The sequence below is a fragment of the Streptomyces sp. NBC_00122 genome (genome assembly GCF_045160845.1).
Taxonomy (GTDB): domain Bacteria; phylum Actinomycetota; class Actinomycetes; order Streptomycetales; family Streptomycetaceae; genus Streptomyces.
Genome location: NZ_CP108191.1, coordinates 1,187,685 through 1,243,364 on the forward strand (window position 1 = coordinate 1,187,685; position 55,680 = coordinate 1,243,364).

Below are 55,680 nucleotides of genomic sequence, written 5' to 3' on the forward strand. Positions count from 1 at the left end.
CACTTCGCGGCCCTCGCGGGGAATCGCCAGGTCAGGGGCGGGACGACGGAAGACGGACGGCCCCGGTCGCGCGCCCTCGGGGGCGCGGCCGGGGCCGTCGTACGACGCTGGGCGGTACGAGACCGTCTCACTCAGATGATGGATCACCCCTGAGCCGAATGATCCATAAGGAATTGGATCAGGCGAGGGCGACCAGGTCCCGGTAGTCCGGGCCCCACAGATCCTCGACGCCGTCCGGGAGCAGGATGATCCGCTCCGGCTCCAGCGCCTCGACCGCGCCCTCGTCGTGCGTGACGAGGATGACCGCGCCCTTGTACGTGCGCAGGGCGCCCAGGATCTCCTCGCGGCTGGCCGGGTCCAGGTTGTTCGTGGGCTCGTCGAGCAGCAGCACGTTCGCCGAGGAGACGACCAGCGTGGCCAGGGCCAGGCGGGTCTTCTCGCCGCCGGACAGCACCCCGGCGGGCTTGTCCACGTCGTCCCCGGAGAAGAGGAAGGAGCCCAGCGTCTTGCGCACGGCGACCAGGTCCAGGTCGGGCGCGGCGGAGCGCATGTTCTCCAGGACCGTGCGCTCGGGGTCCAGGGTCTCGTGCTCCTGGGCGTAGTAGCCGAGCTTGAGGCCGTGGCCCGGGGTGACCTCGCCGGTGTCCGGCTTCTCGGTGCCCGCGAGCAGCCGCAGCAGCGTCGTCTTGCCGGCGCCGTTGAGGCCGAGGATGACGACCCGGGAGCCCTTGTCGATGGCCAGGTCGACGTCGGTGAAGATCTCCAGCGAGCCGTAGGACTTCGAGAGGCCCTCAGCGGTCAGCGGGGTCTTGCCGCAGGGCGCCGGGTCCGGGAAGCGCAGCTTGGCGACCTTGTCGGAGACGCGGACGGCCTCCAGGCCGGACAGCAGCCGCTCGGCGCGCTTGGCCATGTTCTGCGCGGCGACGGTCTTGGTGGCCTTGGCGCGCATCTTGTCGGCCTGCGAGTTCAGGGCCGCGGCCTTCTTCTCCGCGTTCTGGCGCTCGCGCTTGCGGCGCTTCTCGTCGGCCTCGCGCTGCTGCTGGTAGAGCTTCCAGCCCATGTTGTAGACGTCGATCTGGGACCGGTTGGCGTCCAGGTAGAAGACCTTGTTGACGACGGTCTCGACCAGGTCGACGTCATGGGAGATCACGACGAAGCCGCCGCGGTAGTTCTTCAGGTAGTCCCGCAGCCAGACGATCGAGTCGGCGTCGAGGTGGTTCGTCGGCTCGTCGAGGAGCAGGGTGTCCGCGTCCGAGAACAGGATCCGGGCGAGTTCGACGCGGCGGCGCTGACCGCCGGAGAGGGTGTGCAGCGGCTGGCCGAGCACCCGGTCGGGGAGGCTGAGGGCGGCCGAGATCGTCGCGGCCTCCGACTCGGCGGCGTATCCGCCCTTGGTGAGGAACTCGGTCTCCTGGCGCTCGTACTGCTTGAGCGCCTTCTCGCGGGTGGCGCCGGAGCCGGTGGCGATGCGCTCCTCGTTCATCCGCATCTTCTTGATCAGGACGTCGAGACCGCGGGCGGACAGGATCCGGTCGCGGGCCAGGACCTCGAGGTCACCGGTGCGGGGGTCCTGCGGGAGGTAGCCGACCTCACCCGAGCGGGTGATGGAGCCGGCGGCGGGCTGGCCCTCGCCCGCGAGGCACTTGGTGAGGGTGGTCTTGCCGGCTCCGTTGCGGCCGACCAGGCCGATGCGGTCGCCCTTGGCGATGCGGAAGGAGGCGGACTCGATGAGGACGCGGGCGCCGGCGCGCAGCTCTACGCCGGTGGCGGTGATCACGGAAATACTCCAGGGCGGGGGGACGGCGGAAAGGGGGCAGGACGCGATGCTTCGACGCCGCTAATCCGCGAGGAGATTTGCCATGGGAGTCATTCTACCGGGGGTGCGCAACTACTTATCGGGGCGCCGGTCGGCCGGACCGCCCTCCGCCCCGTCCCCCGTTCGGCTCATGGACCGCACCGGCGGGCACGGGCACGTATCAGGATGAACGGGTCGAGCTGCAGGCCGACTGCTACGCCGGGGTGTGGGCGCGGGGCGCGACGCGGACCCCGGACGAGTCCACCGGCCGGCCGCTGATCACCCGCCTCACCGACGAGGACATCAGGGACGGACTGGACGCGGCGGCGGCGGCGGTCGGCGGCGACCGGATCCAGGAGAAGTTCCAGGGCCGGGTCACCCCGGAGACCTGGACCCACGGGTCGGCCGAGCAGCGCCGGCAGTGGTTCTACCAGGGCTACCGCACCGGCGACATGGCCCAGTGCAACACCTTCCACTGACTGCCAGTGGCGCCTGCCATGCTGTGACGTGGGTCACCGTCACGAGAGGGAGTGATCGTCATGGCAGGCGTTCCGTCCATCTGTCCCACGCTGGTCTACCGCGACGCGAAGGCGGCCATCAAGCTGCTGACCGAGGCCTTCGGCTTCAGCCAGGTCGCGGTGTACGAGGGTGAGAACGGCTCGGTGATGCACGCGGAGCTGGCCTACGGCAACGGGCTGGTGATGCTGGGCAGCAAGGGCACGGGCGGGGTCTTCGACAAGGCCATGGGCGACGCGGGGCCGGCGGGGGTCTATGTCGTGGTCGAGGACGTGGACGCCCACCACCGGCGGGCCGCCGAACACGGTGCGGAGATCCTGATGGAGCCCACCGACCAGGACTACGGCTCCCGCGACTACATGGCCCGGGACGGCGAGGGCAACATCTGGAGCTTCGGGACGTACGCGCCGCAGGTCTGAGGCCTGCGGCGGACACGTCCTCGCCCGTACGCGGCTACGCGCCGCCGGTGTGGACCTGGAAGGCGGCCCGGCGGACCGCCTTGGCCAGGGCCGGGTCGGGGTGGGCCGCCGCCAGCGCGACCAGGACCTGGACGGTGCGCGGGTGGCCGACCGCGCGGACCTCGTCCAGCAGGCGCGGGACGGTGGTGCGGACGGCCGAGTCGAGGTGGCGGGCGAGCAGGTCGGCCTCGCCGTGGTCGGCGATCGCCGCCGCGGTGTCCACCCAGAGCCAGGTCGACTCCTCGGCGGTGAGGACGTCCTGCGCCTCGTCGGGGTCGACCCCGTCGTGCTCGGCGAGCCAGAGCAGGGCGTAGGGGCGCAGGGCTGGCTCGCGCACGGCGGCGCGCACCTCGGGTTCGGCGGGGGCGCCGACCACGCGCAGCGCCTCGAAGGCGAGGCCCCGCAGCAGGGCGTCCTCGCCGCGGGCGGCGTGCAGGAGCTCGGCCACGGCGTGGCGGACGGGCCGCGCGGCGAGCCAGGCCTGGTACTCGGCGCGGGCCGGGCCGGGGGTGAGCCGGGCGCAGCCGTGCAGCATGGCGGCGGCGGACTGCTCGATGTTCCCGGCGGGGCTCTGCGCGGCGACGCAGATCTGCTCCAGCTTGACCCAGACCGCCCAGCTGCCGAGCGGGGTGAGCGCGGCCTGCGCGGGGCCGAGGGTGACGGCGTCCACGGCCGCGAGTCCGCCGAGCGCCCAGCGCAGCAGCCGGGCGAGCGGGACGGGCGGCGCGGGGACCGGGGGCTGCGCGTCGGTGGTCTGCGCGTCCGTGGTCTGCGCCTCCGCCGGGTCCTGCGGGGCGTCGTAGGGGACCTCGCAGCGCTCGTCGCGCAGTTCGGTGACGCGCTGCCCGAGCAGGTCGAGGAGATCGGGGACGGTCACCGGGCCGGCGGACAGCTGGAGGAGGGAGAGGAGTTGGGGCATCGCCTCGACGACCTCGGCGACGGCCGCGGGGGCGATGTCGGCGGGGGCGGGGTGGACGAGGGACCACGCGTCGAAGAGGGCGACCCAGCCGCGCAGTACGGCGGTGTCGTCGCGGTCCCAGGCGCGCAGCCGCCAGCCGGGCCGGGCGTGGCCGCCGTGGACCTCGACGAGGCCGGCGAGCCGGGCCCGGTCCCAGCCGACCCTGATCTGGCCGTGCGTCAGTTTCAGCTCCGCCGCGGCGCGTTCGACGTCGGCGGCGGGCAGGGCGCCCGCGGGGGCGGGCCGTCCACCGTCCCCTGCGCCGAGGTGGAGTTCGGCCCAGCGGGTCAGGCGTACGGCATCGGCGAGCGAGGCCCGGGCCCGGTTCGCGAGGTCGGCCGTGGCGGGCGTACCCGCCGGAGGCCTCGTGGCGGGCCGGGTGCGCCGGTCCGTCACCGCTTTGCGGGCCGTGGCCACGGAACGCTGGGAGACGAGTCGGAGTCTGGAGTCGCGAGCCAACTGCTCATCAGGCTTTCGGGACGTCACGGAAGCAGTCTCGCCCGTCACCGGCCGAAAGCCCAAACGGAACCCTCCGTTACCACGGCGCGCCGGGGTGCAGACCAGGGCAAGTCACCCGGAGGGCACTCGCCGCCCCATCCCTTTCGCATGACAGGACCTCACCTCGGGCCGCCTCAGGGCGTCTCCGCTCACATCAGGGGGGTGAGGAAGCGGCGCAGGGCCTCCTCGTACCCGGCCGGGTCGGCGTTCCACATCGCCCCGTGGCCGGCCTGGCGCACGGTGTGCAGGGTGACGAGGTCGGGGCGGGCGTCGGCGAGCCGGCGGGAGGGAGCCCAGGGGGCGAGCGTGTCGTCCGGGCCGTGGAAGATCAGTACGGGAACGCGCAGGGCGCCGGGGTCCGAGCCGGGCGCCCGGTGGTCGGCGCGCAGTCCCGCGCGGCCCTCGGCGGCCCGGACCGCGAGCGGGAGCACCGCGGCCGGGGTGCCGCGCGCGACGGCGAGCGCGCGCAGGGTGGTGTGCCAGTCGAGTACGGGCGAATCCAGCACCAGCCCGGCGATCCGGTCGGCGAGCGCCGAGCGCTCGGCGGCGCGCAGGGCCATGGTGGCGCCGGTGGACCAGCCGTGCAGGACCACGCGCCGGGCGCCGTAGCGCAGGGCGTAGCGGATGGCGGCGTCCAGGTCGCGCCACTCCGATTCACCGAGGTGGCCCAGGCCGTCCGGAGGGGCGGGGGCGCCCAGATCGCCGCGGTAGGCGAGGTCCAGGACGGGCAGCCGGTACCGGTGCAGGAACGGCATGACGGCCATCGGGTGCTCCCGGCTGCTGCCGAGCCCGTGCACGGTGATCACCCAGGTGTCGCGGATCCCGGGCACGAACCAGGCGGGCAGGGGGCCGAGCTCGCCGGGGACGTCCACGTCGGCGTGGTCGAGCCCGAGGGCGGTGCGCGGGTTCCCGAGGTGGACCTGGGGGGTGAGGGCGACCCGGGTGCCGGGGCGGAGGCTGCCGTGGGTGACGGCGAGCAGCCGGCGTACGACCGTGTCCGGGTCGCGCGCGGCGTCCGGGAGGAGGGGTCCGACGACTGCGTGCACCCCCGGGGCGTCGAGTCCGTACGTACCGGGGCGCAGGGAGCCCAGCGAGCGGGTCAGCGTGACCCGGCCGTCGGATACGGAGTGGACGCTCAGGCGCGGTCCGCCGGGCAGTGGACGCCCGGGCTCGGGCCGCAGTGCCGCGTCGGCGGCATACCGGCCGGCCGCCACCGCGGCCGCGCCGGCGCCCAGGAGGGTCGTGGTGACGGCCACTGCCGTCGCTGTCGCGGTACGCACCGCTCCAGTGTCGAGGCGCGGGCTCCGGCGGGCCACCGGAGCAGATCGTTCCGGCCGCCGCCCCGGCAGCGTGATCTAGGTCTCTTTCCGGGGCCCGGCGGGGTGGGCCACCGCGCCGGAAGCCCCCGGCGGAGCGGTCCGTTCACCCCGCTTTGACGTGCATTAATCGATATATGTACGACGGAATCGGGGCGAATGGCCTGATCACACGCTGCGCCAGGACACCCATCCGCCCGAGTCAGTTCATCTTCCGTTCACTCAGGTTGCCTACGGTCGCCGAACCACTGACGTCAAACAGAAGCCTGGGTAAATGGAGCACATAACGCTTCTCCTCGGGATCGTGATCATTACCGCTCTCGTGTTCGACTTCACGAACGGTTTCCACGACACGGCCAACGCGATGGCCACCACCATCTCGACCGGCGCCCTCAAGCCCAAGACGGCGGTGGCCATGTCCGCCGTGCTCAACCTCGTCGGCGCGTTCATGTCCGTGGAGGTCGCCAAGACGATCTCCAAGGGCCTGATCAACGAGGAGGGCATCCAGCCGGAAGTGATCTTCGCCGCCCTGGTCGGCGCGATCCTCTGGAACCTGGTCACCTGGCTGGTCGGACTCCCCTCCAGCTCCTCCCACGCCCTGATGGGCGGCCTGATCGGTGCCGCGGTCGCCTCCGCCGGCATCGGCGCGGTCAACGGCAGCGTCGTCGTCACCAAGGTGCTGATCCCCGCGATCGCCGCTCCGATCGTGGCCGGTGTGGCCGCGATGCTGGCCGCCAAGGTCACGTACAAGCTCGGCAACAAGGTCGGCGAGAAGACCTCCACCAAGGGCTATCGCGCCGGGCAGATCGCCTCGGCGAGCCTCGTCTCCCTCGCGCACGGCACCAACGACGCGCAGAAGACGATGGGCATCATCACCCTGGCGCTCATCGCGGGCGGTGCGCTGGAGTCCGGCGCGAACCCGCCGGTCTGGGTCATCGTCTCCGCCGGCATGGCCATCGCGATGGGCACCTACCTGGGCGGCTGGCGCATCATCCGCACCATGGGCAGCGGCCTGACCGACCTGCACCCGCAGCAGGGCTTCGCCGCCCAGACCTCGGCCGCCAGCGTCATCCTGGCCTCCTCCTCCCTCGGCTTCTCCCTCTCCACCACCCACGCGTGCTCCGGCGCCGTCATGGGTGCGGGTCTGGGACGCAAGGGCGGCGTGGTCCGCTGGTCCACCGCCACCCGCATGTTCATCGCCTGGGGCCTGACCCTGCCGGCCGCGGCCCTGGTCTCCGCGGGTGCCGAGCTGGTCATGCGCTCCGGTGACGTCGGTGTCGCCGCCGTCGCGCTCTTCCTGGTCGCCTCCTGCGTCGCCATCTGGCTCATCTCCCGCCGCCAGGTCGTCGACCACCACAACGTCAACGACGCGGCGCCGGCCGGCGCCGAGGAGCCGGGTGTCGTCACCACGGCCATGGCCGCCGTCACCGTCCCGCCGACGGTCTCCGCCGCGGCCGGTACGACCGCCGCGGTGACGGACGAGGACCTGAAGTCCACCATCCCGGCCGCGACGCCGGCCCCGACGACCGCGCCGTCTCCGGCCGCCGCGGTCTGACCGAGACACACAGAGGAACGGCAGTATGAAGATCGACTGGGAAGCACTCGGCTCCGTCTTCGGGGTCAGCCTCTCCGCCACCGTCGCCCTCGTGGCCCTGTTCACCCTGGGCCTGGTGGGTCTGTCCAAGCACGAGGCGGCCACCGAGCAGGGCGGCACCGCCACCCTGGCCCGCAGCGGTGCGTACGCCTGCTTCGCGCTCGTCACGGCGGCCGTGGGGTACGGGATCTACCTGATCGTCGCCTGAGGCGCGGACACCACGTGTGAAGGCTCCCTCCGGGTTTCCCCCGGGGGGAGCTTTCGTATGCCCGGCGCAGGTCAACGGCGAGTTGACGGGCGTTCTCGGCGCGTGGTGGACTGCCCGGGCCAATACGGCGGCATGGAGAGGAAGTCCGGTGCGAATCCGGCGCGGTCCCGCCACTGTCACCGGGGGCACTCGACCGAGTGCGACCCGGGAGCCAGGAACTCTCGCCGCCGGACACGTCGAACCAGGGCGCGGACCCTGAGTGAGGACATACCTGCCACCATGCGTGCCGATCGCGTTTTCGCGTACGGCGCCACGGCGGGCCTGATCGGCGACCGGATCCTCGGTGATCCGCGCCGAGGGCACCCCGTGGCCGCCTTCGGACGAGCCGCCGCCGCTGTCGAGCGCGCCCTGTGGCGCGACGACCGCGCCCGGGGCATCCTGCACACCTTGGTGTGCGCCGGGGGCGCGGCCGCCGTCGGCGCGCTGGGCGCACGCGCCGTGCGCTCCCGGCCCGCGGCCGCCCGTATCGCCCTGACCGCCGCCGCCACCTGGGCCGTCGTCGGCGGCACCTCGCTCGGCCGGGAGGCCCGCGCCATCGGCGGCGCACTCGCCGCCGGGGACGCCGAGGTGGCCCGCGAGCGGCTGCCGCACCTGTGCGGGCGCGACCCGCACTCCCTGGACGAGCAGCAGATGGCCCGCGCAGTCGTGGAGTCGGTCGCGGAGAACACCTCCGACGCGGTGGTCGGCGCCCTGGTCTGGGGCGCGGTCGCCGGGGTCCCGGGGCTGCTGGCCTTCCGCGCCGTGAACACCCTGGACGCGATGGTCGGCCACAAGTCGCCCCGCTACCTGCGCTACGGCTGGGCCTCCGCCCGGCTCGACGACGTGGCGGGCTGGCCCGGGGCCCGGCTGACCGCGCTGGCGGCCGTCCTCGCGGGCCCGGACCGCCGGGGGGCGGCCCGGGCCTGGCGAGCGGACGCCGCCAAGCACCCGAGCCCGAACGCCGGTCCCGTGGAGGCCTCCTTCGCTGGGGCGCTCGGGGTACGTCTCGGCGGGACCCTCGCGTACGGGGGGCGGGTCGAGCACCGGGCGGTCCTGAACGGCGGGGAGGGGCGGCCGGTGGAGGTCGCGGACATCGAGCGGGCGGTCCGGCTGTCGCGGCAGGTGACCTGGCTGACGCTGGGCGCGTGCGTCGCGGCCCGGCTGCTGGTATCTCGTACATCACGGAGGGGGCGCGCATGAGCGGCGCGAAGCGCGGCGGCGGACTGCTCGTCGCGGGCACCACGTCGGACGCCGGCAAGAGCGTGGTCACGGCGGGCATCTGCCGGTGGCTGGCCCGCCAGGGCGTGAAGGTGGCGCCCTTCAAGGCGCAGAACATGTCGCTGAACTCCTTCGTCACGCGGGAGGGCGCCGAGATCGGGCGCGCCCAGGCCATGCAGGCCCAGGCGGCCCGCGTGGAGCCGACCGCGCTGATGAACCCGGTGCTCCTCAAGCCGGGCGGCGACCGCAGCAGCCAGGTCGTGCTGCTGGGCAAGCCCGTGGGCGAGATGAGCGCACGCGGCTACCACGGCGGGAGGCAGGAGCAGCTTCTCGGCATCGTCACGGACTGCCTGGAGCAGCTGCGGGGCACGTATGACGCCGTGATCTGCGAGGGGGCGGGGAGTCCGGCCGAGATCAATCTGCGCCGGACCGACATCGTGAACATGGGCATCGCGCGAGCCGCGCGGTTCCCGGTGGTCGTGGTCGGGGACATCGACCGGGGCGGGGTCTTCGCGTCCTTCTTCGGCACGACGGCGCTGCTGTCGCCCGAGGACCAGTCGCTGATCGCCGGGTACCTGGTCAACAAGTTCCGCGGGGACGTCTCGCTGCTGGAGCCCGGCATGGAGATGCTGCGCGGTCTGACCGGCCGCGCCACGTACGGGGTGCTGCCCTTCCAGCACGGGCTCGGCATCGACGAGGAGGACGGCCTGCGCGTCTCGCTGCGGGGCGCGGTACGGGAGTCCGTGGTGGCCCCGCCGGTCGGTGAGGACGTGCTGCGGGTCGCGGTGTGCGCGGTGCCGCTGATGTCGAACTTCACGGACGTCGACGCGCTCGCGGCGGAGCCGGGGGTCGTGGTCCGGTTCGTGGACCGGGCCGAGGAGCTGGCCGACGCGGACCTGGTCGTCGTACCCGGGACGCGCGGGACGGTGAAGGCCCTCGCCTGGCTGCGCGAGCGCGGGCTGGCCGACGCCCTGGTCCGGCGGGCTGCCGAGGGCCGGCCGGTGCTCGGCATCTGCGGCGGTTTCCAGGTGCTCGGCGAGCACATCGAGGACGAGGTCGAATCGCGGGCGGGAGCGGTGGACGGCCTCGGGCTGCTGCCCGTGCGCATCCGCTTCGAGCCGGAGAAGACCCTGGCGCGGCCGGTGGGTTCGGCGCTCGGCGAGCCGGTCGAGGGGTACGAGATCCACCACGGGGTCGCGGAGGTCCTGGGCGGGGAGCCCTTCCTGGACGGCTGCCGGGTCGGGGCCGTCTGGGGCACGCACTGGCACGGCTCGCTGGAGTCGGACGGCTTCCGCCGGGCGTTCCTGCGGGAGGTGGCTTCGGCCGCGGGGCGCCGGTTCGTACCGGCCGCGGACACCTCGTTCTCCGCCCTGCGGGAGGAGCAGCTGGACCTGCTCGGCGACTTGATCGCGGAGCACGCCGACACGGATGCCCTGCTGCGGCTGATCGAGGCCGGCGCCCCGGCGAGCCTGCCCTTCCTCCCCCCTGGCGCGCCGTGACGGGCCGGGCCCTGCGGGGCTGTTCCCCTGCCCTTCCCTTTCCGGAACCGGGCCTCCGGATCCGGCCGCGTACGGCAACGGTCCGCACCACCCTCGAAGGAGTGAGCAACGCATGAGCACGCCCTATCCGTTCACCGCAGTGGTCGGCCAGACCGACCTGCGGCTGGCGCTCCTGCTCAACGCCGTGAGCCCGGCGGTCGGCGGCGTGCTGGTGCGCGGCGAGAAGGGCACCGCCAAGTCCACCGCCGTGCGCGCGCTGTCCGCGCTGCTGCCGCAGGTGGACGTGGTCTCCGGCTGCCGGTTCTCGTGCGCGCCGGCCGCGCCCGACCCGGCCTGCCCGGACGGCCCGCACGAGCCCGGCCCGGGCGCTGCCCGGCCCGCCCGCATGGTGGAGCTGCCCGTCGGCGCCTCGGAGGACCGCCTCGTCGGCGCGCTCGACATCGAACGGGCCCTGGCGGAAGGCGTGAAGGCCTTCGAGCCCGGCCTGCTCGCCGACGCGCACCGCGGGATCCTGTACGTCGACGAGGTCAACCTCCTCCACGACCACCTGATCGACCTGCTGCTGGACGCCGCCGCTATGGGTGCCTCGTACGTCGAGCGCGAGGGCGTGTCCGTCCGGCACGCCGCCCGCTTCCTGCTCGTCGGCACGATGAACCCCGAGGAGGGCGAGCTGCGGCCGCAGCTCCTCGACCGGTTCGGGCTGACCGTCGAGGTCGCCGCCTCCCGCGAGCCCGCCCAGCGGGTGGAGGTCGTACGCCGTCGGCTCGCCTACGAGGACGACCCGGCCGGCTTCGCGACCCGCTGGGCCGGTGACGAACACGAGGTCCGCGCCCGGGTGGTGGCGGCGCGGGCGCTGCTCCCGCAGGTGGTGCTCGGCGACAACGCGCTGCTCCAGATCGCGGCGACCTGCGCCGGGTTCGAGGTCGACGGCATGCGGGCCGACATCGTGATGGCCCGGACCGCGACGGCGCTGGCCGCCTGGGCGGGCCGGACCACCGTGCTGAAGGAGGACGTGCGGCGGGCCGCGCTGCTGGCCCTCCCCCACCGGCGGCGGCGCAACCCGTTCGACGCGCCGGGCCTGGACGAGGACAAGCTGGACGAGATCCTGGACCGGTTCGAGGACGAGGAGCCGCAGGAGCCCGACCCGGACCCGGACACCGAGCCCGAGGGCCCGGACGACGACGGCGGCGGCCCCGACGGGGGCGGCGGGGTACCCCCGCAGGGCAATGGCCCCCAGGCGTCCGACGCCCCGCCGGAGCCGGAGCCGGAGCCGGACCCGGGGTCGGAGCCGGAGTCCGCGCAGAGCGCGCCCACGGACGCCCCCGAGGCCCCGCAGCCCTCCGCCCGGGAAGCCGGCGGGCCCGAACAGGCCGCCGTACGGGCCGCCGAGCCGTTCCGGACCAAGATGCTGAGCGTGCCGGGGCTCGGCGAGGGCGCTGCCGGGCGGCGTTCGCGCGCCCGCACCGCCCACGGCCGGACCACCGGGGCCCAGCGCCCCCGGGGCCAGCTGACCAAGCTGCACCTGGCGGCCACCGTGCACGCGGCCGCCCCGCACCAGAAGGCGCGCGGGCGCAGCGGGCCCGGCCTGGTGATCCGCAAGGACGACCTGCGCCAGGCCACGCGGGAGGGCCGCGAGGGCAACCTCGTCCTCTTCGTCGTCGACGCCTCCGGCTCGATGGCCGCCCGGCAGCGCATGAGCGCGGTCAAGGGCGCCGTGCTGTCGCTGCTCCTGGACGCCTACCAGCGCCGGGACAAGGTCGGCCTGATCACCTTCCGGGGGGCGAGCGCCGAACTGGCGCTGCCGCCCACCTCCTCGGTGGACGCGGCCGCGGCCCGGCTGGAGCAGCTGCCGACCGGTGGCCGCACCCCGCTGGCCGCCGGCCTGCTGAAGGCCCACGAGGTGCTGCGGATCGAACGGCTGCGGGATCCGAGCAGGCGCCCGCTGCTCGTGGTCGTCACCGACGGGCGGGCCACCTCGGCCGGCAGCGCGGCCGGCGACCCGCGGGAGCTCGCGGGGCGCAGTGCCCGGCTGCTGCAGGCCGGGGGCGTCGCGTCCGTCGTCGTCGACTGCGAGTCGGGGCCTGTCCGGCTGGGGCTGGCCGGGGTACTGGCCACCGATCTCGGCGGGCCCGCCGTCACGCTCGACGGGCTGCGGGCCGACTCGCTGGCCGGGCTCGTGAAGCACGTTCGTACCGCGGTGTCATCTCCCGCATCTTCCGCATCTCCCGCACCGCACACCAACAGGAGGGCCGCGTAATGCCGCAGGGACAGCCGACCGTCGTTCCGGACGACGGGCTCACGACGCGCCAGCGCCGCAACCGCCCGCTCGTCTTCGTCCACACCGGCCCCGGCAAGGGCAAGTCGACGGCGGCCTTCGGGCTGGCGCTGCGCGCCTGGAACCAGGGCTGGCCGATCGGGGTGTTCCAGTTCGTCAAGTCGGCGAAGTGGAAGGTCGGCGAGGAGAACGCGCTCAAGGTGCTCGGCGCCTCCGGCGAGGGCGGCTCCGTCGTCTGGCACAAGATGGGCGAGGGCTGGTCCTGGGTCCAGCGGGACGCGCAGCTCGACAACGAGCAGGCGGCCAAGGAGGGCTGGGAGCAGGTCAAGCGCGATCTGGCCGCCGAGACGCACAAGCTGTACGTTCTCGACGAGTTCGCGTACCCGATGCACTGGGGCTGGATCGACGTCGACGAGGTCATCGAGGTGCTGCGCACCCGTCCCGGCACCCAGCACGTGGTGATCACGGGGCGCAACGCACCGGAGAAGCTGCTGGAGTTCGCGGATCTCGTCACCGAGATGACCAAGGTCAAGCACCCGATGGACGCCGGCCAGAAGGGCCAGAAGGGCATCGAGTGGTGACTTCGTCCAACGTTCCCCGGCTGGTCATCGCCGCGCCGTCGTCCGGCAGCGGCAAGACCACCGTCGCCACGGGCCTGATGGCGGCCTTCTCGGAGCGCGGCCTCGCCGTGTCCCCGCACAAGGCCGGGCCGGACTACATCGATCCGGGCTACCACGCGCTGGCCACCGGCCGCCCGGGGCGCAACCTCGACGCCTTCATGTGCGGGCCGGAGCTCGTCGCTCCGCTGTTCGCGCACGGGGCGGCCGGGTGCGACCTCGCCGTGGTCGAGGGCGTGATGGGCCTGTACGACGGGGCCGCGGGGCGGGGTGAGCTGGCGTCGACGGCGCAGGTCGCGAAGTTGCTGCGGGCGCCGGTGGTACTGGTCGTCGACGCCTCGTCGCAGTCGCGGTCGGTGGCGGCGCTGGTGCACGGATTCGCCTCCTTCGACCCGCAGGTGCGGCTCGGAGGCGTGATCTTGAACAAGGTCGGCTCCGACCGGCACGAGGCGATGCTGCGGGAGGCGCTGGAGGAGGCGGGGATGCCGGTGCTCGGCGTCCTGCGCCGGGCTCCGCAGGTGGCCGCGCCGTCGCGGCACCTGGGGCTGGTCCCGGTCGCGGAGCGGCGCGCGGATGCGCTGGCCGCCGTGGCGGCGCTGGCGGACCAGGTGCGCCAGGGCTGCGACCTGGACGCGCTGATGGCTCTGGCCCGTACGGCCCCGCCGTTGTCCGCCGACGCGTGGTCTGCGTCGCAGGCGCTCGAGGCGCAGAGTCCGGCGCTGAGCCCCGGTCCACGGCCGGTGGTCGCCGTCGCGGGCGGGGCCGCGTTCACGTTCTCGTACGCCGAGCACGCGGAGCTGCTCACCGCCGCGGGAGCGGAGGTCGTCACCTTCGATCCGCTCCGGGACGAGGCGCTGCCCGAGGGAACCACCGGCCTGGTGATCGGCGGCGGTTTCCCCGAGGTGTACGCGCCCGAGCTGTCGGCCAACGAGCCGCTCCGCAAGGCCGTGGCCCACTTCGCCGCACAAGGCGGCCCCGTGGCCGCCGAGTGCGCCGGGCTGCTGTACCTCGCGCGGTCCCTGGACGGGAAGCCCATGTGCGGGGTGCTCGACGCCGACGCCCGGATGTCGGAGCGCCTGACCCTCGGCTACCGCGAGGCGGTTGCGGTGTCCGACAGCGCGCTCGCGCCCGCCGGCACCCGGCTGCGCGGCCACGAGTTCCACCGGACGGTGATAGAGCCGGGCGCGGGAGCCGCGCCTGCGTGGGGGTTCACGCACCCGGAACGCCGCGTCGAGGGCTTCGTACAGCAGGGCGTGCACGCCAGCTACCTGCACACGCACTGGGCGGCGCAGCCGTCCGTGGCCCGCCGGTTCGCAGAAGCCGCGGGCCACGGACGGTGAACTCAGTTCGCGATCCCCACCACGAGCCAGATCCCGGCCACCCCGCCCAGCGTGCACATCAGCGTGGACAGGGCGGGGTGTTCGTGGTGCGCCTCGGGCAGGATCTCGGCGGCCGCCAGGTACAGCAGGACGCCGCCGAAGAAGCCGAGGTAGGCGCCGAGCGGTTCCTCCGGAAGAGTGAACAGCACAGTGGACGCCGCACCCACGACGGGGGCCGCGGCGTCCGCGAAGAGCATCATCAGGGCCTTGCGGCGGTCGTTGCCGTAGAGACTGGTGAGCGTGTACGTGTTGAACCCGTCGGCGAAGTCGTGGGTGATGACGGCCAGTGCCACGGCCACCCCCATCCCCCCGCCGACCTGGAAGGCCGCGCCCAGGGCCACGCCGTCGGCGAGGCTGTGGCCGACCATCGCGGCGGCCGCGGTGAGCCCGACCTGAGGGGCGCGGGCGCCGTCGTCCCCGCCGTGCGCGGCCTGGCGTACGGCGAGGAGCCGTTCCACGACGTGCGCCACCAGGAATCCGCCCACGAAGAGCAGCAGGGCGAGCGGGACGCCGAACACCTCCGTGCCCGCCGCGTGCAGGGCCTCCGGGAGCAGGTCGAGGCCGACGACGCCGAGCATCAGGCCGCCCGCCAGGCCCAGTACGAGGTGGCGGCGGTCGGTGACGCGCTGCGCCGTCCATCCGCCCGCCAGGGTCATCAGGAACGCGCCCAGTGCCACGATCACGGCCATGTGCCCCTGCATACCGATTCCCCGCCCCGCGCGCACTTCCGCCCGCGCGTCGCGGGTGGCGGACTGTTGACGACTGACCGGCGGCGGTGAGGTACCGGTGACGGTGACTACGGAGGGAGGACACCCGGTGGGCGAGTACGCGACGCAGCTGGTGGTCGGGGTCGGCGGACGCGCGGGGGTTTCCGTGGCGGAGGTCTGTGCCCTGGTCGAGGAGACGCTTCGGGGGGCCGGACTGGCCACGGCGTCGGTGACGGCGCTGGCCACGGTGGACTCGAAGGCGGGCGAGGCGGGGATAGCGGGCGCGGCGGAACGTTTCGGCGTGCCCCTCATCGCGTACTCCGCCGCCTACCTGGCCGAGATCCCCGTACCGAACCCCTCGGACGCGGCGCGCACCGCCGCCGGGACCCCCTCGGTGGCGGAGGCCGCGGCGCTCGCGAGCGGCGGTGAACTCCTCGTACCCAAGCGGCGGTCGGTGGCCGCGACCTGCGCGGTGGCCACGGCGCAGGCGCACGACCTGCGCCACCACGGCGACGCGGAGGTGATGGACGCGGGCTCCGACCTGGTGGACCTCGCGGTCAACGTACGGGCGGACACGCCCCCGGAGTGGCTCAAGCAGCGGATCGCCGCCTCCCTCGGGGATCTCGCCGCCTACCCCGACGGCCGGGCCGCCCGCGCGGCGGTGGCGGCCCGGCACGGGCTGCCGGTCGAGCGGGTGCTCCTGACGGCCGGGGCGGCGGAGGCCTTCGTGCTGATCGCCCGGGCCCTGGGCGCCGTACGGCCGGTCGTGGTGCATCCGCAGTTCACCGAGCCGGAGGCGGCGCTGCGGGACGCGGGGCACCGGGTGGAGCGGGTGGTGCTGCGGGCGGCGGACGGGTTCCGGCTGGACCCGGAGGCGGTGCCCGAGGACGCGGACCTGGTGGTGGTCGGCAACCCGACCAACCCGACGTCGGTCCTGCACCCGGCGCGGACGCTGGCCGCGCTGGCCCGGCCGGGCCGGATCCTGGTGGTGGACGAGGCGTTCATGGACGCCGTCCCGGGCGAACGGGAGGCCCTGGCCGGGCGGATGGACGTCCCCGGGCTCGTGGTGCTGCGGAGCCTGACGAAGACCTGGGGCCTGGCGGGGCTGCGGATCGGCTACGTACTGGCCGAGCCGCAGGTGATCGCGAAGCTGGCGGCCGCCCAGCCGCTGTGGCCGGTGTCCACGCCGGCGCTGGTGGCGGCCGAGGCCTGCGTGACTCCGGCGGCGCTGGCCGAGGCGGAGGAGGTGGCGCGGCGGATCGCGGTGGACCGGGCCCATCTGCTGGCCGGGCTCGCGGAGTTCGACGAGGTCACTGTGGCGGGGGTGGCGCAGGGGCCGTTCGTCCTGATCCAGGTGGCGGACGGGGCGCAGGTACGCACGAGGCTGCGCGCCCTCGGCTTCGCCGTCCGCCGCGGGGACACCTTCCCGGGGCTGGACCGCTCCTGGCTCCGGCTGGCGGTCCGCGACCGGGCGACGACGGGCCGGCTCCTCCAGGCCCTGGACCACGCCCTGACGCTGGCCGCCACCAGCTGACCCGCTCGTCCGCCGGGCGGGCTGCGGTCGCCGTCCACCGGATGGCCTGCCTACGATGGCCACGGGGGCGGGGCCGGGCACGGATCCCCGCAGCGGCTGCGGCAACGGGGGTTGGGGCATGAGGACATCGGCCAGGATAGGCGCGGCCCTTGCCGGGCTGGCGGTCGTGGGCGGCGGGATCTACGGCGTGCCCCGGCTGCTCGACGGCGTCGGCCACGGCGACGGCAGCCGCGCGTCCACCGCGCAGCAGCGGCTCCAGGGCAAGCCCGGCACCGGTCCCGCCGAGCCGAGCGGCACGGCCCCGGCCGGGCGGCCGTTCACGCTGGTGGCGACGGGCGACATCATCCCGTACCCGTCGATCGTCCAGCAGTCCGCGGACGACGCCGGCAAGGCCGGGGAGCACGACTTCCGGAAGATACTCGCCGGGGTCAAACCCCTGGTGTCCGCCGCCGACCTGGCGATATGCCATCACGAGATACCGTACGGGCGGCCCGGCGGCCCCTACACCGGTTACCCGACCTTCAAGGCCCCGCACCAGCTGGCCGACGCGCTCAAGGACGCCGGGTACGACAGCTGTTCCACCGGCTCGAACCACACCCTGGACGACGGGTACGACGGCCTCGCCCGCACCCTCGAACACCTCGACCGGGTCGGCATCCCGCACGTCGGCTCGGCCCGCAGCCCGGAGGAGGCCAAGGCCCCGGCCCTGCTCTCGGCCGGCGGCGCGAAGGTCGCCCAGCTGGACTACACGTACGGCACGAACGGCATCCCGCTCCCCGCGGGCAAGCCGTGGGCCGTGAACCTGATCGACAAGGACCGGATGATCGCCGACGCCCGCGCGGCCCGGGCCGGCGGCGCGAACGTGGTCGTGCTCAGTGTCCACTGGGGCACCGAGTGGCAGACGGCGCCCGACGAGCAGCAGCGCGAGCTGGCGCAGGCCCTGACGGCCTCGCGCGCGGCCGACGGCCTCGCCGACATCGATCTGATCATCGGCACGCACAACCACGTGCCGCAGCCCTACGAGAAGATCAACGGCACCTGGGTGGTCTTCGGCATGGGTGACCAGGTCGCCAGTTTCGTACCGGCCGACAAGCTGCGCGGAAACCAGTCGTCGGTCCCCCGGTTCACCTTCGCCCCGGCGGCGGCCCACGCGGGCCGCTGGGAGGTGGTGAAGGCCGAATTCCTCACGCAGTACTCGGACATGGGGCCGCCGTTCCGCGTCGTCTGCGCCTCGTGCGCGGCCTCGGACAGCACGCTCCCGGCCGCCAGGCGGAGCGAGTACGCCCGGATCGACCAGCAGGTCACCGAGGCCGTGCTGTCACGCGGCGCGGGCGGGCAGGGCCTGGAGCACGCCGCCCGCTGAGCACTCCCCTCCGTGTGCTCCTCGGGCGGCGCGGCCCTCGCGGCCCCCACCGCGTCACCAGGCCTGCCCCGCCGTGTTACGAGGCGCTGCCCCGCCGGGTCACCACGAGCGCGACCCCGCCGATCCCGAGCAGGGCCAGCGCGCCGCCCGCGACGTAGGGGGTCAGCGAACCGCCGCCGGTCTCGGCCAGGTTGGCGTCCTTGGTGACGGCGGACCCGGTGCCGGTGGCGGTCTGGGGCTTGACGTCCGGCTGCGCGGGAGGGGTCGGCGCGGGAGCCGTCGGGGACTCGCAGTGCGCCTCGGCGAGCACGACCTCGCCCTCCACCTGGGCGACGTTCAGGTTCAGCGGGTTGACCGACACCTTCAGGCGGAGCGCGGCCGCGGCCGCCGTGGTGGAGGTGGTCTCCGTACCGGACAGCTCCAGGCTGAGCAGGCCCACGCCCGGCACCTCCACCTTGGTGGGGCCGCCCGCCGACGGGGTGATCCGCTTGCCGAGCGCGGTCACCGTCCCGAGCACGTTCGCGCTGGCCGTCGGCTGCTTGCCCGACTCGCAGACGGCCTTGGAGGTGACCTTCTCGACCTCGATGAGCGAGAGCTCCGGCAGGCCGGGCACGTGTACGCGGGCCTTGGCGAGGTTGGCCTGCGCCTCGGCCCGGGTCTTGTCCGCGGTCGCCTTGGAGGTGGCCACGTCGGCTTTGAGCACGCTGACCGGCGCACCGCCCTCGACGCCGTCCAGGGTGACCGTCAGCGCCGTCTTCTCGGCCGTCGCCGGGGCGCTGACCTCGTTGAGGGAGGTCTTCAGCGGGAGGTGCACGGTCTTGTTGAGCAGGCCCACGTCCAAGGTGGTGCGCAGGACGACGGCGCCTGCCCTGCCCTCGCCCGCGGCGCCGCCGCCCGTGGCGGAGGCGGGCGGGGCGGCGAGCAGGGCCACCGCTCCCGTGGCGAGCAGGACGGCCGCGGGCACGCGGAAGGTGTTGCTGTTCAAGGTGGTGGAACCCCCGGGGAGATGGGTGCCGCCGCGCCGCCAATGGGGGACATCGCGCGCCGACGGCCTCGACCCCGGAATCTTTACGCACTGTGAGTGAACGTTCAGGCACCTGACGTGAGTTCACCCCAAGGGGTGGTTTCCACGCACACATTCGAATAATGGCGCCCCAGGAAGAACGCGTGTTCTCTCCTTTCGCGGACATACGGCGAGCACGGCCGTCTTTAACGACCGCCGGGCCCGCGATGTCACGCGGCGTCAACACGCCGCTCAGGCACGGACCTTGCCGTCCACGACGATCCGAAGAGGCTGCGCGAGGGCGCGTACGTCGGCCCGCGGATCGTCGGCGTAGACCACGAGGTCCGCCGGCGCCCCCTCGGTCAGGCCTGGCCGGCCGAGCCACTCGCGGGCCGCCCAGGCCGTCGCGGACAGCGCGTCCAGCGGCGGGATCCCGGCCTTCACCAGCTCCTCGACCTCCGCCGCGACCAGGCCGTGCGGCAGGGAACCCCCCGCGTCGGTGCCGACGTACACCGCGATGCCCGCGTCGTAGGCGGCCCGCACGGTGTCGTAACGCCGCTCGTGGAGCCGCCGCATGTGCGCCGACCACTGCGGGAACTTCGCCTCGCCGCCTGCCGCCATCTTCGGGAACGTCGCGATGTTCACGAGGGTCGGGACGATCGCGACCCCACGCTCCGCGAACAGCGGGATGGTGTCCTCGGTCAGGCCGGTGGCGTGTTCGATGCAGTCGATGCCCGCCTCGACCAGGTCGCGCAGCGAGTCCTCGGCGAAGCAGTGCGCCGTCACCCTGGCGCCCAGCCGGTGCGCCTCGGCGATGGCCGCCTCGACCTCGGCGCGCGGCCAGCAGGCCGTCAGGTCCCCGGCCTCGCGGTCGATCCAGTCGCCGACCAGCTTCACCCAGCCGTCGCCGCGCACCGCCTCACGGGCCACGTAGTCGACCAGGTCGGCCGGCTCGATCTCGTGGGCGTAGTTGCGGATGTAGCGGCGGGTGCGCGCGATGTGCCGGCCCGCCCGGATGATCTTCGGCAGGTCCTCGCGGTCGTCGATCCAGCGGGTGTCGGAGGGCGACCCGGCGTCGCGGATCAGGAGGGTGCCGGCGTCGCGGTCGGTGAGTGCCTGCCGCTCGGCCGTCGCGGCGTCGACCGGACCGTGGGAGTCCAGCCCCACGTGACAGTGCGCGTCGACCAGCCCCGGCAGGGCCCAGCCGGTCACCGTGGTGACCTCCCGGGCCGCGCTCGGGCGCTCGTAGGAGATCCGGCCCCCGACCACCCAGAGCTCGTCGCGGACCTCATCGGGGCCGACGAGCACACGGCCCTTCACATGCAGCACGTCAGTCATGTCGGCACTGTACGTGCGCGTGCGGCCCGCACGGCGGGTACCCCCGCGGCACCACCGTGACCCGCCGTTCCCGCGGCGGATCCGGCGGCGCCGCTGGGCGCGCGCGCGGGCGGGCGGAGCGTCGGCGTCAGGCGAGGGCGTCCAGCAGCCGGTCCACGTCCGCCTCGGTGGCGTAGAGGTGGAACGAGGCGCGCAGCGCGCCGGCGCGGGCGGAGGTGGCGATGCCGGCGGCCAGGAGCGCGGGCTGCCGGTCGGCGAGGCCCGGCACCGAGACGATGGCCGACTCGCCGGGGACCGGCTCGTGGCCGAGGCGGGCGAGACCTGCCCGGTAGCGGGCGGCGAGTGCGGTGTCGTGGGCGTGGACGGCCTCGACGCCGATCCGCTCCAGCAGGGCCAGCGAGGCCTCTGCCGCGTGATAGGCGAGGAACGTGGGGGATTCGTCGAAGCGGCGGGCCCCGTAGGCCAGTTGCGGCATCGGCCCGTAGGTGGCGTCCCACATGGACTCGGCCGCCACCCAGCCGGCGTGCAGCGGGGTCAGGGTGTGCTGGGCCTCCTCCGACACGGTCAGGTACGAGGCTCCGCGGGCACCGAGCAGCCACTTGTAGCCGGCGGTGACCGTGTACTCGTACGGTGACGCGTCGAAGGGCAGCCAGCCCGCCGCCTGGGTCGCGTCCACGAGCATGCGGGCGCCGTGCGCGGCCGTCGCGGCGCGCACCGCGGCCAGGTCGGCCGTCCGCCCGTCCGCGGACTGTACGGCGCTCAGCGAGACGAGCGCGGTATCCGGACCGACGGCTTCGGCGAGGGATTCCAGCGGCGCGAAGCGGACCTTGAGGTCGCCGCGCACCACGAAGGGGTTGATCACGGAGGCGAAATCGCCCTCCGGGCAGAGGACTTCGGCCCCGGACGGGAGGGAGGCCGAGACCAGGCCGACGTGGGTGGCCACGCCCGAACCGATGGCGACCCGGTCGACACCGACGCCGACCAGCCGGGCGAAGGCGGCCCGGGCCCGGTTCACCCGGTCGAAGTCGCCGAACCCGGCGGGGAGCCCGGCCCCGGCCGCCTCGGCGAGTTCCCGTACGGCGGCGACGGCGGAACGCGGGAGCACCCCGCAGTTGGCGGTGTTGAGGTAGGTGGTGGAATGGGCGAACTCGGCACGGGCAGCTTCGGCGAGAAGATCCATGCGTCCACTCTGCGCCGAGTCCGACCCAAAGTCCATTACCTGGTTTTACGTGCCAACCTCAAGGAAGTCTTATACCTGCGGGACCGCGCACGCGCCGTCGGGCTCGCACGCCTCGGCCCCGGCGGCCGGCTCCTCGACCTCGCGTCCGGCCCAGGCCTGCTCCAGGGCGCGGGTGAACACCTCGGCCGGCTGGCCGCCGGAGATCCCGTAGCGGCGGTCGAGAACGAAGAACGGCACGGCGTTCGCGCCCAGCTCGGCGGCCTCGCGCTCGTCGGCGCGCACCTGCTCGGCGTAGGCGGAGTCGTCGGCGAGGACGGCGCGGGCCTCGGCCTCGTCCAGCCCGGCTTCGACGGCGAGCGCGACCAGCACCTCGGGGTCGAAGACGGACCTCTCCTCGCCGAAGTTGGCCCGGTAGGCGAGGTCGAGCAGCTCCTCCTGGCGGCCGCGGGCGGCGGCCAGGTGCAGCAGGCGGTGGATGTCGAAGGTGTTGCCGTGGTCGCGCCCGTCGGTGCGGTACGTCAGCCCCTCGGCGCGGGCGCTGGCCGCGACGTGCTCCTCCATGGCGCGCGCCTCGTCGAGGGTGCGGCCGTACTTCTTGGCGAGCATCTCCACGACGGGCGCGGTGACGCCCTTGGCGCCGTTCGGGTCGAGCTCGAAGGACCGGAAGACGACCTCCACCTCGTCACGGTGCGCGAACTCGGCCAGCCCCTTGGTGAATCGGGCCTTGCCGATGTAGCACCAGGGGCAGGCGATGTCGCTCCAGATCTCGACGCGCATGATCCTTCTTCTCTCCGGGTCCGTGGGTGAACGTGACTGAACGCGAATGGAACAGTTCTGGCTTCAACGAACCGGGGTCACGTCTCATTCCCCGGACTGCGGGGCCACCGTGAGCCAGAGGACGAGGTGGGAGCCGGAGCCGGCGGGCTCCGGTTCCGGGAGCCAGCCGTGGGTGGCGTAGAAGGCCTGGGCGCGGAGGTTGTGCTCGTAGACCTCCAGGCGGACCCGGCGGACGCCGGCGCGGCGCCAGGCGTCGAGGCAGGCCGCGTGGAGGGCGGCACCGGTGCCGCGCCGCCAGTGCACCGGGTCGACGTGGAGCTGGGTGAGGGTGGTCTCGCCGTCCGCGGTGCGGAAGGCCGCGACCCCTGTGAGCTCGCCGTCCTGTTCGGCGCACAGGACCCCGCCTTCGGCGGCGGCGCGGGCGACGGCCCGGGACCAGCCCTCGCGGGAGCGGGCGAGCTCGGCCTCGCCGCCGTAGGCCTCCTCGGGGATCCGGCCCTGGTAGTAGGTGGCACGGGCCCGGGTGTGGAGGGCGGCAATGGCGTCGAGGTCGGCGGGGCGCGCGATTCTGATCATGAGAAGGGAAACGCGCCGGGAACCGTGGCGGTTCCCGGCGCGCCGCGTGCGCTGCCCGCGTGGCTACTTCTTCAGCCACGCCTCCATCATCTTCTGGGCGATGGGGGCGGCCAGCTTGCCGCCGCCGATCTCGGAGCGGTCGGTGTCCGAGTTCTCGATCACCACGGCCACGGCGATCTGCTTGCCGTTCGCCTTGCCGTACGAGGTGAACCAGGCCAGCGGCGCGAGGCTGTTGTTGACGCCGCGCTGGGCGGTGCCCGTCTTGCCGCCCACTTCGGCGCCCGCCACCTGGGCCGGCTTGCCGCCGCCCTCGGTGGCGACCGTCCGCATCGCGTCGCGGATCATCGAGGCCGTCTTCTCGCTCATGACCTGCTGGGACTTGGGGTCCTTGAAGCTCTCCAGCACGTTGCCGTTGGCGTCGGTGACCTCGGCGACCATGTGGGGGGCGACGAGCTTGCCGCCGTTCTCGATCGCGGCCGTGACCATCGCCATCTGGAGCGGGGTGGCCTGGACGTCGAACTGGCCGATACCGGTCTGCGCGACCTGGTCGACCGACATCTTCTTCGCCGGGTACTTGCTCGCCGGGTTGGTGCGGACCGGGGTGTCGATCTGCACGTTGAAGCCGAGCTTCTCCGCCGTCGCGCGCATCTTGTCCTGGCCCAGCTTGGAGGCGAGCTCCGCGAAGACGTTGTTGCAGGACAGCCGCAGGGCGGTACGCACCGAAACGTTGTTGCAGGCCGCGGAGCCGGCCTCGCTCGGCAGCAGGGTGCGGGTGCCCGGGATGGTGTACGGGTCGGAGATGCCGGTCGGCTGATCGATGCCGGTGACGAGGCCGTTCTCGATCGCCGCGGCGAGGGTGACGAGCTTGAAGGTGGAGCCCGGTGCCTGGGGCTTGCGCAGGGCCACGTTCTCCATGGCCTTGCCCTTGTCGGCGGAGAGCTCCGTCCAGGCCTGCTCGTCGTTGGCGCCGGTGATGCGGCCCGGGTCGAAGGAGGGGTTGTTCACCACACCGAGGATCTGGCCGGTCGCGGGGTCGATGGCCACGGCGGCGCCCTGCTTGCCCTGCAGCGCGTCGTAGGCCGCCTTCTGTACGTCCTTGTCGATGGTGGTCAGGACGTTGCCCGGGGCTGCACGCTTGTTCGTGAGCGTGTCCATCACGGTCTTCAGCCGGCTGTCGGAGCCGTTGAGGACGTTCTTGTAGATGCCCTCCAGCATGCTCGTGCCGTAGGCCTGGGAGCTGTAGCCGGTGATCGGCGCGTAGAGGGGACCGTCGGTATACGTCCGCTTGTAGCCGAAGTCCTTGCCGCCCGTCTTCGTCGAACCGGTGATCGCCTCCCCGCCCACGATGATGTTGCCCAGCGGGTTCTCGTACTGCCCGATGAGGTTCCGTCGGTTGTGCTGGTCGTCTGCGAGGGCCTGGCCTTGGTATGCCTGCACCCAGGTGACACGGACCAGCAGGGCCAGCACCAGAAGCAGACAGAAGACCGACGCGCGCCTGATCGTCTTGTTCATCCCCCAGAAGGACGTCCCAGTGGCCGCAGGCGTTCCGCTCTGCCCCGATTGTGGCGGGGTTCTCAGCTTTTCTTCATGAAGCCGCCCTCGTAGGCCGCGATGACCGCCTGGGTGCGGTCGCGGGCCCCGGTCTTGGCGAGAACGGACGCGACGTGGGTCTTGACCGTCTGCGGGCCGACCCCGAGGCGCTCGCTCATCTCGTGGTTGGACAGGCCGGTGGCCATCAGCCGCAGTACGTCGGCCTCGCGGTCGGTGAGCCGGGCCACCCAGGGCGCGGCGGGCGGGGCGGCCGAAGTGTGGGCCGCGGCGAGGGAGCGGACGGCGGCCGGGAAGAGCAGCGAGTCGCCGCGGGCGACGAGGCGGACGGCGCCGATCAGCTCGTCGGGATCGGCCCGTTTGAGGAGGAAGCCGGCGGCTCCCGCGCGCAGCGCCCCGTAGACGTAGGAGTCGTTCTCGAAGGTGGTGACGACCACGATGCGGGGCGGCTCGGCCATCGTGGCGAGGATCTGCTCGGTGGCCCGGATCCCGTCGATCTCGGGCATCCGGACATCCATCAGCACCACGTCGGGGGCGAGGGAGCGGACCAGCGGGACGGCCTGCGCCCCGGTCGCCGCCTCGCCGACGACCTCCAGGTCCGGTTCGGCTTCGAGGATGACCCGCAAGGCGGTGCGGACCATCCGCTCGTCGTCGCAGAGCACGATACGCAGCGGCGGGCGGCCCGTCGGCGGCGAGGGCGGGGGCACGGTCGCGGTCGGGTCCGTGATCGGGGCCGGGGCCCGGGGCGGGGGCGGGGGCACGGTCGCGGCCGTGATCGGGGTCGGGGTCGGCTCGGTCATCGGCCGTCTCCGGCGAGCGGCAGGACGGCCCGCAGCCGCCACAGGCCCTCATACGGGCCGGCCTCGACCCGGCCGCCGAGCAGCGCGGCCCGTTCGGCGGCGCCGCGCAGGCCGCGGCCGCCGGTGGTGCGGGGCTCCAGGCTTTCCGGTGCGGCGGGCGGATTGGTCATGGTGATCTCCAGTTCACGGTGTCCGGTCTCTGCCCCGGCCTGGACGCGTATCCGCAGTTCCACGGGGCCCGCGCCGTGGCGCAGCGCGTTGCTGAGGCCCTCCTGCACGATCCGGTACGCCTCCCGGGAGGCGATCGCCGGCAGCCGGGCCCAGTCCCCGACGGGGCCGGGGTCCTGGCGGGCGGTGACGGTGGTGTCCGCGGCCCGGGTGCGGGCCAGCAGTCCGTCGAGGTCGGCGGCCAGGGTCGGCGCGGGCGCGGCGTCCGGCCGGGCCGCGTCCCCGTCACGCAGCAGGCCCAGTACCGCGTCCAGCTCGCCCACCGTCCGCCGAGTGGTGTCCTCGATCGCGGCCAGCGCCTCCCGTACGAAGTCGGGGTCGCGCTCCAGCACCCGCCGTGCGGCGCTCGCCTGGAGGGTGACGGCGCTCAGCGCGTGCCCGACCGCGTCGTGCAGCTCCCGGGCGAGCCGGTTGCGCACGGCCAGGTCGGCGGCCCGCTCCTCCGCGGCGGCCAGCCGGTCCGCCCCGGTCGGCCCGAGCAGTACGGGCGCCAGCCGGGCCAGGAGCGCCCCGGCCCCTGCGGCGCACAGGACGAGCCCGGCCAGCATGCCCGTCCCGAGCGCGGGGGCCACGTACGGACCGACCCCCAGGGAGAACCAGCCCAGCCCGAGCCTGGCAGCCTCGAGTCGGCTCACGAGCGGCAGCGTGATCAGCACCACCGCCATGGGCGGGACGGCGAGGCTCATCCCGCTGATCAGCGCGCCGACCCCCAGGTGGAGGGTCCACCAGGCGGAGGTCCGCCCCCGGGCGGACCAGGACCGCGCGGGCCCCTCGGCGAGCCGCTCCCCCGGCACCCCGCACATGGCCCGGACGGCGGTCACCGACAGCGGCCGGACCAGCCCGAACACGGCGGTGGCCGCGGCCAGCGGCAGGGCGGCCGCGTAGGCGACGAGGGAAAGCGGGAAAGAGCTGAAGGCGTTCTTCCCGCCGGCCGCCATACCGACCCCCACCTGGGCGAGGAGGAAGTACGGCATGAGCAGGGCCCCGCCGAGTATCAGGTGGACCCAGCGCAGCCGCGCCCGCGCACCCAGGAGCCGGCCCAGACCGTCGCGCATCACGCCTCGCGGCGGGATATGAGGAATCGCGTGAGGACAGTGGCGGCGAGCGACCCGGTGATCATCTGGCCAGCGTAGGTCAGCAAGATCGCGGCCGTAGGCCCTTCGCCGCCGTCCAACTGCGGTCCCAGCGAGGTGGTCAGCATCCACGCCCCCCAGCTCAGCGTCGCCCCCGCGCCGATCCAGGCGAGGCCGAGCGGCCATCGCGCCCGCACGTCCCCGCCGCGGGCCAGGAGCAGTGCCCCGGCTCCGGCCGCGAGCGCGCACATCCCGTGGGCCGCGGACACCACGGCTGTCTCCGCCGAGTACGCGGCCGCCCGCTCGGCGCCCAGCCAGGCCGTACCGCCGAAGGCCCAGTACGCGTACACAGCCGAGACCGCCAGACCTGTCGCCGCAGCGGCTCCCGCCACCACCCCCGTGGATGACGGGAGCCGCTGCCCCAGCACGCCCTGCCAGCGCCTGCCCCAACGCTCCCGCGCATAGGGCACGAACAGCCCGGCCAGGGCGAGTCCTTGAATGGTGAAACCGGCGTAGACGACGTTGAACACCCACGGGTCCAGGAAGGGCTCCTGGGCTGCCTTCGCGACCCCGTCCAGCCCGAAGCCGAGCCCCCGGACCAGCAGTTGGCCCGGGAACCCGAGAAGGATCGGAGTCAGCAGCCCGGAGGCGACGAAGACCGGGACGGTCAGCAGCCAGGCCGGGAACCGTATGCCCGAGGGCCGGGTGAGCACCAGTACGAGCAGGATCACGCAGGCGTCCATGGCCAGCGTGACGGAGTTGGCCGCGGCGAAGAACAGCCCGGGCTCGCGGAGCACACTGCCGTCCGGTATCCCGACGTGGCTCCCGGCCAGCCAAGCGCTCTTGAGGGTCAGATACGGCACGGTGGCCGCCAGGGCCACCACCCGCAGGACGCGCCGCCCGGTGCCCAGGGAAGGGACCGGCGGCTGCGTCGCGTGCGTCGTGGGAACGGCTCGTGTGGTCATGACTCAACGGTCCCGCGCGCGCCGCTCCGCCACCTCCCCCTCGAAGGGGAACCGCCTCCCCCGGGCGGGGGAGGAACCACCCCCTCCACCGCACCACTTGCACCGCATCACATGCGCCGCGTCACCACCGACAGCCGGTCCCGCGCCTCGAACAGCGCCGCCTTGATGGCCTGCTCGTGCCCGTCCGTCAGCCGGGCGACCGGCACCGAGCAGCTCACCGCGTCCCGCGCCGGCGTCCGGTACGGCACCGCGACCCCGAAGCAGCGCAGCCCGAGCGTGTTCTCCTCCCGGTCCACCGCGTACCCCTGCTCCCGCACCAGCGCCAGCTCCTCGATGAGCCGCTCCCGGTCGGTGACGGTGTGCTCGGTGACGGCCTCCAGCCGCCGCGGCAGGAGGGCGCGTACCTCGTCGTCGGTGTGCGTGGCCAGCAGCGCCTTGCCGAGCGCGGTCGAGTGGACGGGCAGCCGCCGCCCGACCCGTGTGAAGGGCCGCAGGTAGTGCTGGGACTGGCGGGTCGCGAGGTACACCACGCTCGTCCCGTCCATCCGGGCCAGGTGAATGGTCTCCGTCGTGTCGTCGGAGAGCCGGTCCAGCGTGGGCCGGGCGGCCGCGACCACCTCGTCGCCGTCGATGTACGAGCTGCCGACCAGCAGCGCCCGGACGCCGATGCCGTACCGCGTGCCCGTCGCGTCCGTCTCCACCCACCCCAGGTTCACCAGGGTGCGCAGCAGCATGTACAGGCTGGACTTGGGCAGGGAGAGGTCGTTCTGGATGTCGGCGAGGCTGTGCAGTCCGGGCCGTGCCGCGAAGTGCTCCAGCAACAGGACCGTCCGCACCGCCGATTTGACCGGCGATGCCGGGGCCGCACTTCCCGACTCGGTCGTCGTCATACGCCTGCTTCCCCTCGGGTCGCCTCTTGTCACGCGGAGGACGCGGAAATAGAGTCCGCAGCAGATGTGATCATTCATCCACCGGAACGGCGTTCAGAATACTGAACGATCCAGGAGGCAGTGGGCCATGACAACGACACCAGTCTGGAGTGTGGACCCCCGCACCGGGAAGCAGCGCGAGCAGGTTGCGGTGGAGGCCACATCCCGCGAGGTGGACGAAGCCGTACAGGCCGCCCACGCGGCCCGTGGCGCGCTCGCCGACGCCACCGCCCGCGCCGCCTTCCTGCGCACCGCCGCCACGCTGCTCGACGAGGCCGCCGCGCACGTCATCGAGGCCGCGGACGCCGAGACCGCGCTCGGCCCGGGCCGGCTCACCGGCGAACTCGCCCGCACCACCGGCCAGCTGCGCGCCTTCGCCGACGCCGTGGACGAGGGGGCCTACCTCGACATCCGGATCGACCGCGCCGACCCCTCCCTCAGCCCCCCGCGCCCCGAACTGCGCCGCTACAAGGTGCCGCTGGGCGTGGTCGCGGTCTACGCCGCCTCCAACTTCCCGCTCGCCTTCTCCGTCCCCGGCGGGGACACCGCGAGCGCACTGGCCGCCGGCTGCCCGGTGGTCGTCAAGGCGCATCCCGACCACCCGGCCACCTCCGAGCTGTGCGCCTCGCTGCTGCGCCGGGCGGCCGTCGCCGCCGGGCTCCCGGCCGACGTGGTCGCCATGGTCCACGGGTTCGACGCCGGCCTGGAGCTGATCCGCCACCCGCTGGTGTCCGCCGCCGGATTCACCGGTTCCATCCGGGGCGGGCGGGCCCTGTTCGACGCGGCCGCCGCCCGGCCCGTGCCCATCCCCTTCCACGGCGAACTCGGCTCCCTCAACCCCGTCGTGGTCACCCCGGCCGCGGCCGCCGAGCGCGCCGAGGAGATCGGCAGCGGGCTCGCGGGCTCGGTCACCCTCGGCGTCGGCCAGTTCTGCGTGAAGCCCGGCCTGGTCCTGGTCCCCGAGGGTGCGGCGGGCGACCGCCTGACCGGCGCGCTCACCAAGGCGCTCGGGGAGACCGAGCCGGGGGTGCTGCTCGACCACCGGATGCGGGAGAACTTCGTCTCCGGCGTCCGTGAGCGGGCCGCGCTGCCCGGCGTCGACGCGCCCGTCACGCCGGGCTCCGGCGGGGAGCACACGGTCGGAGCGGGCTATCTGACCGTACCGGCCGCCCGCCTCCTCGACAGCGCCCCGGACGCGGGGTACGAGGTACTGCTGGAGGAGTGCTTCGGTCCCGTGACCGTCGTCGTGCGGTACGCCGACCAGCGCGAGGCCGGCGCGGTGCTCGGGCGGCTCGCCGGGAACCTGAGCGCCACCCTCCAGCTGTCGCAGGCCGAGACCGAGGGGGAGCCGGGCCCCGCCTCCGAGCTGATCGCGCAGGTCACGGGACTGGCGGGCCGGATCGTCGTGAACGGCTGGCCGACCGGCGTCGCGGTTGCCCCGGCGCAGCACCACGGCGGCCCGTACCCGGCGGCCACCTCGCACTCCACCTCCGTCGGCGGGACGGCGATCGAGCGCTGGCTGCGGCCGGTGGCGTACCAGTCGGTGCCGGACCCCCTCCTTCCGCCCGAGCTGCGCGAGGCCAACCCGCTGGGGCTGCCGCGCCGCGTGACGGGGACCTGAGGAGGCCCGGCCGGCCTGCCCGGGGGCGCCGGTAAATCCGTTGCCCGCCCCGCCCCCGGCGGGGCAGGCTGCGGCTCATGCCGAAGCCGCACGGGTTCTCGTACCGACAGCACCAGGACGACTCCGTCGTCATCACCCACCAGGGCCGCACCGCGGCGACCCTGCGCGGGGGCCGGGCCGCCACGTTCCTGGCCGCGGTGGGGTCCGGCGACGCGCAGCTCGTCATGGCCCGCTGGACCGGCGCCTACAAGTTCGGCAACGAGCGCACGGCGAGGAACCACCCCCGCAACCGGCGCTGACCCCGGCCGGAATCTCACGCGAAAGTAAGGGAACGGCAAAGCACCTCCGGTCGTTCTCCAGGGCATGACCGCTATGACCCCTGGATCCAACCTGCCGCTCAATGCCGTCCGTGTGACGGTGGACGTGGCTGCCCCGGTGCGGCTCGACGTGTCGGGGCTCCTCCTCACGGCGGACGGCAAGGTGCGCTCCGACGCCGACTTCATCTTCTACAACCAGCCCTCCGGGCCCGGTGTGACGTACCGGTCCGGCGGCGGTGCGGCACCGGACTCGATCACCGTGGACACCGGCGCGCTGCCCCCGGGCGTCGAGCGGATCGTGGTCACGGCCAGCCCCGACGCGGCCGGGCAGACCTTCCAGGGCATCGAGCCCACCGCCACCGTGCGCAACGCGGACGGCGGAGCGGTGATCGCCACCTTCACCCCGCCGCAGCTGGGGACCGAGACCGCGCTCGTCGTCGTCGAGGTCTACCAGCGCGGCGGCATGTGGAAGGTGCGCGCGGTCGGCCAGGGGTACGCGAACGGCCTCGCCGGCATCGCCACCGACTTCGGGGTCTCCGTGGACGACGAGCCGGCCGCCGCGCCCGCCGCCGCTCCCGTCGCCCCGCCCGCGCCCGCGGCACCGCCCGCCCCGCCGGTCTCCTACCCGGCCTCCCCCTGGCTCGGCGGCGCCACCACACCCGCCGCCCCGCCGGTCCCCGCCGCCCCCGCACCGGTCCCGGCCGCCGCCCCGCCCGGCGGAGGGAAGATCAACCTCGACAAGGGCCGGGTCACCCTCCAGAAGAACCAGACCGTCTCCCTGGTCAAGGGCGGCCGCCCGCTGCTCTCCCAGGTCAAGATGGGCCTCGGCTGGGAGCCCGCCTTCGGCGGCCGGGACATCGACCTCGACGCCTCGGTCATCGCGTTCGGCCCCCAGCGCAACCACATCGACAGCTGCTACTTCGGCAAGCTGTCCATCCTCGGCGGCGCGATCAAGCACTCGGGCGACAACCTGACGGGCGAGGGAGCGGGCGACGACGAGGTGATCGTCGTGGATCTGGGCCGGCTCCCCGCCGAGGCGACGGGGCTGGTCTTCACGGTCAACTCCTTCTCCGGCCAGAAGTTCACCGAGGTGGCCAAGGCCTACTGCCGTCTGATCGACGCGGCGAGCGGCGAGGAGCTGGTGCGCTTCGACCTCACCGGCGCCGAACCGCAGACCGGGGTCATGATGGCGAAGCTGATCAAGCAGTTCACCGGCGAGTGGGAGATGACGGCCATGGGCGACTTTGTGAAGTCCCGCACAGTGCGCGGCATGGTCAAACCCGCCTCGCAGGCACTCTGAGCAGGTGGGCGGGCACAAGGAGCCATCAGGCCCCGTCGCGGGTGATGGATGCCACCCGTAATCCGGAGGTGGCTGTCAGTGCCCGCCCGTAGCCTTGAACCCATGCACCAGTCACTCACCCCCGCGGGGCCCGCCCGCCCGTCCGCCGCCGAGGCGAACGAGGCGATACGGCACCTTGTCGAGACCCGGGTGGACGGCGAGTGGCCCTCGGAGGCGTACGAATTCCTTCTCGCCGAGTGGGCCGAGGCCTCCCGCGCGGAGGTTTCCGCGGCCCGGTAGGCGCGGCCCCGGGACCGCCAGAGGCCCGGACCGCCGCAGGCCCGGAGCCCCGTCGGCCCCGGACCCGCCCGGCCCCGGACCCGCCCGGTCTCGGACCCGCCCGGTCCCGCGTGCGCAGGCGTCAGTGAGCGCGCCGCCACGGCCCGGTGATCGCCAGCATGATGCCCGGCTCCTGGATGTTGGCGTACAGCGTGCGCCCGTCCGGGGAGAAGCAGACACCGGTGAACTCCGAGTACTCCGGCTTCTCGGCGGTGCCGATGTTCAGCTCGTTGCGCGCCAGCGGGTAGGTGCGGCCCGATTCGGTCGCGCCGAACAGGTGCTGCAGGCCCGAGCCGTCCTCCGCGATGACGAGGCCTCCGTACGGGGACACGGTGATGTTGTCGGGGCCGTCGTAGCCGCCGTCCGCCGCCGGGTCCGCGTTGATCCCGATCAGGACGTTCAGCCGGATCGTGCGCCGCTTGGGATCGTAGAACCACACCTGGCCGTCGTGGGCCGCGCCCGGGCTCTCCTCACGGGCGTAGGAGGAGACGAAGTACGCGCCGCCGTCGGCCCACCACATGCCCTCCAGCTTGCGCGCCCGCGTCACGGCGCCCTCGCCGAACTGCTTGCGCACCGGCACGGTCCGCGCGTCGCGGTCCGCCACGTCCACCCAGTCGACCCCGTAGACGGTGCCGATCTTCGTCGCGCGCGAGAGGTCGTCGACGAACCGGCCCGAGCTGTCGATGCACTTGGCGGCCTGGAGCACACCGGCGTCGGCGGCGAGGGTACGGAACTTGCCGCGCCCGTGGCGGAAGCCGGCCGGCGGGGTCCAGCGGTAGAGCAGGCCGTTGGGGCCGGAGGCGTCCTCGGTCAGGTAGGCGTGGCCGTGGCGCGGGTCGATGACCACGGCCTCGTGCGCGTACCGCCCGAACGCCTTGATCGGCTGCGGGTCGCGGTTGGCGCGGCGGTCGTGCGGGTCGACCTCGAAGACGTAGCCGTGGTCCTTGGTCATGCCGTTCTTGCCGGCCAGGTCCTCGGTCTCCTCGCAGGTGAGCCAGGTGTCCCAGGGGGTGGAGCCGCCCGCGCAGTTGGTCGACGTACCGGCGACGCCCACCCACTCGGCGACCTCGCCGCCGCGCCGGACCTCGACGACCGTGCAGCCGCCGGCCGCGGCCGGGTCGTAGACCAGGCCCTCGGTGAGCGGGACGGGGTGGGCCCAGCTCTCCCGCTTGCCCTTGAGCTCGTGGTTGTTGACGAGGAGGGTGACCCCGCGGTGGCCCTCGAAGGCGGCGGTCCCGTCGTGGTTGGACGGGGTGATCTCGCCGGAGTCCAGCTTGGTGACCCCGCTGTGCGTGATCACGCGGTAGGCGAATCCCGCGGGGAGGGCGAGGAGGCCGGCCGGGTCGGCGACGAGGGGGCCGTAGCCGGGCTCGCAGGGCCGTCCGTGCTCGTCGCGGCGGGTGCCGTCCTCGGCCGCCAGCGCGCCCGGGGCGGTGGCCAGGGCGCCGACCGTCCCGGTGAGCGCGACTCCCGCTCCGGCGAGGACGGTGCGGGCGGTGAAGTCTCTGCGGCTGAGCGGCATCGGGTCTCCAGGGGTGGGGAGGTGGTGCGCCTGTCGTGCGGTCGTCGGCGCACACGCTCCCGCCCACACGTGAACGGCGGCTGAACTACCCGGTAAGAGGAGCCGACCCCTTGCCCGCGGGCGGAATGGCCAACTCCGGCCCAGGATCGGCTCATTGTCGACACCCCGTCACGACTGCCCCGTCACGGCCGCCGGGAGCGCGCCTTGAACGCGGCCTTGCGGGCCTCCTTCGCCGCCTTCTTGTCCGGGTGCAGCCGCCCCATCGCCTCCAGGACGTACGCCGTCGCCGGGTGCTCCACCCGCCACACCTGCTCGAAGAACCCCGTGTGATGGGCGGTCAGGGTCTCCATCAGCAGCGGCAGCTCCTCGGTCTCCCCGTCGGCGGCCAGCTGCGCGGCGATCGTGTCGACCGTCAGCCAGAACACCATCGCCCCGTCCGGCGCCGGTACGTCGCCCACCCCGCGTTCGGCCAGCCAGACCCGGGCGAGCCCGCCCAGCTCCGGGTCGTCCAGCACCGCGCGGACCGCGGGCTCGGCCTCCGGCCCGGCGGGTGCGAGGGCCTGCTGGCAGCGCAGCCGACGCAGCGGGGCGCCCTCGTCGTCACCGCGCGCGGCGTCCAGCAGCTCGGCCACGGCCTCGGGGACCTCGCGTCCGGCCAGCCACGCCTCGATCTCGGCCTCGGCCGCGCTCTCGGGGTAGTAGGAGACGGCGTCGAGCAGCGCGTCCGCACCCTTGTCGGCCAGGTCGCCGACGGCGGGGACCTCGACCCCGGCCTCCAGCATCCGGGCGCGGATCCCGTACAGCCCGAGCGGGGTCAGGCGGACCATCCCGTAGCGGGAGACGTCCTCGTCGGCGTCGTCCCGGCCGGCAGCGTCGTCCCGGCCGGCGGCGGTGCCGGAGGTGATCCGCTCGTCGTCCGCCTCCGTCATCAGCTCCTCGTCGACGGGCCGGAACTCGACCAGCCCGATGGGCTCCAGCTGCCGGAACTGGTCGTCGAGGCGCATCATCGCGTCGGAGACCTGCTCCAGCACGGCGTCGGTCGGCGCGCCCATGCCGTCGGGCATCACCATGGACGCGGCGAGCACGGGCAGCGGAACCGGGCGGTCCGCCGCTCCGCCCTCGGAGACGGTGAGCAGGTAGAGATTGGCGAGGACCCCGTCGAGGAAGTCCGCCTCGCGCCGCGGGTTCCAGTCCAGCTGGTCGAAGTCGATCTCGCCGCCCGCGTCCAGCGCGTCGACCAGGTCGTCCAGATCGGGCACGGCCGCGTCGGCCAGTACGGAGTCCAGCGCGGCCAGCCACAGGTCGAGTACGTCGCCGGGCGCGCCGCTCGTCACCAGCGCCAGGTCCTCACCGGGCAGGGCGGTGCCGGACGCCTCCTCGCCGCCGTCGGCCCCTTCTTCGCCCTCGGCACCCTCGCCCCGGTCCTCCTCCGGCTCGGTGACGTCGACCAGCCCGGTGTCCACGGCCACGCGCCAGGCCTGGCTCGCGTACACCACGGCGTCCGCGTCGGCGACGTCGAGGCCGAGTGCCGCGGCGGCCTCGGGGAGTTGGGCGGCGACGAGTTCGCCGCCGATGTCGATGCGGGTGCCGGGCCCGGCCCAGCGGGCCAGCCGTACGGCGTGGGCGAACAGCGGGGCGACGAGGGCGTCGCGGGCCAGTTCCGCATCGGGGTGCAGCCGTACCGGCGGCAGCGTGGGGTGCGGCTCTGCGGACATGGGGCGGTTCTCCTCGCGGACGCGGTGGGGCGGGGTGACACGGGGCCGTGACGTCCCGTCGGTCCGTCGGACGGCCGACCTTGCCAGGCGACCCAGCGTAGACGCATTTCGGGCGGGTCCGACGGGTCATCCCCTTTGGTTCATCCCACAGTCGGCTGCCGTATTCCCTGGAGGCCTTGACAACTTTGGCTGCCACACAGGAAATTGACGCGCGTAGATGTTTCGGGAGCCGCAAGTCTCCCGCAGATCTCCTGCCGCAACACCGCCGTCTCCCTCATCCCACACCGGAGTTCCCGCTCATGCGCTCCTCGCATCCCCGTTCCGCCGCCGTCTCGGCCCTCGTCGCCACCGCGCTGGCCACCGGCTTGCTGGCGGGCTCGGCCGACGCGGCCGAAGGCTCCGCCGCCGGTCAGGTACGCATCCACGACATTCAGGGCACCACCCGGATATCCCCGCTCGTCGGCAAGCAGGTCTCGGATGTCGAGGGCATCGTGACGGGCGTGCGCACGTACGGCTCGCGCGGCTTCTGGATCCAGGACCCCGACGCCGACGACAACGCCGCCACCAGCGAGGGCGTGTTCGTCTTCACCAGCTCGGTCCCGACCGTCGCCGTGGGCGACGCGGTCAAGGTCTCCGGCACGGTCGGCGAGTACGTCCCGGGCGGCCTCAGCTCGGGCAACCAGTCGGCGACCCAGATATCCAAGCCGGTCGTCACGGTGGTCTCCTCGGGCAACGCGCTGCCCGAGGCCACCGCGGTCAACGAGTACACGGTGCCCGCCGAGTACGCCCCGGCCGGCGACCCGGCCGCCGGAGGCAGCATCAACGGCCTGGCCCTGGACCCCTCGCGCTACGCCCTGGACTACTACGAGTCCCTTGAGGGCATGAACGTCAAGATCGGCACCTCGCGCGTGGTCGGCGCCACCGACCCGTACTCGGAGCTGTGGGTCACCGTGAAGGGCTGGGAGAACACCGCCAAGCGAGGCGGGACCATCTACGGCTCCTACGAGTCCCAGAACACGGGCCGCCTCCAGATCCAGCAGCTCGCGCCCGTCGCGCAGCAGCCCTTCCCGGTGGCCAACGTCGGCGACAAGCTGACCGGCGTCACCGAAGGCCCGCTGGACTTCAACCAGTTCGGCGGCTACACGCTGGCGGCCCGCACCCTCGGCACCGTCAAGGCGGGCACCCTCGCCCCCGAGAAGACCAAGCCGCAGGCCGAGCAAGAGCTCGCGGTGGCCACGTACAACGTCGAGAACCTCGACCCGACCGACCCGCAGGCGAAGTTCGACGCGCTGGCGAAGGCGGTCGTCGAGAACCTGGCCTCCCCCGACATCCTCGCCCTGGAGGAGATCCAGGACGACAACGGCGCCAAGAACGACGGCACGGTCTCGGCCGAGCAGACGCTCACGAAGTTCACCGCGGCGATCGCGGCGGCGGGCGGCCCGGCCTACCAGTGGCGGACCGTCAACCCCGAGGACAAGAAGGACGGCGGCGAGCCCGGCGGCAACATCCGCCAGGTGTTCCTCTTCAACCCGGAGCGGGTCTCCTTCACCGAGCGCGCCCCGGGCGACGCGGTGACGGCGACCGGCGTGGTCAAGGAGAACGGCAAGGCCGCCCTGACCCACTCCCCCGGCCGGATCGACCCCGCGAACCCCGCGTGGGCCGACAGCCGCAAGCCGCTGGCGGGCGAGTTCGTCTTCCGCGGCAAGACGGTCTTCGTGATCGCCAACCACTTCGGCTCCAAGGGCGGCGACGAGGGCCTGACCTCGCACCACCAGCCGCCGGTCCGCTCCTCGGAGGCCAAGCGGCTGCTCCAGGCGCAGGCCGTGAACGGCTTCGTGAAGGAGGTCCTGGCGGCGGAGAAGAACGCGAACGTCCTCGTCCTCGGCGACATCAACGACTTCGAGTTCTCGGCGACGACGAACGCGCTGGCCGACGGTGGGGCGCTGTACCCGGCGATCAAGTCGCTGCCGAAGGCGGAGCGGTACTCGTACGTCTACCAGGGCAACGCGCAGGTTCTGGACCAGATCCTGACCAGCCCGGCGATCAAGCACTTCACCTACGACAGCGTGCACATCAACGCGGAGTTCTCGGCGCAGAACAGCGACCACGACCCGCAGGTGCTGCGCTTCAAGCCGTAGCAGTAGCCGTAGCCGTAGCCGCTTGACCCCTTGAGGCCGCAGAGGGCCCGGACGCCGTCCAGTCCGGGCCCTCTGCCACACTCCTGGCCATGATCTTCCGAATCGCCACCCGCGAGGACCTACCCGCCGTACTCGCCCTGCTGGCCGACGAGGAACGGGTCGTGGACCCGGCTTCGATCGTGGTCGACGAGGCGCTGGAGCGGGCCTTCGCCGCCATCGCGGCGGACGCGCGCAACGAGATGCTGGTCCTGACGGACGACAACGGCGCCGTGGTGCTGGGCTGCCTCCAGCTGACGTACATCCCGGGCCTGGGCCAGGGCGGCCGGGACCGGGCGCTGGTGGAGGCGGTACGGATCCGCCCGGACCGGCGGGGCGGAGGGCTGGGGGCGGAGCTGATGAAGTTGGCCGCCGACCGGGCCCGCGAGCGCGGCTGCGGCCTGGTCCAGCTGACCAGCAACAAGCGGCGCACGGCCGCCCACCGCTTCTACGAGCGGCTGGGCTTCGCACGCAGCCACGAGGGCTTCAAGCTCTCGCTGGCGGACTGACATGGGCCGAAGTAGGGCCTTTAGGCCCTGGCGTGACGCTCGCCACATCTCTGCCGAATCGCCCGGTTGTGGTGTTGAGTAGCTCCACGCCACCCCGTCTTCACGCTCGTTTTTTGGAGGACCGCATGTTCCCCTCCATCTCCCTCACCCAGGAAATCGGCCTCGCGGTCCTGCTGGCCGCCGCCCTCGTATGGCTCGTCGGCCTCGGCCACATGCTCCGGGGCAGCCGCTTGCGCCACCCCGAGCCCGGCGCCTTCGAGGGCCTGTCGGTAATCCCGGCGCAGCGCGGCGCCGCCGCGCACCCGATGGAGGCCGTGGAGCTGACCGAAGCGGAGAAGGAGGCCTTCGCCGGCCTGGTCCGCAGGATCCCGCTGAGCTGATCGCCCGCCGGGCCCTTCGTGCAATCAAGCCCTCCACCTGCGGTTTCTCCGCAGGTGGAGGGCTTTGCGCTTCCAGGGCGCCGGCCGGGCGGCGGCGCCTACGGACCGCACACGTGCAAGCCCGGCTACATCTGGCGCAACGGCTTCGACGGCGACGCCCTGTGTGTCACGCCGGAAGAACGCTCGGCCGCCATGAACAAGGGCAAGCTGATCGACAACGGCCCGCACCTCAAGGGCATTCCGGGAAAGTGACGGCGAGGAGCAGGCGTCAGTTGTGGCTGTGCAGGACCTCGTTCAGGCCGCCCCAGGCCGCCTTGTACGGCCGGGCCTCGACGGCGCCGGTGACCGAGTTGCGGCGGAAGAGGATGTTGTTGGCGCCCGAGAGCTCCAGGGCCTTGACGATCTGGCCGTCCGGCAGGGTGACGCGGGTGCCCGCGGTCACGTAGAGGCCGGCCTCGACGACGCACTCGTCGCCGAGCGCGATGCCCACGCCGGCCTCGGCGCCGATCAGGGTGCGCTCGCCGATCGAGATGATCTGCTTGCCGCCGCCCGAGAGGGTGCCCATGGTGGAGGCGCCGCCGCCGATGTCGGAGCCGTCGCCGACCACGACACCCGCGGAGATGCGGCCCTCGACCATGGAGGTGCCGAGCGTGCCGGCGTTGAAGTTGACGAAGCCCTCGTGCATGACGGTGGTGCCCTCGGCGAGGTGCGCGCCGAGGCGGACACGGTCCGCGTCGGCGATGCGCACGCCCTTGGGGGCGACGTAGTCCGTCATCCGGGGGAACTTGTCGATCGAGGTGACCTGGAGGTGCAGGCCCTCGGCGCGCGCGTTGAGCCGGACGGTCTCGACCTGGTCGACGGCGACCGGGCCCAGCGAGGTCCAGGCGACGTTGGTGAGCAGGCCGAAGACACCGTCGAGGTTCTGGCCGTGCGGCTTGACCAGGCGGTGGCTGAGCAGGTGCAGGCGCAGGTACGCGTCGTGCGCGTCCAGCGGCTTGTCCTCCAGGGAGGAGATCACCGTACGGACGGCCACGACCTCGACGCCGCGGACCGCGTCCTGGCGGATCGCCTTCGACGCGGCGGCGCCCAGCAGCTCCACGGCCTGCTCGGCGGTGAGGCGCTCGGTGCCGGCCGGGCCGGGCTCGGCGACCAGCTCGGGGGCGGGGAACCAGGTGTCGAGGACGGTGCCGTCGGCGGTGATGGTGGCAAGTCCGGCGGCGACGGCGCCGGTGGTACGCGTAGCAGTCATGCCAGAAACCTAACCGGCGACGGCCCGCGGTCGCGAACCGGTCTCATGTGCCGGTCGCGCGCGTCGCCGCGCCCCCGGCGCACCCATGACCAGCACGGTCACCCCGGCGGCCGCGCCGAGCACCGCGCACACGGGCCACAGCAGGCCGGGCGCGGCGTCGTACAGGGCTCCGCCGAGGGGCCCCGCGAGGACGACGCCACTGACGGACACGCCCGCGTACAGGCTCTGGAACCGGCCGATGGCGTGCTCGGGCGACTCGTCGGCGACGTACGCGGTGGCGGTGGTCTTGTAGAGGATCTCGCCGAGGGTGAGCAGCACCATCATCGCGACGGTGGTCGCGATGCCCACCCCGAGCAGCAGCATCGCGTAGCCGCCGCCCACCAGCACCAGACCGCTGCCGATGACGTGCAGCGGGGAACGCCGGCGCAGGGCGAGGGCGGCGGGGATCTCCAGGAGCATGATGACGCCGCCGTTGATCCCGATGAGCAGCCCGTACGCGCGGGTGTCCATGCCGTGGTCGGCGAGGAACACCGGGAACGTCGTGTAGTGCTGCCGGTAGACGAGGTCGATGACGGCGATCGCGCCGAGCAGCACGAGGACGGCCGGCCGCGCGCGCAGCTCCCGCCACAGCCCTCCGCGGCCCAGACCCCCGTCCGGGGCCGCGGAAGGGGTCGTGGCCGCCCTGGCCGGGACGACCCGGGCGGTCCAGACGGCGAAGAAGAGGGTGCCGAGGCCGTCCGCGACGAAGAGCCAGCCGTACGAGAGTCCGGTCGCGACCAGGGCCCCGAGCGGTGCGCCCACCGCGAAGCCGGCGTTGGACATGCAGCGGGTGACGGCGAAGGCCTGGCGCCGGGAGCCCTCCGGCACGGTGACGGCGACCAGCGCGGAGTTGGCGGCCCGGATCACCCCGGAGGCGTACTGGGCGAGCGGCAGGACGAGGGCCAGCAGGCCCGTCGGGACCGTCGGCAGGACGACGAGGGCGGCGCCGCCGAGCGCGGAGGCGGTGAGCAGCACGCGGCGGTGACCGAAGCGGTCGCCGTACCAGCCGCCGGTGAAGTTCCCGGCGACCAGGCCGACGCCGCCGACGCCGACGACCAGGCCCGCCTGGGCGGCGCCGAGGCCGCGCGGGCCGGTCAGGTAGAGGAAGACGAAGACGAAGGTGAAGCTGACGACGGCATTGACGAAGATCCCCGCAGCCAGCAGCCACACAGTCCTCGGTACGTCCTTGAACCCCTGCAGCACACCCGTGTCCCCCGTATCCCCGAAGCGAGTCAGTTCCTTTTGGGAACGGACTATGTCAGCATGACAGCCTTGGGTCAACGGACAAAGGAGTTCCCATGGCCCAGCGCACACACCTCGGCGACGCGGACTGCTCCATCGCCCAGGCCCTCGACGTGGTGGGCGACTGGTGGACGCTGCTGATCGTGCGCGACGCCGCGCGCGGTCTGCACCGCTTCGAGGAGCTCCAGCGCGAGCTGGGGATGTCCCGGAAGGTCCTGGCCGAGCGGCTGAAGCTGCTGGTCGAGGCCGGGGTGCTGACGCGCGAGCCGTACCAGGAACGTCCGGTGCGGCACGAGTACCGGCTGACCCCGCGCGGGCGGGGACTGCTGCCGGTGCTGGTGGCCCTCCAGGACTGGGGGGACAGCTGGATCCTGGGAGAGGGAGAGATGACGGCGACGACCGCGGAGGCCTCCCGGGAGGCGGAACGGGTGCACGCGCTGCGCGGCACCCGGCTTCCGGAGCTGGCCCTGCCGGACCGTTTCGGCGAGCTGCGCGACCCGGTGGCGGACACTGCGTTCACGGTCCTCTACTGCTTCCCGGGCGCGTACGCGCGCGCCGAGTCCTACCCGCCGGGCTGGGCCGGGATACCGGGCGCAAAGGGCTGCACGTTCGAGTCGTGCACCTACCGCGACCAGCTCGCGGAGTTCACCGCGGCCGGCGCCACCGTGCACGGCGTGTCGACCCAGCGGCCGGACGAGCAGCGGGAGTTCGCGGAGCAGGAGCGGCTGCGCTTCCCGCTCCTCTCGGACGCGGATCTGGCCCTGACGGCGGCGCTGCGGCTGCCGACCTTCCGCGCGGCGGGCACGACCCGGATCAAGCGGCTGACCCTGGTCCTGGACCGCGACCGCACCGTGCGCGAGGTGTTCTACCCGATCCAGGACATCGAGGCGAGCGTCCAGACGGCCCTGGCGTCGGTCCGCTCGGCAACCTAGGACGGACGCAGGACCCGGCCCAGGATCTCGCGGGCGTACGGCTCGTCGTACTCGGCGTCCGTCAGGAGGACCTGCAGGCTGATGCCGTCCATGACGGCGACCAGGGCGCGCGCCGTCACCGGGTCGGTCCACGGGGCCAGGGCGGCGGCGACGGCCTCGCACCACTCCGCCGCCACCGGCCGCAGCGCGGGCCGTCGCAGGGCCGCCAGGTAGAGCTCGTACTCCAGCTCGGCCCGGCCCCGGTCGGCCGACAGGCTCTCCCCCAGCAGCCGCGCGAGGGCGCCCGCGAGGTCGTCGCCGTCCCGCACGGCCAGGGCGGGCGCGTAGGCCTCGTTGGCCTGCCGCAGGGCGGCGACCAGCAGGTCGTCGAGCGTCTTGAAGTGGTAGGTGGTCGACCCGAGCGGTACGTCGGCCTCCGCGGCCGCGCTGCGGTGGCTCAGCCCCGCGATGCCCTTGGCGGCCACCACCCGGATCGCCGCGTCGATGATCCGCTGCCTCCGCTCGGGGTCGTACCTGCGCGCGCCGGGAGCCATCAGTGCGCGCCCCCCAGGTTCAGCAGCACCACGCCACCGATCACCAGGGCGATCCCGGCGATCTTCGCGGCGGTGGCCGCCTCCCCCATGAACACCATCCCTATGGCGGCGATCGCGGCGGTCCCGACCCCGGCCCATATCGCGTACGCCGTGCCCACCGACATCGTCTTCAGCGTCTGCGCGAGCAGGGTGAAGGCGATGACGTAGCCCAGCAGCGTGCCCAGCGAGGGCCACAGCTTCGTGAAGCCGTCGCTGTACTTCATGGCGGTGGTCCCGGCGACCTCGGCGGCGATGGCCGCGGCAAGCAGTGCGTAAGGCATGTGTACAAGAGTACACAACGATGTGTACGGACGTACATATGCAGCACCCGGGACTCCTGCGGCCTCCGGCGCTACCCTGTCCGCCTCCCAGGAGCCCGCAAGGAGCTCCCAGCGGACGGAGGGCCCGCGCATGGCGCAGCACTGGACCCATCGGGGCGGCGGCTGGCTGCCCCCGCGCTCTCCACGGCCCGGGGTGATACCCCTGCGCCCACTGGGGCCGCGGGACATCCTCGACGGGACGCTCACCACCCTGGGCCGGTACGGCGGCCGGCTGCTCGGCGCGCTGCTGCTGGGCCAGCTGGCCGGGCTGCTCCTGCTCGTCGCCGTCGCCGGAGCGGCCACCCTCGCCTCCGTCACCCGTACTGTCGGCAGCGGGGTGTTCGTCCACACCCTGGTCCCCGCCGTCGCCCTGTTCCTGCTGGCCGGCTGGGCGCTGGCCACCGCCCTGGCCGCCGCGCTGCTCCGGCCCGCCGTGCTCGGGCGGCCCGTCACCACGCTCGGGCTGCTGCGGGCGGCGACGCCCCGGATCCCGGCCGTGCTCGGGGCCCGGCTGCTGGCCCTGCTCGCCGCCGCGGGCCCCGGCGCGGCCGCGCTCGCGGCGGGCCTGCCGCCGCTCGCGCTGCTCCCCCTCGCCCCGGTCGCCCTCTGGCTCGGAGTGCTCTTCGCCCTGGCGCCCACGGCCGCCGGGTACGAGCGGCTCGGCCCGGTGGCGGCCCTGCGCCGTTCGGCCCGCCTGGTGCGGGGGGCCTGGTGGCGGACCTTCGGCGTCACGGTCCCGGCCGGGGCCCTCGCGCTGGGCGCCGCGTTCGCCGTCCCGCTGCGGTTCGGTGCGCTCGGCGCGCTGCTCGCCCCGGCCCTGCTGCTGGCCTTCCCGCAGCCGGCTTCGGGCCTGCTCTACATGGACCGGCTGCTGCGCCTCGGACCGGGGCTCAGCCCAGGGTGAACCAGGCCGTGCGGGCCTTCTTCCACTCCGGGTGCGTCAGGTCCTTGGCCTCGACGCCGTCCCCGTACAGGTCCGCCGAACCGCTGTCGGTGACCAGCTGCACCCGCGCGCCCGCCGCCGTCAGGTCGGGCACGTCCACGATGGCCTCCCAGCCGCCGGGGTCGGTGGTCGGCAGGTCGGCCCGCTTGACCGGGGCGTGGCCGGGGACGCCGTCCCACTGGTAGAGCGCGTACGGGTCCGAGTTGTCGTCGGCGCCCCACGAACCGGCCAGGATCAGGTACTGGTTCGCCGCGTTCTTGCGGATGTCACGGATGGACAGCCCGCCGAGGTCGAGCTCGATGCCCGTCCCGAAGACCGCCTCGGCCCCGGACGCCAGGACCTGGTCGAAGTTGGTGACGGGCACGATCAGCGCCTTGCCGCCGGGGACGGCGGGCGCCAGCGGGGCCCGGAAGCCCAGGTAGGCGGTGGCGGTGGAGCCGGGCGCGAACTCCAGCCCTTCCACGTTAAACCCGTCGATCTGCTTCGGCACCTGGCCGGCCGCGGTCCCCGCCGCGAAGCCGTAGCGGTTGCCGTTCGCCGTGTCCCAGGCCACCAGATCGTCGCGGAGCTTCTTGTACGAGCGCCCGTACGCGAGCTGCGTGCCGGTCCCGGATCCGCTCACCGTGGTGGTGAACACCGTGTTCCGGGGCGCCTTGTACTCGCCGTCCTTGTTGTTGCCGAGCGAGCCCGTCCAGTAGATGGTGTCACCGATCCGGGTCGCCCCCTCGATGTCCACCTCCTTGGTGACCCCGAGCTGCGAGCTGAAGTCCCAGGTCCGCACCGGGGCGCCCGACCGCGAACGGTCGTACAGGCGCAGCACGTTGGACTCGTCGTCGGCGACGATCGCGTACCCGCCGCCCACGTCGACGGCGGCCGAGGCGTCCGACGACCCGGTGAGGTACCGCGCGTCGGCCGGGTTCTGCACGGCGGCCGAAGCCGCGTAGTACAGGGTCTTGGTGGCCGTCTTGCCGCCCAGCCCGGTCACCTTGACGGTGAGGTTGGTGTAGCCGCGGCCCCGCGCGGCGACGGCCAGCTGCCGCACCGCCCCGGCTCCGGTCACGGTGACGTCGCCGGTACCGGCGACGGAGGCCTTGCTCGACGCCGAGGCGCTTACGGTCAGCGCGGAGGCGTCGGCCCCGCTCTGCCCCACGGTCACGTTCACCACCGGGTCCCCGACGGCGCCGACTGCCCCGGACAGGTAGGAGGCGGACAGCCCGATGGTGGGCGTCCCGTACGTCACGGCCTGGGCGGGCGCGCCGACCGCGGCGACCACCATCGCCGCGAGACCTGCGACAGCGAACTTCTTCATCGGTGACCCCCACGGGTGAAGTTGAGCGTGAACCATGCGGACCGGGACTTCTTCCACTCCGGGTGGCCGAGGTCCTTGGCCTCGGTGCCGTCGCCGTACAGGTCGGCGGCGCCGCTGTCGGTGATCAGCTGGACTGGGGCGCCGGGAGCCCGCAGATCGGGTACGTCGACCACGGCCTCCCAGCCGCCGGGGTCGGAGGTGGGCAGGTCGGCCCGCTTCTTCGGCGCGTGGCCGGGGACGCCGTCCCACTGGTAGAGCGCGTACGGGTCGGAGTTGTCGTCCGCCGCCCAGGAACCGGCCAGGATCAGGTACTGGTTCGCCGCGTTCTTGCGGATGTCACGGATGGCGAGGCCGCCGAGGTCGAGCTCGATGCCCGTCCCGAAGACCGCCTCGGCCCCGGACGCCAGGACCTGGTCGAAGTTGGTGACGGGCACGATCAGCGCCTTGGCGCCGGGGACGGCGGGCGCCAGCGGGACCCGGAAGCCCAGGTAGGCGGTGGTGGTGGAGCCGGGCGCGAACTCCAGCCCTTCCACGTTAAACCCGTCGATCTGCTTCGGCACCTGGCCGGCCGCGGTCCCCGCCGCGAAGCCGTAGCGGTTGCCGTTCGCCGTGTCCCAGGCCACCAGGTCCTGGCGCAGGCCCCGGTAGGCACGGGCGAAGGTGACCTCGGTCGCGGCGCCGGAGCCGGTGATCTTCGTCGTGAAGACGGTGTTCCGCTCGGCCTTGTACTCGCCGTCCTTGTTGTTGCCCAGCGAGCCCGTCCAGTAGACGGTGTCGCCGACCCGGGCGGCCGCCTCGATGTCGGCCTCCTTCTTCAGGCCGAACGCGGGACCGAGATCCCAGGACTTCACCGGGGCGCCGGAACGGGAACGGTCGTACAGCCGCAGCACGTTGGACTCGTCGTCGGCCACCAGCACGTGACCGCCGCCCACGTCGACGGCGGCGGAGGCGTCCGAGGAGCCGGTCAGGTAGCGCGTGCCGAGGCCGTTGCCCACGCGCGCGGAGGCCGCGTAGGACAGGGTGGCCGTGGCGGTCTTCCCGCCGCGCCCGGTGACCTCCAGGGTCAGCTCGGTGTAGCCCTGCCCGTGGGCCTGCACCGTCAGGCGCCGGTCCCCTTCGCGGGTCCGCTCCTGCCGTACGTCGCCCACGCCCGCGACGGCCGGATTGCTGGAGGAGACCACTCTCAGCCGCAGGAATCCGTCCGGTACACCGGCCTGCCCGACGTCCGCCGTCACGGCCGGGTCGCCGTACGCGCCCACCGCACCGCTCAGATGCGTGGCGGACAGCGAGACGGTCACGGCGGCGGCCTCCGGCAGGACGGCTCCCGCGGCCACGGGAGCGGTCAGCCCCGCGACGAGCAGGGCCGCGGCCCCTGCGGCGCCCGCGGCGCCCCAACGGCGCGCCGGTGAAAGGCGAACGGTCACGGGTGGTCCTCTCGTGGTCTGCGTCACGTCGTGACGGCCGTCGAGAAGATTCGGCCACCATGGCCAACTCCGCGTGCACTTCATCCGTCCACCCGGAGAACAGCGGACCGGAAGAAGGCGCACCGGAAGAGAGTCCGGCGGAAAACGAGGAGGGCCCCCGGCACGACCGTGCCGGGGGCCCTCACCTGCATGTGATCAGACGTTGAAGCCGAGCGCGCGGAGCTGCTCACGGCCGTCGTCCGTGATCTTGTCCGGGCCCCACGGCGGCATCCAGACCCAGTTGATGCGAAGTTCGTTGACGATGCCGTCCGTCGCCGACTTCGCCTGGTCCTCGATGACGTCCGTCAGCGGGCAGGCCGCCGAGGTCAGCGTCATGTCGAGGGTGGCGATGTTCGCGTCGTCGATGTGGATGCCGTAGATCAGGCCCAGGTTGACGACGTCGATCCCCAGCTCGGGGTCGACCACGTCGTAGAGGGCCTCGCGGACCTCTTCCTCGGTGGCCGGCTTGATCGACGCCTCGGGCGTCGCGTTCTCGGTCATGCCGTCTTCCTCTCCGCGTCGCCCAGTGCCTGGGCGGTCGCGTCCTTCCAGGCCATCCAACTCAGCAGAGCACACTTCACGCGAGCCGGGTACTTGGAGACGCCGACGAACGCGACCGCGTCCTCCAGCACCTCCTCCATGGCCTCGTCGGGCTCGATCTTGCCCTTCGACTGCATCATCTCCAGGAACACGCCCTGGATCTTCTGCGCCTCGGCCAGCTCCTTGCCGACGAGCAGCTCGTTCAGCACGGACGCGCTGGCCTGGCTGATGGAGCAGCCCTGGCCCTCGTACGAGACATCGGTCAGCGTCTCGCCGTCGTACTTCACGCGCAGCGTGATCTCGTCGCCGCACGTCGGGTTGACGTGGTGCACCTCGGCGTCACCGTCGCGCAGGCCACGCCCGTGCGGGTGCTTGTAGTGGTCCAGGATCAGTTCCTGGTACATCGAATCCAGCTTCACAGCGACCCCAGCGCCTTCGTCTCGTTCTTCGTCATCCGAAGAAGTTCCGTACGTGCTCCAGCCCGTCGATCAGCGCGTCGACATCGGCGGGAGAGGAGTACAGGTAGAAAGACGCTCGCGTCGTCGCGGGAATTCCGTAGCGCAGGCAGACGGGGCGCGCGCAGTGGTGTCCCACGCGGACCGCGATGCCCTGCTCGTCCAGCACCTGGCCCACGTCGTGCGGGTGGATGTCGCCGAGCACGAAGGAGATCGCGGCGCCGCGGTCCTCGGCCGTGGTGGGGCCGATGATCCGCAGGTCGGGCACCTCGGCGAGGCGCTTGATCGCGTACTCGGTGATCGCGTGCTCATGCGCGGCGATCTTGTCCATGCCGATCGCGGACAGGTAGTCCACGGCCGCGCCGAGGCCGACGGCCTGGGCGATCGGGGGCGTACCCGCCTCGAACTTGTGGGGCGCCGGGGCGTAGGTCGAGGCGTGCATCGACACGGTCTCGATCATCTCGCCGCCGCCGAGGAACGGGGGCAGGTCCTCCAGCAGCTCCTGGCGGCCCCACAGGACGCCGATGCCGGTCGGGCCGCACATCTTGTGGCCGGTGAAGGCCACGAAGTCGGCACCGAGCTCCTGCACGTCCAGCGGCATGTGCGGGGCGGCCTGGGAGGCGTCGATCAGCACCAGGGCGCCGACGTCCTGGGCACGCCGGACGATCGCCTCGACCGGGTTGACCGTGCCCATGATGTTGGAGACCAGCGTGAAGGAGACGATCTTCGTCTTCTCCGTGATGACCTCTTCGATGTTGGACAGGTCGAGCCGGCCGTCGTCGGTCAGGCCGAACCACTTCAGCTTCGCGCCGGTGCGCTGCGAGAGCAGCTGCCACGGGACGATGTTGGAGTGGTGCTCCATCTCCGTGATGGCGATCTCGGTCTCGCGGTCGACCCGGTAGGGCTCGTCCGCCCAGCCGAGCATGTTCGCGACCAGGTTGAGCGACTCCGAGGCGTTCTTGGTGAAGATCACCTCGTCGCGGCTCGGCGCGTTGATGAAGGCGGCGACCTTGTCGCGGGCGCCCTCGTACAGCGCCGTGGCCTCCTCGGCGAGCACGTGCACGCCGCGGTGGACGTTGGCGTTGTGCTGCTCGTAGTACTCGTTCAGCGCGTCGAGCACCTGGCGCGGCTTCTGCGAAGTCGCCGCGTTGTCCAGGTAAACGATCTTCTTCCCGTCGTGGACCACACGATCCAGAAGGGGGAAGTCCTTGCGGATCGCCTCGATGTCGAGGAGGCCAGGCAACTGTGTCACGCGGTCGCGCCACCCTTCGTGCTGTACGACTCGTAGCCTTCGGCCTCCAGCTTGTCGGCGAGCTCGGCGCCGCCGGACTCGACGATGCGGCCTTCGGAGAAGACGTGGACGAAGTCGGGCTTGATGTAGCGCAGGATGCGCGTGTAGTGGGTGATCAGCAAGGTGCCGACCTCGCCGGTCTCGCGGACGCGGTTGACGCCCTCGGAGACCTGGCGCAGGGCGTCGACGTCGAGGCCGGAGTCGGTCTCGTCGAGGATCGCGATCTTCGGCTTCAGGAGCTCCAGCTGCAGGATCTCGTGGCGCTTCTTCTCACCGCCGGAGAAGCCCTCGTTGACGTTGCGCTCGGCGAAGGCCGGGTCCATCTGGAGCTGCTCCATCGCGGACTTGACCTCCTTCACCCAGGTACGCAGCTTCGGGGCCTCGCCGCGGATGGCGGTGGCCGAGGTGCGCAGGAAGTTGGAGACCGAGACGCCGGGGACCTCGACCGGGTACTGCATGGCGAGGAAGACGCCGGCGCGGGCGCGCTCGTCGACGGTCATCTCCAGGACGTCTTCGCCGTCGAGGGTCACGGTGCCACCGGTGACGGTGTACTTCGGGTGACCGGCGAGCGAGTACGCCAGGGTGGACTTGCCGGAGCCGTTCGGACCCATGATGGCGTGCGTCTCACCCTGCTTGACGGTGAGGTCGACGCCCTTGAGGATCTCGCGGGCGCCGTTCTCGGCCTCGACGGAGACGTGCAGGTCGTGGATTTCAAGCGTTGCCATGGATACCTCAGGACTCCTGGGTGAGGGAGACGAGCACGTCGTCCCCTTCGATCTTTACGGGGTATACGGGTACGGGGCGCGTCGCGGGCAGGCCCGAGGGCTTGCCGGTGCGCAGGTCGAAGGAAGACCCGTGCAGCCAGCACTCGATCATGCAGTCCTCGACCTCGCCCTCCGAGAGCGAGACGTTCGCGTGCGAGCAGATGTCGTTGATCGCGAACACCTCTCCCTCGGCGCGGACGATGGACACCGGCGTGCCGTCGAGCTCCACCCGCTTGGGGGAGTTCTCCTCCAGCTCGCTCAGCGCACAGGCCTTGACGTAGTTCATCAGACGGAGCCCTGGAGCTCGGCCTCGATCTTGGCGAGCAGGCGCTCCTCGATGTCGTCGACACCGATCTGCTGGACGAGCTCGGCGAAGAAGCCGCGCACGACCAGGCGGCGGGCGTCGTCGGCCGGGATGCCACGGGCCTGCAGGTAGAAGAGCTGCTCGTCGTCGAAGCGGCCGGTCGCGGAGGCGTGGCCGGCGCCGACGATCTCGCCGGTCTCGATCTCCAGGTTCGGCACCGAGTCGACCCGCGCGCCGTCCGTGAGGACGAGGTTGCGGTTCATCTCGTAGGTGTCGGTGCCCTCGGCGGTCTTCTGGATGAGCACGTCACCGATCCAGACGGCGTGGGCGTCCTGGCCCTGGAGCGCGCCCTTGTAGACCACGTTCGACTTGCAGTGCGGGGCGTCGTGCGTGACCAGGAGGCGGTGCTCCTGGTGCTGGCCGGCGTCCGTGAAGTACAGGCCGAAGAGCTCGGCCTCGCCGCCCGGACCGGCGTAGCTGACCCGCGGGTGCAGGCGTACGACGTCGCCGCCGAAGGTGACCACGATCGACTTGAAGGTCGCGTCGCGGCCGACCAGCGCGTTGTGCTGGGAGACGTGGACGGCGGTGTCGTCCCAGTCCTGCACGGACACGACGGTGAGCTTGGCGCCGTCGCCGATCAGGAAGTCGACATTGGCGGCGCGCACGCCGTCACCGGTGTGGTCGATGACGATGACGGCCTCGGCGAAGGCCTGCACGTCGAAGACGGTGTGGCCGAAGGTCGTGCCGCCCTCCCCGTGCAGCGTGACGCGCACCGGCTCGGTCAGGACGGCCTCCTTGGGCACGGTGACGACCGTGGCCTTGGCGAAGGACGAGAACGCCTGGGCGGCGATCCGGTCCACCGGGGTGCCGGCCTTGCCGATGCGCGCGTCGTCGCGCTCCACCGACTCGACGGTGACGCCCTCGGGCGCGTCGATCTGGGCCTTCATGGTGCCGTTGGCGACCGCGGTGCCGTCGTGGAGACCACGCAGGCGGGCGAGCGGGGTGAAGCGCCACTCCTCCTCGCGGCCGTGGGGCACGGGGAAGTCCGCCACGTCGAAGGACGGGGGGGCGCTCATCCGGGTGGCGACGGTCGACTCGGCGGCCACCGCGATCGCGCCGGCGGTGGTCGAACCCGCCGGAATGTTCTGAGCCTCAGCCATGGCTGTCGTCTTGCTCTCTTCCTACGTCGTTAGCGGAGCTGGTGGTGGGGCGGTCGGGGATTAACCGACCGAACCCTCCATCTGCAGCTCGATCAGCCGGTTCAGCTCCAGGGCGTACTCCATGGGCAGCTCGCGCGCGATGGGCTCGACGAAGCCGCGCACGATCATGGCCATCGCCTCGAACTCCGTCAGACCGCGGCTCATCAGGTAGAAGAGCTGGTCGTCGGAGACCTTGGAAACGGTGGCCTCGTGGCCCATGGAGACGTCGTCCTCACGCACGTCCACGTAGGGGTACGTGTCCGAGCGGGAGATCGTGTCGACCAGGAGCGCGTCGCACAGCACGTTGGACTTGGAGCCGTGGGCGCCCTCGCCGATCTCGACCAGGCCTCGGTAGGAGGTGCGGCCGCCGCCTCGGGCCACCGACTTCGAGACGATGTTCGAGGAGGTGTTCGGCGCCATGTGGACCATCTTGGAGCCGGCGTCCTGGTGCTGGCCCTCGCCCGCGAAGGCGATGGACAGGGTCTCGCCCTTGGCGTGCTCGCCCATCAGGTAGACGGCCGGGTACTTCATGGTGACCTTGGAACCGATGTTGCCGTCGATCCACTCCATGGTCGCGCCCTCGTACGCCACGGCGCGCTTGGTGACCAGGTTGTAGACGTTGTTCGACCAGTTCTGGATCGTCGTGTAGCGGCAGCGGCCGCCCTTCTTCACGATGATCTCGACCACGGCGCTGTGCAGCGAGTCCGAGGAGTAGATCGGGGCGGTGCAGCCCTCGACGTAGTGGACGTACGCATCCTCGTCGACGATGATCAGCGTCCGCTCGAACTGGCCCATGTTCTCCGTGTTGATACGGAAGTAGGCCTGGAGCGGGATGTCGACCTTGACGCCCTTGGGCACGTAGATGAACGAGCCGCCCGACCACACGGCGGTGTTCAGGGACGCGAACTTGTTGTCGCCGACCGGGATGACCGTGCCGAAGTACTCCTGGAAGAGCTCCGGGTGCTCCTTGAGCGCGGTGTCCGTGTCGAGGAAGATCACGCCCTGCTCCTCCAGGTCCTCGCGGATCTGGTGGTAGACGACCTCGGACTCGTACTGGGCGGCGACACCGGCGACGAGGCGCTGCTTCTCCGCCTCCGGGATGCCGAGCTTGTCGTACGTGTTCTTGATGTCCTCCGGCAGGTCCTCCCAGGAAGCGGCCTGCTTCTCGGTGGAGCGCACGAAGTACTTGATGTTGTCGAAGTCGATGCCCGTGAGGTCGGAGCCCCAGTTCGGCATGGGCTTCTTGTCGAACAGCTTGAGACCCTTGAGGCGGAGCTTCAGCATCCACTCCGGCTCGGACTTCTTCGCCGAGATGTCGCGCACGACATCCTCGGACAGACCCCGCTTGGCAGCGGCGCCGGCCGCGTCGGAGTCGGCCCAGCCGTATTCGTAGGTGCCCAGGCCATCGAGCTCAGGGTGAGCAGTCTCCGTGGTCATGCGGGGTTCCTCCCGGCCGTACTTGCAGATACTGATGTGTCGGTCTGTGTGGTGCTCGCGCTACGCGGAATGAACGTTGTGCACACTCCGTCGCCGTGGGCGATCGTGGCGAGGCGCTGCACATGGGTCCCGAGCAGGCGGGAGAAGACCTCGGTCTCCGCCTCGCAGAGCTGCGGGAACTGCTCGGCGACGTGTGCGACCGGGCAGTGGTGCTGGCAGAGCTGTTCACCGCGTTGCGGACCGGGAGCGCTCTTCGCCGTAGCAGCGTACCCGTCGACGGTCAACGCCCTGGCAAGGGCCTCCGTACGCTCCTCCGCAGCGGCCGCGTCGACGGCTTCCCGGTAGGCCTTCGCCTGCTCTTCCATCCGCGACCGGGCGAAGGCGGCGACGGCCGCCTCTCCCCGCTCTCCGCCGCCGACGGACTGCGCGATCCAGCGCAGGGCGTCCGCGGCGAGCGTGTCGTAGGACTGGTCGAAGGCATCGCGGCCGCAGTCGGTGAGCGCGAAGACCTTGGCGGGCCGGCCCCGGGTGCGCGCGCCGTACACACGCTGCTCACGGGGTGCGACCACGTCGTCGGCGACGAGCGTGTCGAGGTGGCGGCGGACGGCGGCCTGGGTGAGGCCGAGGCGCTGGGCGAGGTCGGCGACGGTGGACGGACCGTGGTCCAGGATGGACCGCGCGACCCGGTTGCGGGTTGACCGCTCCCCGGTCGCGAGCTCCCCCTGGGGGGTCTCGATCTGCCGTTCGCCGTATTTCACAACGCCATTGTTGCGTAATTAGTCGAGCGGCGACAAGCCGTGACGGACGCCACCCCTGGTGGCCTCCATCACTAAGGGTTACCTAATCTGTCGACGCAGAGTTATCCGGAGGGAAACGCTCCGCACTCTCGCCGGGCCGCCGGTGGACCGCCACACGGCCTCCCACCAGCCATCCTCCACCCATGGGGCGCCCCGGACGGCGGACATCGCATTCCGGAAAAGACCACCTGCCGGCGCTGGGCCATCCAGGACCGACATGCCGAAATCAGCCGTGATCGCGTCACGAGCTTCGAATCCGAAGGCGACGGAAACAGCCCTCCCCCGGCTCCGTAGACTCATCCCCCATGAGCAACGACCCCGCCGTGGAGATCCGCGGACTGGTGAAGCGGTACGGCCCCAGGACAGCGGTGGACGGCCTGGACCTCACCGTCCGCAGGGCCTCCGTCACCGCGGTCCTCGGTCCCAACGGCGCGGGCAAGACGACCACGGTGGAAACCTGCGAGGGCTACCGCCGCCCCGACGCCGGCACCGTCCGCGTCCTCGGCCTCGACCCGGTCGCCCAGGCCGAGGCGCTGCGCCCCCGGATCGGCGTGATGCTCCAGTCCGGAGGCGTCTACTCCGGGGCCCGCGCGGTCGAGATGCTGCGCCACATGGCCAAGCTGTACGCCGACCCGCTCGACGTCGGCCCCCTCGTGGAGCGCCTCGGCCTCGGCGGCTGCGGCCGCACCCCCTACCGCAGGCTCTCCGGCGGCCAGCAGCAGCGCCTGGCCCTCGCCATGGCCGTGGTCGGCCGCCCCGAGCTGGTCTTCCTGGACGAGCCCACCGCAGGCCTGGACCCGCAGGCCCGTCGCGCGACCTGGGAGCTCGTACGGGAGCTGCGCGCGGACGGGGTCTCCGTCGTGCTCACCACCCACCACATGGACGAGGCCGAGCAGCTCGCGGACGAGGTCGCCATCGTGGACGCGGGCAAGGTCATCGCCCACGGCAGCCCCGAGCAGCTGTGCCGGGGCGGCGCAGAGAACACGCTGCGCTTCACCGGCCGGCCCGCCCTGGACCTCGCCTCGCTGCTCAAGGCGCTGCCCGACGGCACCCAGGCCGCCGAGCTCACCCCGGGCGTCTACCGGGTCACCGGCGACGTCGACCCCCAGCTGCTGGCCACCGTCGCCTCCTGGTGCGCGCAGCACGGCGTCATGCCGGACAGCCTCTCGGTGGAGCGGCACACCCTGGAGGACGTGTTCTTGGAGCTGACCGGCAAGGAGTTGCGTTCATGACGGCGTACGGGACCGGCACCTGCCGGGGGTCCGGGGGTTGCCCCCTGGGAGGACACAGCGTGGAGCCGACCGGTAAGGAGCTGCGCCGATGAGCGTCGGCACGTTCACCCCCGCCCCGGGGGCGGCCCCCGTCTCCCGCATGATCCTCGCGCAGACGGCGCTGGAGACCCGGATGCTGCTGCGCAACGGGGAGCAGCTGCTGCTGACCGTGATCATCCCGGCGCTGCTGCTAACCCTCTTCTCGGCCGTCGACATCGTCGATACGGGTTCCGGGAACTCCGTGGACTTCCTCGCCCCCGGCATCCTGGCCCTCGCCGTGATGTCCACCGCCTTCACCGGCCAGGCCATCGCCACCGGATTCGACCGCCGCTACGGGGTCCTCAAGCGCCTCGGGGCCTCCCCGCTGCCGCGCTGGGCCCTGATGGCCTCCAAGACCCTGTCCGTACTGGTCACCGAGGTGCTCCAGATCGCCCTGCTCACGGCGATCGCCTTCGCCCTGGGCTGGTCCCCGCACGGGAACCCGCTGTCGGTGGCCGCGCTCGTCCTGCTGGGCACCGCCGCGTTCTCCGGGCTGGGCCTGCTGATGGCGGGCACCCTCAAGGCCGAGATGACCCTGGCCGCCGCCAATCTGGTGTTCCTGCTGCTGCTGGTCGGCGGCGGGGTGATCGTGCCGATGGAGAAGTTCCCGGGCGCCGTCCAGTCCGTACTCGGGCTGCTGCCCATCTCGGCCCTGTCCGACGGGCTGCGCGAGGTGCTCCAGCACGGGGCCGCCCTGCCGTGGGGCGACGCGGCCGTACTGGCGGTCTGGGCCGTACTCGGTCTGGGCGCCGCGGCGCGCCTCTTCCGCTGGGAATGAAACCCTTCCCCTCGCGGCGGCATTGCCGCGAGGATGGGCGCCTCCACACATGAAGCCGGGGGGCGGACATGGTGCAGCGGGAGGCCGTTCTACGGCTGGACGACCAATGGGCACGCGTGCGGTCGGGGGCGGCGCACACGGAGCCGGCGGAGTGCGAGCGGCTGCTCGACGAGCTGATCGGAGCCCTGCGCACCCGGTCCGACGACCCCGACTGCATCGCGCTGCTGGGACTGCGCCTCGCCGACCGGGCCGCCCTGCGCTTCGCCGAGGGCGACCGCACGACCGCTCTCGCCACGATCGAGGAGGGACTGCGCAGCTCCGAGCGTGCGGCCGCGTACTCCCCCGAGTTCACCCGCTGGTACGCCCGCGGGCTGATCAACCACGGGGTGTGGCTGGCCTGGCCGCTGAGCGACGAGGACCGGCTGCCGAGGCACCCGCTGGGCCGGGCCGCCACCGAGGGGCCGAGCGCCGTGGAGCGGGCGGCCGGTG

The 55,680-nt window shown here is 72.7% G+C and carries 53 protein-coding genes, 1 pseudogene and 1 riboswitch (1 of these 55 cut by a window edge); of the genes and pseudogenes, 24 read left to right on the forward strand and 30 right to left on the reverse strand.

Annotated elements, in window-relative coordinates; genetic code table 11:
- Nucleotides 1-178: 178 nt before the first annotated feature.
- Nucleotides 179-1,777 (reverse strand): ABC-F family ATP-binding cassette domain-containing protein, encoded by a 1,599-nt coding sequence (locus OG737_RS05650; RefSeq protein ID WP_328925025.1) that lies wholly within the window; start codon nt 1,775-1,777, stop codon nt 179-181.
- 209 nt (nt 1,778-1,986) lie between these two features.
- On the opposite strand from OG737_RS05650, the pseudogene OG737_RS05655 reads away from it, so the two are divergent.
- Nucleotides 1,987-2,274: pseudogene (locus tag OG737_RS05655) on the forward strand (neutral zinc metallopeptidase); the annotation flags it as partial.
- A gap of 60 nt (nt 2,275-2,334) precedes the next feature.
- Nucleotides 2,335-2,730, forward strand: coding sequence for a VOC family protein (locus OG737_RS05660; RefSeq protein ID WP_328925026.1), 396 nt, complete (start codon nt 2,335-2,337; stop codon nt 2,728-2,730).
- Nucleotides 2,731-2,764: 34 nt separating this feature from the next.
- On the opposite strand, the gene OG737_RS05665 is transcribed toward OG737_RS05660, so the two are convergent.
- Together OG737_RS05665 and OG737_RS05670 are read right to left on the reverse strand one after the other, a co-directional pair.
- Nucleotides 2,765-4,213, reverse strand: a complete 1,449-nt coding sequence (locus OG737_RS05665) for a hypothetical protein (protein WP_405680101.1) — start codon at nt 4,211-4,213, stop codon at nt 2,765-2,767.
- 161 nt (nt 4,214-4,374) lie between these two features.
- On the reverse strand, nt 4,375-5,505 hold the full coding sequence (locus OG737_RS05670) for an alpha/beta hydrolase family protein (RefSeq protein ID WP_405921251.1): 1,131 nt from the start codon (nt 5,503-5,505) through the stop codon (nt 4,375-4,377).
- A 310-nt stretch (nt 5,506-5,815) separates the two neighbouring features.
- Between OG737_RS05670 and OG737_RS05675 the strand changes: the two genes are divergently transcribed.
- From OG737_RS05675 to OG737_RS05705, 7 genes are all read left to right on the forward strand, one after another.
- Nucleotides 5,816-7,096, forward strand: coding sequence for an inorganic phosphate transporter (locus OG737_RS05675; RefSeq protein WP_328925028.1), 1,281 nt, complete (start codon nt 5,816-5,818; stop codon nt 7,094-7,096).
- Nucleotides 7,097-7,121: 25 nt separating this feature from the next.
- Nucleotides 7,122-7,343 (forward strand): hypothetical protein, encoded by a 222-nt coding sequence (locus OG737_RS05680; RefSeq protein WP_328925029.1) that lies wholly within the window; start codon nt 7,122-7,124, stop codon nt 7,341-7,343.
- Between the two features lie 136 nt (nt 7,344-7,479).
- A riboswitch (cobalamin riboswitch) is annotated at nt 7,480-7,564 on the forward strand.
- 58 nt (nt 7,565-7,622) lie between these two features.
- A complete protein-coding gene (locus tag OG737_RS05685) occupies nt 7,623-8,582 on the forward strand; it encodes a cobalamin biosynthesis protein (protein WP_328925030.1) in 960 nt (319 codons plus the stop codon).
- Nucleotides 8,579-10,099: a cobyric acid synthase gene (locus OG737_RS05690; protein ID WP_328925031.1), complete on the forward strand. Its 1,521-nt coding sequence runs from the start codon at nt 8,579-8,581 to the stop codon at nt 10,097-10,099. Before OG737_RS05685 ends, OG737_RS05690 begins: the two co-directional genes overlap by 4 nt.
- A gap of 112 nt (nt 10,100-10,211) precedes the next feature.
- Complete coding sequence (locus OG737_RS05695; protein WP_405680098.1) at nt 10,212-12,356, forward strand: putative cobaltochelatase; 2,145 nt, start codon at nt 10,212-10,214, stop codon at nt 12,354-12,356.
- Nucleotides 12,356-12,955: a cob(I)yrinic acid a,c-diamide adenosyltransferase gene (gene cobO / locus OG737_RS05700; protein WP_388554216.1), complete on the forward strand. Its 600-nt coding sequence runs from the start codon at nt 12,356-12,358 to the stop codon at nt 12,953-12,955. Before OG737_RS05695 ends, cobO begins: the two co-directional genes overlap by 1 nt.
- The gene (locus OG737_RS05705) at nt 12,949-14,331 is read left to right on the forward strand and encodes a cobyrinate a,c-diamide synthase (protein ID WP_328925034.1); all 1,383 of its coding nucleotides are present in this window, start codon (nt 12,949-12,951) and stop codon (nt 14,329-14,331) included. Before cobO ends, OG737_RS05705 begins: the two co-directional genes overlap by 7 nt.
- 2 nt (nt 14,332-14,333) lie before the next feature.
- Here OG737_RS05705 and OG737_RS05710 read toward each other — a convergent pair whose 3' ends face one another.
- On the reverse strand, nt 14,334-15,059 hold the full coding sequence (locus OG737_RS05710) for a ZIP family metal transporter (protein ID WP_328925035.1): 726 nt from the start codon (nt 15,057-15,059) through the stop codon (nt 14,334-14,336).
- A 127-nt stretch (nt 15,060-15,186) separates the two neighbouring features.
- On the opposite strand from OG737_RS05710, the gene cobC reads away from it, so the two are divergent.
- Both cobC and OG737_RS05720 read left to right on the forward strand, forming a co-directional pair.
- Entirely contained in the window at nt 15,187-16,611 is a 1,425-nt protein-coding gene (cobC, locus tag OG737_RS05715; RefSeq protein ID WP_405921252.1) for an Rv2231c family pyridoxal phosphate-dependent protein CobC, read from the forward strand.
- Between the two features lie 118 nt (nt 16,612-16,729).
- Entirely contained in the window at nt 16,730-17,974 is a 1,245-nt protein-coding gene (locus tag OG737_RS05720) for a CapA family protein (RefSeq protein WP_328925037.1), read from the forward strand.
- A 76-nt stretch (nt 17,975-18,050) separates the two neighbouring features.
- Here the strand turns inward: OG737_RS05720 and OG737_RS05725 are convergent, their stop codons facing one another.
- The 10 genes from OG737_RS05725 to OG737_RS05770 form a co-directional block, all read right to left on the reverse strand.
- Nucleotides 18,051-18,959 carry an SCO1860 family LAETG-anchored protein gene (locus OG737_RS05725; protein WP_405680096.1) on the reverse strand — a complete coding sequence of 303 codons (909 nt, stop codon included), beginning with the start codon at nt 18,957-18,959 and terminating at the stop codon, nt 18,051-18,053.
- A 270-nt stretch (nt 18,960-19,229) separates the two neighbouring features.
- Complete coding sequence (locus OG737_RS05730; RefSeq protein WP_405680095.1) at nt 19,230-20,315, reverse strand: amidohydrolase family protein; 1,086 nt, start codon at nt 20,313-20,315, stop codon at nt 19,230-19,232.
- A gap of 127 nt (nt 20,316-20,442) precedes the next feature.
- Nucleotides 20,443-21,495 carry an aminotransferase class V-fold PLP-dependent enzyme gene (locus tag OG737_RS05735; protein WP_405680094.1) on the reverse strand — a complete coding sequence of 351 codons (1,053 nt, stop codon included), beginning with the start codon at nt 21,493-21,495 and terminating at the stop codon, nt 20,443-20,445.
- 69 nt (nt 21,496-21,564) lie between these two features.
- Nucleotides 21,565-22,272, reverse strand: coding sequence for a DsbA family oxidoreductase (locus OG737_RS05740; protein ID WP_328925041.1), 708 nt, complete (start codon nt 22,270-22,272; stop codon nt 21,565-21,567).
- 84 nt (nt 22,273-22,356) lie between these two features.
- Nucleotides 22,357-22,848, reverse strand: a complete 492-nt coding sequence (locus OG737_RS05745) for a GNAT family N-acetyltransferase (protein ID WP_328925042.1) — start codon at nt 22,846-22,848, stop codon at nt 22,357-22,359.
- A gap of 63 nt (nt 22,849-22,911) precedes the next feature.
- On the reverse strand, nt 22,912-24,360 hold the full coding sequence (locus OG737_RS05750; RefSeq protein ID WP_328925043.1) for a penicillin-binding protein 2: 1,449 nt from the start codon (nt 24,358-24,360) through the stop codon (nt 22,912-22,914).
- A 62-nt stretch (nt 24,361-24,422) separates the two neighbouring features.
- A complete protein-coding gene (locus tag OG737_RS05755) occupies nt 24,423-25,196 on the reverse strand; it encodes a response regulator (RefSeq protein ID WP_405680093.1) in 774 nt (257 codons plus the stop codon).
- Complete coding sequence (locus tag OG737_RS05760; protein WP_328925045.1) at nt 25,193-26,479, reverse strand: histidine kinase; 1,287 nt, start codon at nt 26,477-26,479, stop codon at nt 25,193-25,195. Before OG737_RS05760 ends, OG737_RS05755 begins: the two co-directional genes overlap by 4 nt.
- Nucleotides 26,479-27,462 (reverse strand): hypothetical protein, encoded by a 984-nt coding sequence (locus OG737_RS05765; RefSeq protein ID WP_328925046.1) that lies wholly within the window; start codon nt 27,460-27,462, stop codon nt 26,479-26,481. The genes OG737_RS05760 and OG737_RS05765 overlap by 1 nt, the downstream gene beginning before the upstream one ends.
- A gap of 107 nt (nt 27,463-27,569) precedes the next feature.
- A complete protein-coding gene (locus OG737_RS05770) occupies nt 27,570-28,352 on the reverse strand; it encodes an IclR family transcriptional regulator (RefSeq protein ID WP_328925047.1) in 783 nt (260 codons plus the stop codon).
- A 127-nt stretch (nt 28,353-28,479) separates the two neighbouring features.
- On the opposite strand from OG737_RS05770, the gene OG737_RS05775 reads away from it, so the two are divergent.
- The 4 genes from OG737_RS05775 to OG737_RS05790 all read left to right on the forward strand — a co-directional run bounded on the left by OG737_RS05775 (nt 28,480) and on the right by OG737_RS05790 (nt 31,908).
- On the forward strand, nt 28,480-30,012 hold the full coding sequence (locus tag OG737_RS05775; protein ID WP_405680091.1) for an aldehyde dehydrogenase (NADP(+)): 1,533 nt from the start codon (nt 28,480-28,482) through the stop codon (nt 30,010-30,012).
- Between the two features lie 77 nt (nt 30,013-30,089).
- On the forward strand, nt 30,090-30,311 hold the full coding sequence (locus OG737_RS05780) for a hypothetical protein (RefSeq protein ID WP_328925049.1): 222 nt from the start codon (nt 30,090-30,092) through the stop codon (nt 30,309-30,311).
- A 64-nt stretch (nt 30,312-30,375) separates the two neighbouring features.
- Nucleotides 30,376-31,629, forward strand: coding sequence for a TerD family protein (locus OG737_RS05785; RefSeq protein WP_405680090.1), 1,254 nt, complete (start codon nt 30,376-30,378; stop codon nt 31,627-31,629).
- Nucleotides 31,630-31,731: 102 nt separating this feature from the next.
- Entirely contained in the window at nt 31,732-31,908 is a 177-nt protein-coding gene (locus OG737_RS05790) for a hypothetical protein (protein WP_328925051.1), read from the forward strand.
- A 121-nt stretch (nt 31,909-32,029) separates the two neighbouring features.
- Here the strand turns inward: OG737_RS05790 and OG737_RS05795 are convergent, their stop codons facing one another.
- Both OG737_RS05795 and OG737_RS05800 read right to left on the reverse strand, forming a co-directional pair.
- Nucleotides 32,030-33,469 (reverse strand): alkaline phosphatase PhoX, encoded by a 1,440-nt coding sequence (locus OG737_RS05795; protein ID WP_405680089.1) that lies wholly within the window; start codon nt 33,467-33,469, stop codon nt 32,030-32,032.
- 182 nt (nt 33,470-33,651) lie between these two features.
- On the reverse strand, nt 33,652-35,184 hold the full coding sequence (locus OG737_RS05800; protein WP_405921253.1) for a hypothetical protein: 1,533 nt from the start codon (nt 35,182-35,184) through the stop codon (nt 33,652-33,654).
- Between the two features lie 299 nt (nt 35,185-35,483).
- Between OG737_RS05800 and OG737_RS05805 the strand changes: the two genes are divergently transcribed.
- The 4 genes from OG737_RS05805 to OG737_RS05820 all read left to right on the forward strand — a co-directional run bounded on the left by OG737_RS05805 (nt 35,484) and on the right by OG737_RS05820 (nt 38,499).
- Nucleotides 35,484-37,322 carry an endonuclease/exonuclease/phosphatase family protein gene (locus OG737_RS05805; protein WP_328925054.1) on the forward strand — a complete coding sequence of 613 codons (1,839 nt, stop codon included), beginning with the start codon at nt 35,484-35,486 and terminating at the stop codon, nt 37,320-37,322.
- An 89-nt stretch (nt 37,323-37,411) separates the two neighbouring features.
- On the forward strand, nt 37,412-37,867 hold the full coding sequence (locus OG737_RS05810; RefSeq protein WP_405921254.1) for a GNAT family N-acetyltransferase: 456 nt from the start codon (nt 37,412-37,414) through the stop codon (nt 37,865-37,867).
- A 125-nt stretch (nt 37,868-37,992) separates the two neighbouring features.
- Nucleotides 37,993-38,247 carry a hypothetical protein gene (locus OG737_RS05815; RefSeq protein WP_405680087.1) on the forward strand — a complete coding sequence of 85 codons (255 nt, stop codon included), beginning with the start codon at nt 37,993-37,995 and terminating at the stop codon, nt 38,245-38,247.
- A gap of 54 nt (nt 38,248-38,301) precedes the next feature.
- Nucleotides 38,302-38,499 (forward strand): hypothetical protein, encoded by a 198-nt coding sequence (locus tag OG737_RS05820; RefSeq protein ID WP_405921255.1) that lies wholly within the window; start codon nt 38,302-38,304, stop codon nt 38,497-38,499.
- A 16-nt stretch (nt 38,500-38,515) separates the two neighbouring features.
- Here the strand turns inward: OG737_RS05820 and dapD are convergent, their stop codons facing one another.
- Entirely contained in the window at nt 38,516-39,496 is a 981-nt protein-coding gene (gene dapD / locus OG737_RS05825; protein WP_328925058.1) for a 2,3,4,5-tetrahydropyridine-2,6-dicarboxylate N-succinyltransferase, read from the reverse strand.
- A 9-nt stretch (nt 39,497-39,505) separates the two neighbouring features.
- Nucleotides 39,506-40,735 carry an MFS transporter gene (locus tag OG737_RS05830; RefSeq protein ID WP_328930226.1) on the reverse strand — a complete coding sequence of 410 codons (1,230 nt, stop codon included), beginning with the start codon at nt 40,733-40,735 and terminating at the stop codon, nt 39,506-39,508.
- A gap of 98 nt (nt 40,736-40,833) precedes the next feature.
- On the opposite strand from OG737_RS05830, the gene OG737_RS05835 reads away from it, so the two are divergent.
- Nucleotides 40,834-41,709, forward strand: coding sequence for a winged helix-turn-helix transcriptional regulator (locus OG737_RS05835; RefSeq protein ID WP_405680086.1), 876 nt, complete (start codon nt 40,834-40,836; stop codon nt 41,707-41,709).
- Here the strand turns inward: OG737_RS05835 and OG737_RS05840 are convergent.
- Together OG737_RS05840 and OG737_RS05845 are read right to left on the reverse strand one after the other, a co-directional pair.
- Nucleotides 41,706-42,242 carry a TetR/AcrR family transcriptional regulator gene (locus tag OG737_RS05840; RefSeq protein ID WP_405680085.1) on the reverse strand — a complete coding sequence of 179 codons (537 nt, stop codon included), beginning with the start codon at nt 42,240-42,242 and terminating at the stop codon, nt 41,706-41,708. The genes OG737_RS05835 and OG737_RS05840 overlap by 4 nt on opposite strands.
- Nucleotides 42,242-42,562 (reverse strand): multidrug efflux SMR transporter, encoded by a 321-nt coding sequence (locus OG737_RS05845; protein ID WP_328925061.1) that lies wholly within the window; start codon nt 42,560-42,562, stop codon nt 42,242-42,244. Before OG737_RS05845 ends, OG737_RS05840 begins: the two co-directional genes overlap by 1 nt.
- Nucleotides 42,563-42,692: 130 nt before the next feature.
- Here OG737_RS05845 and OG737_RS05850 point away from each other — a divergent pair, with 130 nt between their 5' ends.
- Nucleotides 42,693-43,505, forward strand: a complete 813-nt coding sequence (locus OG737_RS05850; RefSeq protein WP_405680084.1) for a hypothetical protein — start codon at nt 42,693-42,695, stop codon at nt 43,503-43,505.
- On the opposite strand, the gene OG737_RS05855 is transcribed toward OG737_RS05850, so the two are convergent.
- The 10 genes from OG737_RS05855 to OG737_RS05900 all read right to left on the reverse strand — a co-directional run bounded on the left by OG737_RS05855 (nt 43,492) and on the right by OG737_RS05900 (nt 53,064).
- A complete protein-coding gene (locus OG737_RS05855; RefSeq protein ID WP_405680083.1) occupies nt 43,492-44,853 on the reverse strand; it encodes a hypothetical protein in 1,362 nt (453 codons plus the stop codon). The genes OG737_RS05850 and OG737_RS05855 overlap by 14 nt on opposite strands.
- Complete coding sequence (locus tag OG737_RS05860) at nt 44,850-46,277, reverse strand: hypothetical protein (protein WP_328925064.1); 1,428 nt, start codon at nt 46,275-46,277, stop codon at nt 44,850-44,852. The genes OG737_RS05855 and OG737_RS05860 overlap by 4 nt, the downstream gene beginning before the upstream one ends.
- A gap of 195 nt (nt 46,278-46,472) precedes the next feature.
- Entirely contained in the window at nt 46,473-46,817 is a 345-nt protein-coding gene (locus OG737_RS05865) for a metal-sulfur cluster assembly factor (protein WP_030388904.1), read from the reverse strand.
- Entirely contained in the window at nt 46,814-47,275 is a 462-nt protein-coding gene (sufU, locus tag OG737_RS05870) for a Fe-S cluster assembly sulfur transfer protein SufU (protein WP_030292254.1), read from the reverse strand. Before sufU ends, OG737_RS05865 begins: the two co-directional genes overlap by 4 nt.
- Nucleotides 47,276-47,306: 31 nt before the next feature.
- Entirely contained in the window at nt 47,307-48,563 is a 1,257-nt protein-coding gene (locus OG737_RS05875; protein WP_328925065.1) for a cysteine desulfurase, read from the reverse strand.
- Nucleotides 48,560-49,327 (reverse strand): Fe-S cluster assembly ATPase SufC, encoded by a 768-nt coding sequence (sufC, locus tag OG737_RS05880; RefSeq protein WP_328925066.1) that lies wholly within the window; start codon nt 49,325-49,327, stop codon nt 48,560-48,562. The genes OG737_RS05875 and sufC overlap by 4 nt, the downstream gene beginning before the upstream one ends.
- A gap of 7 nt (nt 49,328-49,334) precedes the next feature.
- The gene (locus OG737_RS05885) at nt 49,335-49,652 is read right to left on the reverse strand and encodes a bifunctional 3-phenylpropionate/cinnamic acid dioxygenase ferredoxin subunit (protein ID WP_328925067.1); all 318 of its coding nucleotides are present in this window, start codon (nt 49,650-49,652) and stop codon (nt 49,335-49,337) included.
- A complete protein-coding gene (gene sufD, locus OG737_RS05890; protein WP_328925068.1) occupies nt 49,652-50,830 on the reverse strand; it encodes a Fe-S cluster assembly protein SufD in 1,179 nt (392 codons plus the stop codon). Before sufD ends, OG737_RS05885 begins: the two co-directional genes overlap by 1 nt.
- A 60-nt stretch (nt 50,831-50,890) precedes the next feature.
- Nucleotides 50,891-52,306, reverse strand: a complete 1,416-nt coding sequence (sufB, locus tag OG737_RS05895) for a Fe-S cluster assembly protein SufB (protein WP_328925069.1) — start codon at nt 52,304-52,306, stop codon at nt 50,891-50,893.
- Nucleotides 52,303-53,064, reverse strand: coding sequence for a MarR family transcriptional regulator (locus tag OG737_RS05900; RefSeq protein ID WP_328925070.1), 762 nt, complete (start codon nt 53,062-53,064; stop codon nt 52,303-52,305). Before OG737_RS05900 ends, sufB begins: the two co-directional genes overlap by 4 nt.
- 344 nt (nt 53,065-53,408) lie before the next feature.
- Here OG737_RS05900 and OG737_RS05905 point away from each other — a divergent pair, with 344 nt between their 5' ends.
- The 3 genes from OG737_RS05905 to OG737_RS05915 all read left to right on the forward strand — a co-directional run.
- Nucleotides 53,409-54,335, forward strand: a complete 927-nt coding sequence (locus OG737_RS05905; protein WP_405680082.1) for an ABC transporter ATP-binding protein — start codon at nt 53,409-53,411, stop codon at nt 54,333-54,335.
- Between the two features lie 88 nt (nt 54,336-54,423).
- A complete protein-coding gene (locus tag OG737_RS05910) occupies nt 54,424-55,191 on the forward strand; it encodes an ABC transporter permease (RefSeq protein ID WP_328925072.1) in 768 nt (255 codons plus the stop codon).
- 68 nt (nt 55,192-55,259) lie between these two features.
- Nucleotides 55,260-55,680, forward strand: the start of a protein-coding gene (locus OG737_RS05915; RefSeq protein ID WP_405680081.1) for a hypothetical protein. Its footprint extends 713 nt past the window's final position; the window shows 421 of its 1,134 coding nt (coding positions 1-421); its start codon is at nt 55,260-55,262; its stop codon lies off the right edge, out of view.

Coding starts and splice junctions, on each gene's coding strand:
- OG737_RS05745 (WP_328925042.1), bottom strand. CDS start 22,848: ATGATCAGAATCGCGCGCCCCGCCGACCTCGACGCCATTGCCGCCCTC.
- OG737_RS05660 (WP_328925026.1), top strand. CDS start 2,335: ATGGCAGGCGTTCCGTCCATCTGTCCCACGCTGGTCTACCGCGACGCG.
- OG737_RS05720 (WP_328925037.1), top strand. CDS start 16,730: ATGAGGACATCGGCCAGGATAGGCGCGGCCCTTGCCGGGCTGGCGGTC.
- OG737_RS05735 (WP_405680094.1), bottom strand. CDS start 21,495: ATGGATCTTCTCGCCGAAGCTGCCCGTGCCGAGTTCGCCCATTCCACC.
- OG737_RS05755 (WP_405680093.1), bottom strand. CDS start 25,196: ATGACCGAGCCGACCCCGACCCCGATCACGGCCGCGACCGTGCCCCCG.
- OG737_RS05905 (WP_405680082.1), top strand. CDS start 53,409: ATGAGCAACGACCCCGCCGTGGAGATCCGCGGACTGGTGAAGCGGTAC.
- sufB (WP_328925069.1), bottom strand. CDS start 52,306: ATGACCACGGAGACTGCTCACCCTGAGCTCGATGGCCTGGGCACCTAC.
- sufD (WP_328925068.1), bottom strand. CDS start 50,830: ATGGCTGAGGCTCAGAACATTCCGGCGGGTTCGACCACCGCCGGCGCG.
- dapD (WP_328925058.1), bottom strand. CDS start 39,496: ATGACTGCTACGCGTACCACCGGCGCCGTCGCCGCCGGACTTGCCACC.
- OG737_RS05805 (WP_328925054.1), top strand. CDS start 35,484: ATGCGCTCCTCGCATCCCCGTTCCGCCGCCGTCTCGGCCCTCGTCGCC.
- OG737_RS05815 (WP_405680087.1), top strand. CDS start 37,993: ATGTTCCCCTCCATCTCCCTCACCCAGGAAATCGGCCTCGCGGTCCTG.
- OG737_RS05730 (WP_405680095.1), bottom strand. CDS start 20,315: ATGACTGACGTGCTGCATGTGAAGGGCCGTGTGCTCGTCGGCCCCGAT.
- OG737_RS05770 (WP_328925047.1), bottom strand. CDS start 28,352: ATGACGACGACCGAGTCGGGAAGTGCGGCCCCGGCATCGCCGGTCAAA.
- OG737_RS05775 (WP_405680091.1), top strand. CDS start 28,480: ATGACAACGACACCAGTCTGGAGTGTGGACCCCCGCACCGGGAAGCAG.
- OG737_RS05780 (WP_328925049.1), top strand. CDS start 30,090: ATGCCGAAGCCGCACGGGTTCTCGTACCGACAGCACCAGGACGACTCC.
- OG737_RS05790 (WP_328925051.1), top strand. CDS start 31,732: ATGCACCAGTCACTCACCCCCGCGGGGCCCGCCCGCCCGTCCGCCGCC.
- OG737_RS05680 (WP_328925029.1), top strand. CDS start 7,122: ATGAAGATCGACTGGGAAGCACTCGGCTCCGTCTTCGGGGTCAGCCTC.
- OG737_RS05885 (WP_328925067.1), bottom strand. CDS start 49,652: ATGAACTACGTCAAGGCCTGTGCGCTGAGCGAGCTGGAGGAGAACTCC.
- OG737_RS05850 (WP_405680084.1), top strand. CDS start 42,693: ATGGCGCAGCACTGGACCCATCGGGGCGGCGGCTGGCTGCCCCCGCGC.
- OG737_RS05845 (WP_328925061.1), bottom strand. CDS start 42,562: ATGCCTTACGCACTGCTTGCCGCGGCCATCGCCGCCGAGGTCGCCGGG.
- OG737_RS05785 (WP_405680090.1), top strand. CDS start 30,376: ATGACCGCTATGACCCCTGGATCCAACCTGCCGCTCAATGCCGTCCGT.
- OG737_RS05760 (WP_328925045.1), bottom strand. CDS start 26,479: ATGCGCGACGGTCTGGGCCGGCTCCTGGGTGCGCGGGCGCGGCTGCGC.
- cobO (WP_388554216.1), top strand. CDS start 12,356: ATGCCGCAGGGACAGCCGACCGTCGTTCCGGACGACGGGCTCACGACG.
- OG737_RS05795 (WP_405680089.1), bottom strand. CDS start 33,469: ATGCCGCTCAGCCGCAGAGACTTCACCGCCCGCACCGTCCTCGCCGGA.
- OG737_RS05855 (WP_405680083.1), bottom strand. CDS start 44,853: ATGAAGAAGTTCGCTGTCGCAGGTCTCGCGGCGATGGTGGTCGCCGCG.
- OG737_RS05835 (WP_405680086.1), top strand. CDS start 40,834: ATGGCCCAGCGCACACACCTCGGCGACGCGGACTGCTCCATCGCCCAG.
- OG737_RS05690 (WP_328925031.1), top strand. CDS start 8,579: ATGAGCGGCGCGAAGCGCGGCGGCGGACTGCTCGTCGCGGGCACCACG.
- OG737_RS05710 (WP_328925035.1), bottom strand. CDS start 15,059: ATGGCCGTGATCGTGGCACTGGGCGCGTTCCTGATGACCCTGGCGGGC.
- OG737_RS05765 (WP_328925046.1), bottom strand. CDS start 27,462: ATGACCACACGAGCCGTTCCCACGACGCACGCGACGCAGCCGCCGGTC.
- OG737_RS05810 (WP_405921254.1), top strand. CDS start 37,412: ATGATCTTCCGAATCGCCACCCGCGAGGACCTACCCGCCGTACTCGCC.
- OG737_RS05800 (WP_405921253.1), bottom strand. CDS start 35,184: ATGTCCGCAGAGCCGCACCCCACGCTGCCGCCGGTACGGCTGCACCCC.
- sufC (WP_328925066.1), bottom strand. CDS start 49,327: ATGGCAACGCTTGAAATCCACGACCTGCACGTCTCCGTCGAGGCCGAG.
- OG737_RS05685 (WP_328925030.1), top strand. CDS start 7,623: ATGCGTGCCGATCGCGTTTTCGCGTACGGCGCCACGGCGGGCCTGATC.
- OG737_RS05910 (WP_328925072.1), top strand. CDS start 54,424: ATGAGCGTCGGCACGTTCACCCCCGCCCCGGGGGCGGCCCCCGTCTCC.
- OG737_RS05750 (WP_328925043.1), bottom strand. CDS start 24,360: ATGAACAAGACGATCAGGCGCGCGTCGGTCTTCTGTCTGCTTCTGGTG.
- OG737_RS05695 (WP_405680098.1), top strand. CDS start 10,212: ATGAGCACGCCCTATCCGTTCACCGCAGTGGTCGGCCAGACCGACCTG.
- OG737_RS05740 (WP_328925041.1), bottom strand. CDS start 22,272: ATGCGCGTCGAGATCTGGAGCGACATCGCCTGCCCCTGGTGCTACATC.
- OG737_RS05865 (WP_030388904.1), bottom strand. CDS start 46,817: ATGACCGAGAACGCGACGCCCGAGGCGTCGATCAAGCCGGCCACCGAG.
- OG737_RS05675 (WP_328925028.1), top strand. CDS start 5,816: ATGGAGCACATAACGCTTCTCCTCGGGATCGTGATCATTACCGCTCTC.
- OG737_RS05840 (WP_405680085.1), bottom strand. CDS start 42,242: ATGGCTCCCGGCGCGCGCAGGTACGACCCCGAGCGGAGGCAGCGGATC.